This is a genomic window from Agrobacterium sp. SUL3, from assembly GCF_001263295.1.
GTDB classification, from domain to species: Bacteria; Pseudomonadota; Alphaproteobacteria; order Rhizobiales; family Rhizobiaceae; genus Agrobacterium; species Agrobacterium tomkonis.
The window spans coordinates 57,259-114,929 of the sequence record NZ_KQ414505.1 but is presented as its reverse complement, the minus strand read 5'-3'; the positions used below and the strand labels follow the sequence as shown (position 1 = coordinate 114,929).

General features: G+C 59.7%; 55 protein-coding genes and 1 tRNA gene (2 of these 56 only partly in view). 14 read left to right on the top strand and 42 right to left on the bottom strand.

All coding sequences use genetic code 11. From position 1 onward, the window contains the following. The 9 genes from AKG12_RS14970 to AKG12_RS14940 all read right to left on the bottom strand — a co-directional run. On the bottom strand, positions 1-1,109 hold the 5' portion of the coding sequence (locus tag AKG12_RS14970; RefSeq protein ID WP_052819424.1) for a DUF4118 domain-containing protein. It extends 1,594 nt beyond the left edge of the window; only the first 1,109 of its 2,703 coding nucleotides appear in the window; its start codon is at positions 1,107-1,109; its stop codon lies beyond the left edge, outside the window. Positions 1,110-1,164: 55 nt separating this feature from the next. Further along, positions 1,165-1,731: a potassium-transporting ATPase subunit KdpC gene (gene kdpC, locus AKG12_RS14965; protein WP_052819423.1), complete on the bottom strand. Its 567-nt coding sequence runs from the start codon at positions 1,729-1,731 to the stop codon at positions 1,165-1,167. A gap of 11 nt (positions 1,732-1,742) precedes the next feature. After that, entirely contained in the window at positions 1,743-3,827 is a 2,085-nt protein-coding gene (kdpB, locus tag AKG12_RS14960; RefSeq protein WP_052819422.1) for a potassium-transporting ATPase subunit KdpB, read from the bottom strand. Positions 3,828-3,871: 44 nt separating this feature from the next. After that, the gene (locus tag AKG12_RS30740) at positions 3,872-4,036 is read right to left on the bottom strand and encodes a hypothetical protein (RefSeq protein ID WP_197283326.1); all 165 of its coding nucleotides are present in this window, start codon (positions 4,034-4,036) and stop codon (positions 3,872-3,874) included. Between the two features lie 9 nt (positions 4,037-4,045). Next, positions 4,046-5,749 (bottom strand): potassium-transporting ATPase subunit KdpA, encoded by a 1,704-nt coding sequence (kdpA, locus tag AKG12_RS14955; protein WP_052819421.1) that lies wholly within the window; start codon positions 5,747-5,749, stop codon positions 4,046-4,048. 33 nt (positions 5,750-5,782) lie between these two features. Continuing rightward, positions 5,783-5,872, bottom strand: a complete 90-nt coding sequence (gene kdpF, locus AKG12_RS14950) for a K(+)-transporting ATPase subunit F (RefSeq protein WP_035226808.1) — start codon at positions 5,870-5,872, stop codon at positions 5,783-5,785. 12 nt (positions 5,873-5,884) lie between these two features. Continuing rightward, the gene (locus tag AKG12_RS30255; RefSeq protein ID WP_156316058.1) at positions 5,885-6,040 is read right to left on the bottom strand and encodes a hypothetical protein; all 156 of its coding nucleotides are present in this window, start codon (positions 6,038-6,040) and stop codon (positions 5,885-5,887) included. A 149-nt stretch (positions 6,041-6,189) separates the two neighbouring features. Next, positions 6,190-7,143, bottom strand: a complete 954-nt coding sequence (locus tag AKG12_RS14945) for an asparaginase (RefSeq protein ID WP_052819420.1) — start codon at positions 7,141-7,143, stop codon at positions 6,190-6,192. Next, positions 7,140-8,600, bottom strand: coding sequence for an amino acid permease (locus AKG12_RS14940; protein ID WP_052819419.1), 1,461 nt, complete (start codon positions 8,598-8,600; stop codon positions 7,140-7,142). Before AKG12_RS14940 ends, AKG12_RS14945 begins: the two co-directional genes overlap by 4 nt. A gap of 269 nt (positions 8,601-8,869) precedes the next feature. Between AKG12_RS14940 and AKG12_RS14935 the strand changes: the two genes are divergently transcribed. Continuing rightward, entirely contained in the window at positions 8,870-10,297 is a 1,428-nt protein-coding gene (locus AKG12_RS14935) for an aspartate ammonia-lyase (protein ID WP_285277743.1), read from the top strand. On the opposite strand, the gene AKG12_RS14930 is transcribed toward AKG12_RS14935, so the two are convergent. The 4 genes from AKG12_RS14930 to AKG12_RS14915 all read right to left on the bottom strand — a co-directional run bounded on the left by AKG12_RS14930 (position 10,266) and on the right by AKG12_RS14915 (position 16,375). After that, complete coding sequence (locus AKG12_RS14930; RefSeq protein ID WP_052819417.1) at positions 10,266-10,982, bottom strand: FadR/GntR family transcriptional regulator; 717 nt, start codon at positions 10,980-10,982, stop codon at positions 10,266-10,268. The genes AKG12_RS14935 and AKG12_RS14930 overlap by 32 nt on opposite strands. Positions 10,983-11,145: 163 nt before the next feature. Next, positions 11,146-14,217 (bottom strand): efflux RND transporter permease subunit, encoded by a 3,072-nt coding sequence (locus AKG12_RS14925; protein ID WP_052819416.1) that lies wholly within the window; start codon positions 14,215-14,217, stop codon positions 11,146-11,148. Next, positions 14,214-15,299 (bottom strand): efflux RND transporter periplasmic adaptor subunit, encoded by a 1,086-nt coding sequence (locus tag AKG12_RS14920; protein WP_052819415.1) that lies wholly within the window; start codon positions 15,297-15,299, stop codon positions 14,214-14,216. The genes AKG12_RS14925 and AKG12_RS14920 overlap by 4 nt, the downstream gene beginning before the upstream one ends. Then, a complete protein-coding gene (locus AKG12_RS14915) occupies positions 15,299-16,375 on the bottom strand; it encodes an efflux RND transporter periplasmic adaptor subunit (protein WP_052819414.1) in 1,077 nt (358 codons plus the stop codon). Before AKG12_RS14915 ends, AKG12_RS14920 begins: the two co-directional genes overlap by 1 nt. A gap of 294 nt (positions 16,376-16,669) precedes the next feature. Here AKG12_RS14915 and AKG12_RS14910 point away from each other — a divergent pair, with 294 nt between their 5' ends. Then, the gene (locus AKG12_RS14910) at positions 16,670-17,284 is read left to right on the top strand and encodes a TetR/AcrR family transcriptional regulator (protein ID WP_046799967.1); all 615 of its coding nucleotides are present in this window, start codon (positions 16,670-16,672) and stop codon (positions 17,282-17,284) included. Positions 17,285-17,302: 18 nt separating this feature from the next. Here AKG12_RS14910 and AKG12_RS14905 read toward each other — a convergent pair whose 3' ends face one another. From AKG12_RS14905 to AKG12_RS14790, 24 genes are all read right to left on the bottom strand, one after another. Further along, complete coding sequence (locus AKG12_RS14905) at positions 17,303-18,757, bottom strand: NAD-dependent succinate-semialdehyde dehydrogenase (protein WP_052819413.1); 1,455 nt, start codon at positions 18,755-18,757, stop codon at positions 17,303-17,305. An 11-nt stretch (positions 18,758-18,768) separates the two neighbouring features. After that, positions 18,769-19,851 carry an ABC transporter ATP-binding protein gene (locus tag AKG12_RS14900; RefSeq protein ID WP_052819412.1) on the bottom strand — a complete coding sequence of 361 codons (1,083 nt, stop codon included), beginning with the start codon at positions 19,849-19,851 and terminating at the stop codon, positions 18,769-18,771. Beyond that, complete coding sequence (locus AKG12_RS14895; RefSeq protein ID WP_052819411.1) at positions 19,848-20,648, bottom strand: ABC transporter permease; 801 nt, start codon at positions 20,646-20,648, stop codon at positions 19,848-19,850. Before AKG12_RS14895 ends, AKG12_RS14900 begins: the two co-directional genes overlap by 4 nt. A gap of 1 nt (position 20,649) precedes the next feature. After that, the gene (locus AKG12_RS14890) at positions 20,650-21,477 is read right to left on the bottom strand and encodes an ABC transporter permease (RefSeq protein ID WP_046800038.1); all 828 of its coding nucleotides are present in this window, start codon (positions 21,475-21,477) and stop codon (positions 20,650-20,652) included. Between the two features lie 108 nt (positions 21,478-21,585). Next, positions 21,586-22,596 carry an ABC transporter substrate-binding protein gene (locus AKG12_RS14885; RefSeq protein WP_046799971.1) on the bottom strand — a complete coding sequence of 337 codons (1,011 nt, stop codon included), beginning with the start codon at positions 22,594-22,596 and terminating at the stop codon, positions 21,586-21,588. 57 nt (positions 22,597-22,653) lie between these two features. Beyond that, positions 22,654-22,968, bottom strand: a complete 315-nt coding sequence (locus AKG12_RS14880) for an NIPSNAP family protein (protein ID WP_046799972.1) — start codon at positions 22,966-22,968, stop codon at positions 22,654-22,656. A gap of 4 nt (positions 22,969-22,972) precedes the next feature. Beyond that, a complete protein-coding gene (locus AKG12_RS14875; RefSeq protein ID WP_052819680.1) occupies positions 22,973-24,439 on the bottom strand; it encodes an aldehyde dehydrogenase in 1,467 nt (488 codons plus the stop codon). Between the two features lie 4 nt (positions 24,440-24,443). Further along, positions 24,444-25,484, bottom strand: a complete 1,041-nt coding sequence (locus tag AKG12_RS14870) for an LLM class flavin-dependent oxidoreductase (RefSeq protein ID WP_052819410.1) — start codon at positions 25,482-25,484, stop codon at positions 24,444-24,446. Continuing rightward, positions 25,481-26,419: a flavin reductase family protein gene (locus AKG12_RS14865; RefSeq protein WP_052819409.1), complete on the bottom strand. Its 939-nt coding sequence runs from the start codon at positions 26,417-26,419 to the stop codon at positions 25,481-25,483. The genes AKG12_RS14870 and AKG12_RS14865 overlap by 4 nt, the downstream gene beginning before the upstream one ends. Beyond that, entirely contained in the window at positions 26,416-27,261 is an 846-nt protein-coding gene (locus AKG12_RS14860; RefSeq protein WP_052819408.1) for an alpha/beta fold hydrolase, read from the bottom strand. The genes AKG12_RS14865 and AKG12_RS14860 overlap by 4 nt, the downstream gene beginning before the upstream one ends. Before the next feature lie 10 nt (positions 27,262-27,271). Then, positions 27,272-27,874 (bottom strand): amino acid synthesis family protein, encoded by a 603-nt coding sequence (locus AKG12_RS14855; RefSeq protein ID WP_046799976.1) that lies wholly within the window; start codon positions 27,872-27,874, stop codon positions 27,272-27,274. A 117-nt stretch (positions 27,875-27,991) separates the two neighbouring features. Then, the gene (locus tag AKG12_RS14850) at positions 27,992-29,170 is read right to left on the bottom strand and encodes an iron-containing alcohol dehydrogenase (protein ID WP_052819407.1); all 1,179 of its coding nucleotides are present in this window, start codon (positions 29,168-29,170) and stop codon (positions 27,992-27,994) included. Between the two features lie 98 nt (positions 29,171-29,268). Then, positions 29,269-30,000: an amino acid ABC transporter ATP-binding protein gene (locus tag AKG12_RS14845; protein WP_082178889.1), complete on the bottom strand. Its 732-nt coding sequence runs from the start codon at positions 29,998-30,000 to the stop codon at positions 29,269-29,271. 29 nt (positions 30,001-30,029) lie between these two features. Next, positions 30,030-30,719 carry an amino acid ABC transporter permease gene (locus tag AKG12_RS14840; RefSeq protein ID WP_046799979.1) on the bottom strand — a complete coding sequence of 230 codons (690 nt, stop codon included), beginning with the start codon at positions 30,717-30,719 and terminating at the stop codon, positions 30,030-30,032. Positions 30,720-30,794: 75 nt separating this feature from the next. Next, positions 30,795-31,655, bottom strand: coding sequence for a transporter substrate-binding domain-containing protein (locus tag AKG12_RS14835; protein WP_052819405.1), 861 nt, complete (start codon positions 31,653-31,655; stop codon positions 30,795-30,797). Between the two features lie 183 nt (positions 31,656-31,838). Next, positions 31,839-32,534: a GntR family transcriptional regulator gene (locus tag AKG12_RS14830; protein WP_046799980.1), complete on the bottom strand. Its 696-nt coding sequence runs from the start codon at positions 32,532-32,534 to the stop codon at positions 31,839-31,841. 157 nt (positions 32,535-32,691) lie between these two features. Next, complete coding sequence (gene purU, locus AKG12_RS14825) at positions 32,692-33,576, bottom strand: formyltetrahydrofolate deformylase (protein WP_052819404.1); 885 nt, start codon at positions 33,574-33,576, stop codon at positions 32,692-32,694. Positions 33,577-33,665: 89 nt separating this feature from the next. Continuing rightward, positions 33,666-34,973 carry a type III glutamate--ammonia ligase gene (glnT, locus tag AKG12_RS14820; protein ID WP_052819403.1) on the bottom strand — a complete coding sequence of 436 codons (1,308 nt, stop codon included), beginning with the start codon at positions 34,971-34,973 and terminating at the stop codon, positions 33,666-33,668. Between the two features lie 85 nt (positions 34,974-35,058). Beyond that, positions 35,059-36,387 carry an FMN-binding glutamate synthase family protein gene (locus AKG12_RS14815; protein ID WP_046799983.1) on the bottom strand — a complete coding sequence of 443 codons (1,329 nt, stop codon included), beginning with the start codon at positions 36,385-36,387 and terminating at the stop codon, positions 35,059-35,061. A gap of 16 nt (positions 36,388-36,403) precedes the next feature. After that, positions 36,404-37,090, bottom strand: coding sequence for a GltB/FmdC/FwdC-like GXGXG domain-containing protein (locus AKG12_RS14810; RefSeq protein WP_052819402.1), 687 nt, complete (start codon positions 37,088-37,090; stop codon positions 36,404-36,406). Between the two features lie 37 nt (positions 37,091-37,127). Next, positions 37,128-38,033, bottom strand: a complete 906-nt coding sequence (locus tag AKG12_RS14805; protein WP_052819401.1) for a class II glutamine amidotransferase — start codon at positions 38,031-38,033, stop codon at positions 37,128-37,130. Positions 38,034-38,133: 100 nt separating this feature from the next. Further along, a complete protein-coding gene (locus tag AKG12_RS14800; RefSeq protein WP_156316057.1) occupies positions 38,134-38,940 on the bottom strand; it encodes a hypothetical protein in 807 nt (268 codons plus the stop codon). 25 nt (positions 38,941-38,965) lie between these two features. After that, positions 38,966-39,646, bottom strand: coding sequence for a helix-turn-helix domain-containing protein (locus tag AKG12_RS14795; protein ID WP_052819399.1), 681 nt, complete (start codon positions 39,644-39,646; stop codon positions 38,966-38,968). A 29-nt stretch (positions 39,647-39,675) separates the two neighbouring features. Then, positions 39,676-40,656, bottom strand: coding sequence for a GlxA family transcriptional regulator (locus AKG12_RS14790; protein WP_052819398.1), 981 nt, complete (start codon positions 40,654-40,656; stop codon positions 39,676-39,678). A gap of 90 nt (positions 40,657-40,746) precedes the next feature. Between AKG12_RS14790 and AKG12_RS14785 the strand changes: the two genes are divergently transcribed. The 4 genes from AKG12_RS14785 to soxG all read left to right on the top strand — a co-directional run bounded on the left by AKG12_RS14785 (position 40,747) and on the right by soxG (position 45,852). Next, a complete protein-coding gene (locus AKG12_RS14785) occupies positions 40,747-41,997 on the top strand; it encodes a sarcosine oxidase subunit beta family protein (RefSeq protein ID WP_052819397.1) in 1,251 nt (416 codons plus the stop codon). 78 nt (positions 41,998-42,075) lie between these two features. Then, positions 42,076-42,351: a sarcosine oxidase subunit delta family protein gene (locus AKG12_RS14780; RefSeq protein ID WP_052819396.1), complete on the top strand. Its 276-nt coding sequence runs from the start codon at positions 42,076-42,078 to the stop codon at positions 42,349-42,351. Further along, positions 42,348-45,311, top strand: coding sequence for a sarcosine oxidase subunit alpha (locus AKG12_RS14775; RefSeq protein WP_052819395.1), 2,964 nt, complete (start codon positions 42,348-42,350; stop codon positions 45,309-45,311). Before AKG12_RS14780 ends, AKG12_RS14775 begins: the two co-directional genes overlap by 4 nt. Next, the gene (gene soxG, locus AKG12_RS14770; protein ID WP_052819394.1) at positions 45,304-45,852 is read left to right on the top strand and encodes a sarcosine oxidase subunit gamma family protein; all 549 of its coding nucleotides are present in this window, start codon (positions 45,304-45,306) and stop codon (positions 45,850-45,852) included. The genes AKG12_RS14775 and soxG overlap by 8 nt, the downstream gene beginning before the upstream one ends. 9 nt (positions 45,853-45,861) lie before the next feature. Here soxG and AKG12_RS14765 read toward each other — a convergent pair whose 3' ends face one another. After that, entirely contained in the window at positions 45,862-46,902 is a 1,041-nt protein-coding gene (locus tag AKG12_RS14765) for a LacI family DNA-binding transcriptional regulator (protein WP_052819393.1), read from the bottom strand. 148 nt (positions 46,903-47,050) lie between these two features. Here AKG12_RS14765 and AKG12_RS14760 point away from each other — a divergent pair, with 148 nt between their 5' ends. The 8 genes from AKG12_RS14760 (at position 47,051) to AKG12_RS14725 (ending at position 55,520) form a co-directional block, all read left to right on the top strand. After that, positions 47,051-48,016 (top strand): substrate-binding domain-containing protein, encoded by a 966-nt coding sequence (locus AKG12_RS14760; RefSeq protein WP_052819392.1) that lies wholly within the window; start codon positions 47,051-47,053, stop codon positions 48,014-48,016. A 103-nt stretch (positions 48,017-48,119) separates the two neighbouring features. Further along, positions 48,120-49,124 (top strand): ABC transporter permease, encoded by a 1,005-nt coding sequence (locus AKG12_RS14755; protein ID WP_052819679.1) that lies wholly within the window; start codon positions 48,120-48,122, stop codon positions 49,122-49,124. 9 nt (positions 49,125-49,133) lie between these two features. Then, positions 49,134-49,955, top strand: a complete 822-nt coding sequence (locus AKG12_RS14750) for an ATP-binding cassette domain-containing protein (RefSeq protein WP_052819391.1) — start codon at positions 49,134-49,136, stop codon at positions 49,953-49,955. A 24-nt stretch (positions 49,956-49,979) separates the two neighbouring features. Next, positions 49,980-50,882: a sugar phosphate isomerase/epimerase family protein gene (locus AKG12_RS14745; RefSeq protein ID WP_052819390.1), complete on the top strand. Its 903-nt coding sequence runs from the start codon at positions 49,980-49,982 to the stop codon at positions 50,880-50,882. Positions 50,883-50,964: 82 nt separating this feature from the next. Beyond that, a complete protein-coding gene (locus tag AKG12_RS14740) occupies positions 50,965-52,137 on the top strand; it encodes a Gfo/Idh/MocA family protein (RefSeq protein WP_052819389.1) in 1,173 nt (390 codons plus the stop codon). An 83-nt stretch (positions 52,138-52,220) separates the two neighbouring features. Continuing rightward, positions 52,221-53,162: a sugar phosphate isomerase/epimerase family protein gene (locus AKG12_RS14735; protein ID WP_052819388.1), complete on the top strand. Its 942-nt coding sequence runs from the start codon at positions 52,221-52,223 to the stop codon at positions 53,160-53,162. A gap of 56 nt (positions 53,163-53,218) precedes the next feature. Beyond that, the gene (locus AKG12_RS14730) at positions 53,219-54,148 is read left to right on the top strand and encodes a sugar phosphate isomerase/epimerase family protein (RefSeq protein ID WP_052819387.1); all 930 of its coding nucleotides are present in this window, start codon (positions 53,219-53,221) and stop codon (positions 54,146-54,148) included. A 265-nt stretch (positions 54,149-54,413) separates the two neighbouring features. Beyond that, positions 54,414-55,520: an agmatine deiminase family protein gene (locus tag AKG12_RS14725; RefSeq protein WP_156316056.1), complete on the top strand. Its 1,107-nt coding sequence runs from the start codon at positions 54,414-54,416 to the stop codon at positions 55,518-55,520. Between the two features lie 133 nt (positions 55,521-55,653). On the opposite strand, the gene AKG12_RS14720 is transcribed toward AKG12_RS14725, so the two are convergent. The 4 genes from AKG12_RS14720 to AKG12_RS14705 form a co-directional block, all read right to left on the bottom strand. Continuing rightward, positions 55,654-56,016, bottom strand: a complete 363-nt coding sequence (locus AKG12_RS14720; protein WP_052819386.1) for a hypothetical protein — start codon at positions 56,014-56,016, stop codon at positions 55,654-55,656. Positions 56,017-56,361: 345 nt separating this feature from the next. Then, positions 56,362-56,451: transfer RNA gene (locus AKG12_RS14715), tRNA-Ser, on the bottom strand. A gap of 198 nt (positions 56,452-56,649) precedes the next feature. Then, positions 56,650-57,531, bottom strand: coding sequence for a dihydrodipicolinate synthase family protein (locus AKG12_RS14710; RefSeq protein ID WP_052819385.1), 882 nt, complete (start codon positions 57,529-57,531; stop codon positions 56,650-56,652). Beyond that, a protein-coding gene (locus AKG12_RS14705) for an ABC transporter ATP-binding protein (RefSeq protein ID WP_052819384.1) crosses the window boundary here: on the bottom strand, positions 57,528-57,671 show its end. The gene runs 1,500 nt beyond the window's last position; the window shows 144 of its 1,644 coding nt (coding positions 1,501-1,644); the start codon falls outside the window, past its right edge; it ends in the stop codon at positions 57,528-57,530. The genes AKG12_RS14710 and AKG12_RS14705 overlap by 4 nt, the downstream gene beginning before the upstream one ends.

The window sequence follows — 57,671 nt, the reverse complement described above, 5'->3', positions numbered from 1 at the left end:
GCATGGTCGATCAGTTCATGGGTCAGCGAGCGCTGGAACAGGCGCTGCCACCAGTTCTTTTTAGGGCGGCCAATGATGATATGGGTGAAATTATTGGCGTTTGCATAGGCGATGATCTCGCGCGTCAAATCAAGCGCCGGCAGGGTTACCGTCTCGCCACCCAGCTTCTCGGCAAGCCGCATGGTGCCGGCCAGCCGGTCCTTCTCCGCCTCCGATAATTGCTGCGAACGCGGCGTATCGAGATGCAGCGCCGTCCAGGGCGCGCGCAGGCGATCCGCCTGCCTTCGGGCATAACGCACGAGACCCGGGCCATTGCCGCCATGGTCGAGGCATACCAGAACCCTGTCCCCCGCCGCCCATGGTCCGGAAATGGCATGCGACTGCATGTGGTTGAGCAATTGCTCGTCCACCCGCTGGGCGGTGCGTCGCAGCGCCAGTTCACGCAACGCCGTCAGGTTGCCGCGGGAAAAGTAATTCTCGATGGCGCGCCGCGCAGTGCGGGGCATGTAGACTTTGCCATCCTGCAGGCGTTTCAGCAGATCGTCGGGGGTGATATCGATGATTTCGACGTCGTCGGCCCTGTCGATGATGCTGTCAGGTACTGTTTCCCGCACGCGGATGCGGGTGATCTGTGCCACCACATCGTTCAGGCTTTCGACATGCTGGATGTTCAGCGTCGTATAGACATCGATGCCCTGCGCGAGGATTTCCTGAACATCCATATAGCGCTTGGGGTGGCGGCTGCCGGCGGCATTGGTATGGGCAAGCTCATCGACCAACACCAGAGCGGGGCGACGGGCGAGTATCGCATCGAGATCCATCTCATCCAGCATCTGGCCGCGATAATCGATGCGCTTGCGGGCGATCACCTCCAGCCCTTCGACCAGAGCTTCGGTTTCGCGGCGGCCATGGGTTTCCACGACGCCGATAATGGTGTCGACGCCATCCGCAAGCTTCGCACGGCCGGACATCAGCATTTCATAGGTCTTGCCGACGCCGGGGGCTGCGCCTAGAAAAATCTTCAGCCGGCCCCGCGCCTCGCGCCGGGCGTTTTCCAGCAGCGCATCGGGCGACGGTCTGCTCGGCATATTGCTGATATCGTCAGGCATTTAACCCACCAGTGGTCGAAGCTATGGCTTCCGAAGAAGCCATAGCCATTTCAGTTCATGAGCCGGCTGCGTCAAGAGCCATGTTCAGCGCCAGCACATTTACGACGGGTTCGCCCATGAAGCCCAGTTCCGGTCCCTCGACATGACGCTCGACGATGGCACGCAACGAGGTTTCATCCATGCCCCTTGCCTTTGCGACACGCGGTATCTGGAAATAGGCGGCCTCAGGCGTGACATGCGGGTCAAGACCGCTGCCCGATGCCGTCACCAGATCGGCCGGCACCTCGGCTGCCGGGTTTTCGGCTTTCGCGGCCTCATAATCCTGCTTCACCCGGTCGATGAGCTTGGCGCTGGTCGGACCGAGATTGGAGCCGGAAGACGAGGCGGCATTATATCCGTCACCGGCGGAGGAGGGCCTGCCGTGGAAATATTTCTCACCGGTGAAGGCCTGCCCGATCAATTGCGAACCCACCACGCTGCCGTTCTTCTCGATCAGGCTGCCATTGGCCTGAAAGGGAAAGAGCGCCTGCGCCAGACCCGTCATGCCCAGCGGATAGGCAAGGCCGGTGATGGCGGTGGTGGCAAGGATCAGCACCAGTGCGGGACGAAGCTGTCTAAACATTGTCTTACTCCTCAGGCTAGACCAAGCGCCGTGATGGCGAGGTCGATGGCCTTGATGCCGATAAAGGGAACGATGATGCCGCCGAGGCCATAAATGACCAGATTGCGCGACAGCAGCGCGCCGGCGCCGATCGGGCGGTATTTGACGCCCTTCAGCGACAGCGGGATGAGCGCGATGATGATCAACGCGTTGAAGATGATGGCGGACAGGATCGCGCTCTGCGGTGTTGAAAGCCCCATGACGTTCAGGACGCCAAGCTGCGGATAGAGCACCAGAAACATCGCCGGGATGATGGCGAAATATTTGGCGATATCGTTGGCGATGGAGAATGTCGTCAATGCGCCGCGTGTCATCAGCAACTGCTTGCCGATTTCGACGATCTCGATGAGCTTGGTCGGATCGCTGTCGAGATCGACCATATTGCCCGCCTCGCGGGCCGCAACCGTGCCGGTGTTCATGGCGACGCCGACATCGGCCTGCGCCAGCGCCGGCGCATCATTGGTGCCGTCGCCGCACATGGCGACGAGCTTGCCCTTGGCCTGCTCCTCGCGGATCAGCTCCAGCTTGTTTTCAGGCGTTGCCTGGGCGAGGAAATCATCGACGCCTGCTTCCGCCGCAATGGCAGCAGCCGTCATCGGATTGTCGCCGGTGATCATGACAGTGCGGATGCCCATGCGGCGAAGCTCGGCGAAACGCTCCCGAATGCCGCCCTTGACGATATCCTTCAGCTGCACGACCCCGAGCAGCTTTCCATCCCGCACCACGGCAAGCGGCGTGCCGCCAGCCTTGGCGATTTCTTCCGCAATCGTGCGGATTCCACGCGTGGCATCGGTTTCGGTTTTGACGGCCAACGCCGCGTTCCCATGTTGCGTAACGCCGCCATCGACATAAGCCAGAACGGCATCGACGGCACCCTTGCGAATGGAGGCGCCTTCGAAATCCACGCCGCTCATGCGGGTCTGGGCGGTGAAAGGCACGAAGGTAGCGTGCAGCTTCTGCATGTCGCGGGCGCGGATGCCGTATTTTTCCTTGGCTAGAACGACGATGGAGCGGCCTTCCGGCGTCTCATCGGCAAGCGAGGCGAGCTGTGCGGCATCGGCAAGTTCCTGCTCCGAAACGCCGGCGATAGGCCGAAACTCCGTCGCCTGCCGGTTGCCGAGCGTAATCGTGCCGGTTTTGTCCAGCAGCAGCGTATCGACGTCACCAGCCGCTTCGACGGCGCGGCCGGACATGGCAAGCACGTTGAAACGCACCAGCCTGTCCATGCCGGCAATACCGATGGCGGACAAAAGAGCGCCGATGGTGGTGGGGATGAGCGTGACGAACAGCGCCACCAGCACGATGATCGGGATGGAGCCGCCGGCATAGGCGGCGAAGCTTGGAATGGTCGCGGTGGCAAGAACGAAGATCAGCGTCATGCCCGCAAGCAGGATGTTGAGCGCGATTTCATTCGGCGTCTTCTGGCGCTCGGCACCTTCCACCAGCGAAATCATCCGGTCGAGGAAGGTGGAACCGGCAGCAGCGGTGATGCGCACCCTTATCCAGTCCGACAGAACCTGCGTGCCACCGGTGACAGCCGAGCGGTCGCCGCCGGATTCGCGGATGACGGGGGCGGATTCGCCTGTTATCGCCGCCTCATTGACGGAGGCCACGCCTTCGACGACTTCGCCATCGGACGGGATGATATCGCCGGCTTCGACGAGCACGACATCGTTGACCTTCAGGCTTGTGCCCGCCACCATTTTAAACTGGCTGCGGTCATCGCCGGTCAGCAATTTCGCCTGGGTTTCGGTGCGGGTCCGGCGCAGCGAATCCGCCTGCGCCTTGCCGCGCCCTTCGGCGACGGCTTCGGCGAAGTTGGCGAACAACACGGTAAACCAGAGCCAGAGATTGATCTGGAAAGAAAAGCCGAGATTGCCGCTGTCCATGACGAGATCACGGATGAACAGCACGGTCGTCAGCACCGAGACCGTTGCCACGACAAACATGACCGGGTTGCGCGCCAGCGTGCGCGGGTTGAGTTTTTTGAATGCGGCGGCAGTGGCCGGAACGAGAATGCGAGAATCGAGAATGCTCGCTTGTTTGGACTGGCTCATGAAGAGGCTCCAGCGTTTGAAACAGGGCGACCGATGAGGGTCGATCAGCCCGTGAGAACTTCGAGAGCGACGACGGCGGCGAACAGGGCCGCCATCATCGCAAGAATGAGATTGGAGGCGCACCAGCCGCCGGGACCGGCGCTCCTTTTGACGGGAGCACCAGTGCGGACAGGAAGGTTGCGTCGGTGTCGGGGTATGTCATCGGTCATGGCGCCACCTCAAAAGACCTGACCTGCCGCCATCACCAGATGTTCCGCGACCGGGCCAAGAGCCAGTGCAGGCAGGAAGGTGAGGCCGCCGACAATCAGGATCGTGCCGACAAGCAGACCGACAAACAGCGGACCATCCGTTGGGAAGGTGCCGGCCGATGCCGGAACGGTCTTCTTGGTGACCAGCGAGCCGGCGATGGCGAGCGCCGGAATGATCACCAGAAAACGCCCCATCAGCATGCCGAAACCAAGTGTGATGTTGTACCAGGTGGTATTGCCGGTCAGACCGCCGAAAGCCGAGCCGTTATTGGCGGCTGCCGAAGTGTAGGCATAGAGGATTTCGGAGAAACCGTGCGGTCCGGCCGTGCCGATCGACGCCACCGCCGATGGCAGGACCGTGGCCGTGGCGGTGAAAGCCAGCATGGCGAGTGGCAGGCAGAGAATGGCCAGAACTGCCATCTTCATTTCCTTGGCCTCGATCTTCTTGCCGAGATATTCCGGCGTGCGGCCCACCATCAGACCCGCCACGAAGATGGCGATGATGATGAACAGCAGGATGCCGTAGAAACCCGCGCCGACACCGCCAACGATCACTTCACCCAATTGCATGTTGATGAGCGGGACTAAACCACCAAGCGCCGTGAAGCTGCCATGCATGGCGTTGACCGCGCCGCAGGACGCGGCTGTGGTGATAACCGCAAACAGCGATGAAAGCGCTACACCGAAGCGAACTTCCTTGCCTTCCATATTGCCGCCCGCGAGACCAAAGCCGTGCATCAGCGGATTTCCGGCCGCTTCCGCCCAATAGGTGACGGCGACGCCGGCGATGAACAGAACGCCCATGGCCGAAAGGATCGCCCAACCCTGGCGCTGGTTGCCCACCATGCGCCCGAAGACATTGGTGAAGGCCGCACCGATGGCGAAGATCGACACCATCTGGATCATGTTGGAGAAGGCATCAGGGTTTTCAAACGGATGCGCCGAATTGGCGTTGAAGAAACCGCCGCCATTGGTGCCGAGCATCTTGATCGCCAGTTGCGATGCGACGGGCCCGACCGCAATCGTCTGCTGCGCGCCCTCGAGCGTTTGTGCCGTGACATAAGCGCCGAGCGTCTGCGGCACGCCGAGCCACACATAGACAAGGGTCAGTACGATGCAGAAGGGCAAAAGCACGTAGAGCGTCGCGCGGATCATATCCACCCAGAAATTGCCGATGGCCTTGCCTGAAGCGCGCGAAAAGGCGCGGATGAGACCGATGGCGATTGCCATGCCCGTGGCGCCGGAAACGAAATTCTGCACGGTTAAACCAGCCATCTGGGTCAGATAAGACATGGTGCTTTCGCCGCCATAATTCTGCCAGTTGGTATTGGTGACGAAGCTGACCGCCGTGTTGAACGACAGTTCCGGCCCGACGGCAGGCATTGCCTGCGGATTATAAGGCAGCACGGCCTGAAAACGCATCAGCGAATAAAGCAGGACAAAACCGAAAAGGTTGAAGAGCAGCATGGAAAACGCATAGGTCGTCCAGTGCTGCTCTTCGCGCTCGCTTGTTCCGGCAAGGGCATAAAGGCCGCGCTCGACAGGCACAAGAACCGGCGAAAGCAGGGTGCGTTCACCACTAAAGACACGCGCCATATAGAAGCCGAGCGGCTTCACCAGCGCAAAAATGATCCCGCAAAACAGCAGAATCTGAAACCATCCATTGAGGGTCATTGTATTGGACTTTCAATAGCCGCCGCTTCCCGATCAGAAGCGTTCGGGGCGAATGAGAGCATAGGTGAGATAGGCGGCGATAAAGACGGTGACGGCACCGCTGAGGACATAGTCGAATATCATCGCAGCCTCCGTCTAAAGCCGGTCGCAGGCGCGCGTATAGGCAAAGCAGAGGGCGAAGAACACCGTCGCTGCGCCGATCAGAACAAGGTCCATCATGATGGGACTCCTTTTTTCCACGAGGAGCCTGACAGGAAGAAAAGCGCCGCCATGTGGGACGTCGCTTTTCATTCTTTCTGGCTCAGGAAGGGAACACCATCCCTTCCCGAACAGAAGAATGCACCCGAACCGCATAAAGGTTCGAGACGGCCTCAAAGGGAATAAAATAGGAATCCTATAGGAATTTCGATGCCCGCAGACGCGGGTACCGCTGCCATCCCTTAGTGAGAGAGCGGCTCGCCAAAAGCGGAAACAATGGTTTCCGCGGTGCTTCTGCTGGCGAGCAGCGCCGCCAGCAGAATGCGGGCCTGGCCCGGGCGAAGCGTGGAAGAATGCACGGCACCGGCCGCGACAAGGTCATGTCCGCCGCCGCCGCCGCCATAACTTGCGACAAGACGGCCTTCCGGCACGCGGCTGGAAACGACGACAGGGACGCCGTGTTCCGCGCAGCGTTTCACCGCCTCGGCAATATCAGGATTGGCGTTACCGGAGCCGAGCGCGGCGAGCACGATACCTCTAGCGCCCGCCTGCAGGCTCGCGTCAATATGGGTTGCGTCACAGCCGGGATGGATAGCGACGATATCAACCCTGATATCGGCGACGGGCGCGGCAAGGTTTGGCGCTGAGGCCTGAACCAGTGGTCGCGCCGAGCGGAAGGCGTCCGCCGCATCCGCACTCAGCTTGTACAGCCCCCAGGCCGGCAGACAGCGACCGCCGAAGGAAAGAAGCACGCCCTTTTGGACGTTCTGCGGATCGAGCGCGGTTTCTATGGCCTGCGCCAGATTGACGGGTCCGTCCGCATTCGGGTGGTCTGCCGTAAACTGCGCACCGGTGAAGACCACCGGTTTGGTGAGGCTGTGCTGCAGATTGACGAGCAGGGAGGATTCTTCCATGGCGTCGGTGCCATGCAAAACCACGACGCCCGCCACCGCGGGGTCATTGAGTTCCAGGCCTACCGCATCGCTGATGCGCTGCATGTCTGCCAATGTCAGGCTGGAAGAATCCTTCGCCATCAGATCGACCGGCTTCAGCCGGGCGCTGATCTGCGGAACCAGCGCCAGCAGGTCCTCGCCGGAAAGACTGGGGGTACTGGCCCCATCGGCACCACGCCGGCTGGCGATGGTGCCACCGGTGGCGATGACCGCCACCAGTTGAGTTTCACCCTGCCCGCTCAATGCGACGCCCCCACGCCGGCCGCACGTTCAGCCGCCAGACGGTGGATACGGTCGCGCAACAGATACCAGCCGACCACCAACGCCGGAATGATGACCAGCAGCGAAGCGATGGTCCAGGAGCCGACGGGATAATCGAACGCCATCAACACCAGCACGCCGAACAGGAAGATGAGCGTGAGAATGCCGGTATAGGGTGCGCCGAACATGCGGAAATCCGGACGCGCCAGTTCGCCGCGCTGCGAAAGCTGCCAGAGCTTCAGCTGGCAGAGCACGATGACGGCCCATGCGCAGATGATACCAAGCGCCGAGAGGTTGAGGGCGATTTCGAAGGCGGAAGCGGGAACGACGGCGTTCAAGGCCACGCCGAGAACGGTGACGACGGCGGTCACTGCGATGCCGCCATAGGGCACGCCGGCCTTGTTCATCTTCGCAAGTGCGGCCGGAGCCGAGCCGGAAACCGCCATGGAGTGCAGAATGCGGCCAGTGGAATAAAGACCGGCATTGAGCGAGGACAGCACGGCGGTCAGAACGACGAGGTTCATGATCACATCCGCGCCCTGCACACCGATGGAGCCGAAGAAGGTGACGAAGGGGCTCTCGCCGGCCTTATAGGCGGTGTAGGGCAGAAGCAGCGCGAACAGCAGCACCGACCCGACGTAGAAGACCACGAGACGCAGAACCACGGCGCGGATGGCGCGGGGCATGACCTTGCGCGGGTCTTCCGTTTCGCCCGCCGCCGTGCCGATCAGCTCGATCGAGGCATAAGCGAAGACCACGCCCTGTATGATGACGAAGGCCGGAAGAATGCCGTTCGGGAAGAAGCCGCCATTATCGGTAATAATGCTGAAGCCGGTGACGTGGCCTTCAATGGGCGTACCGAAGATGACGAAATAAATGCCGACGACGAGGAAAATCGCAAGCGCCAGCACCTTGATGAGGCTGAACCAGAATTCAAGCTCGCCGAACACCTTCACCGACAGCATGTTCATCGCCAGCACGACCAGAAGCGCCGTCATCGCGAAGACCCATTGGTCGATGCCCGCCAGCCACGGAACATATTGCTTGAAGAAATTCATGTAGAGGGCAACGGCGGTCACATCCGCAACCGAAGTCATCGCCCAGTTCAGCCAGTACATCCAGCCGGCCGCGAAGGCCATCTTCTCGCCGTAGAACTCGCGGGCGTAGGAGACGAAGGAACCCGAGCTTGGACGATGCATGATAAGTTCGCCGAGCGCGCGCAGCACCAGAAACGCGAAGAAACCGCACAGCGCATAAACGAAAACCAGCGCCGGACCCGCCTGCGCCAGCCGGCCGCCGGCGCCAAGAAACAGGCCGGTGCCGATCGCGCCGCCAATGGCGATCATCTGGATCTGACGTGGCTTGAGGGCCTTGTGGTAACCGAGTTCCTCTTCGACGAAGACCTCACGTTCGGCAGGCGCCGTTTTCCCAGAATGCATGGATATTTATCCTCCCGATAAAGTGCTTTAGTCGGCGATAAGCCGGAAATCAAAATGAAACTGGCACAGTCCATGCTGGAAACATGGCCAGCATGCTCATGCGTTCTGTAAAGCTGCATGACAGATTTTCGCCCCTCATAATGGCAGATAATGCCGTTCGTCAAGGGTATTCGATATGATTGACCTTCTCCTCAGCCCAGATTAAGGTCGAAAAATCTGTAAGACAGCTTTACAGATATAGCAACACTTAAAAGCCAGTGGAGGAAAAAGTGAGTGTGACGCGCAGGGAGCATGATTTGCTCGGGACGAAGGAAATTCCGGCTGATGTCTATTGGGGTGTGCACACCGCACGCGCCGTGGAAAACTTTCAGATCACCGGGGTAACCATTGGCCACAATCCCTATCTCGTCAGGGGATTGGCCTATGTGAAGGAGGCGGCGGCGCGCGCAAATCACGAACTCGGCCTGCTCGACACGGAGCGAATGGAGGCGATCGCTGCGGCCTGCCGCGAAATCCGCGCCGGCACGCTGCACGAGCAATTCGTGGTGGATGAAATCCAGGGCGGAGCCGGCACCTCCACCAACATGAATGCCAACGAGGTCATCGCCAACCGGGCGCTTGAACTGCTTGGCCACGAAAAAGGCGATTATGCCCGCCTTCACCCCAACGACCATGTCAATCTCAGCCAGTCCACCAACGACGCCTATCCGACGGCGGTCAATGTCGGCCTGATCGAATCAATCGACGATCTGGCAGCCTCCATGGGCGTGCTGAAGGACGCTTTTGACCGCAAGGCGCAGGAATTTGCCGGCTTCATCAAGATCGGGCGCACACAATTGCAGGACGCCGTGCCGATGACGCTCGGCCAGGAATTCCGCACCTTCGTGGTGATGCTGGGTGAAGATCAGGCCCGCCTGATCGAATCCGCGGCCCTGCTGCACGAGATCAATCTCGGCGCCACCGCCATCGGCACCGGCCTTAATGCGCCGCGCGGTTATGCGGCGCTTGCCTGCCAGCATCTGGCAGCGCTGACCGGACGGCCGCTGGTGACGGCGGTAGACCTTATTGAAGCGACACAGGACCCCGGCGCATTCGTGCATCTGTCCGGCGTTTTGAAACGCGTGGCCGTCAAGCTGTCGAAAACCTGCAACGACCTTCGCCTGCTCTCCTCCGGTCCGCGCGCCGGCATCGGCGAAATCACCCTGCCGTCGGTTCAAGCGGGTTCCAGCATCATGCCGGGCAAGATCAATCCGGTCATTCCCGAAGTCGTCAATCAGGTGGCCTATGCCGTCATCGGCAACGATATCACCATCACCATGGCCGCCGAAGCCGGGCAACTGCAGCTGAACGCCTTCGAACCGATCATCGTGCGCGCCCTTTCCCAGAGCATCAGCCAGCTCAGCGCCGCGTGCCGGACACTGGCGGAACGCTGCGTTGACGGCATCATCGCCAACCCGACCATCATGGCGCAGCGCGTGGAAGAATCGATCGGCCTTGCCACCGCGCTTAATCCGCTGATCGGTTATTATGCAGCGACGGAAGTGGCCAAGGAGGCGCTCGCCAGCGGGCGCACCGTGCCGCAGGTGGTTCTGGAACGCGGATATCTGACGGAAGCGCAATTGCAGCAGGCGCTGAGCCCGCGGCACCTCGCCAACCTGCCGGCGCTTACGGTTGACCAACCCGATCTTCTCCAATGATCGTCGTCACCACCTGCTTCACCTGCCCAAGGTGAAGCTCCATCGCCTCACGCGCCTCGGGTGCTGAACCCCGCCGGATTGCTTCGACGATCCGGCGGTGCTCGTAATTCGACGCAACGCGACGGCCCGCCATCAGATTGACCATCTCTGACTGTTGGGACACAGCCTCGCGGGCATCGGCGACCACCTTGGCGAAGAGACGATTGGCGGAAGCCTCCGCGATGGCACAGTGGAATTGCCCGTCCAGCAGCACCCAGGGGTGCGGCCTCTCTTCAACTTCCATCCTGTCACAGAGGTGCAGCAATATTTCCAACTGGGCATCGGTGCGCCTGAGCGCCGCCCATCCGGCGGCCGGGACCTCGATGAAGGGACGGGCCTCGATAAGATCGCGGGCGGAATAAGCGCCGTAATTCAACTCGGAAGGCGGCGTCGGCGTCATCACATAGGTGCCGCTTCCGGTGCGGGTCTGCGTCAGCCCCAAAGTCTGGAGAGATCGCAACGCCTCGCGAATGATCGGCCGGCTAACGCCATATCTTTGTGCCAGATGCGCCTCGGAAGGCAGCCGCGTGCCGACTGCAATCTGCCCCGAGGTAATCGCTGAGCGGATATCTTCAAACACCGCTTCCGCGGCATTCTTGCGATTGATCGGCTGTGCATCCGCAAGCCAATCCGACAACCCGCCCATCTTTAAACCCTCCGCACCCTCAATATGCCTGCCATCCAGCAATGAAAGGACGGCTGCCGCTCACGCGACTAAGCCGACCTTCCTAACACTATCCGGCCGGATGGAACAACGACGGCGGATATTTTTATCGGAGGAAGGAAGCGGCAGCCGCTTCCTTCCAATATCACGCCTTCACGTCCTGTCCCTCCGGCTCGTCATCCTCACGCGGAATGCGGAACCAGGCGACATAAAGCGCCGGCAGGAAAAGCAGCGTCAGCGCCGTGCCGACCACGATGCCGCCCATCATGGCATAAGCCATAGGCCCCCAGAAAATCTCCCGCGATATGGGAATGAGGGCAAGGGTTGCCGCCGCCGCCGTCAGCATGATCGGCCGCATGCGGTGCTCGGTCGCCTCGACCACCGCGCGCCAAGCCGAGACGCCCTCGCTTCTCAGATGCTCGATCTGGACGACGAGGATGACCGAGTTGCGGATCAGGATGCCGATCAGCGCCAACACGCCGAGGATGGCGACGAAGCCCATCGGCGCATTGGAGAGAAGCAGCGCCACCACCACGCCAATCAATGCGGTCGGCGCCACGGCGAAGACGAGGAACAGCCGGCTGAAGCTTTGCAGCTGCAACATCAGAATGGTCGCCATCGCAAACAGCATCAGCGGAACTACGGCAACGATCGGCGCTTGCGAATCCGCGCTGGATTCCACCGAACCACCCGTTTCCAGCTTGTAGCCGACGGGAAGTGTTTTTTGGAACGCCTCGATCTTCGGCTTCAGCTGCTCGACGATCGTTGCAGGCTGCGTCGGGCCGATAATGGCGGCTTTGACCGTGATCGTCGGGATCCTGTCACGGCGCCAGATGGTCGGCTGTTCCAGTTCGTAGCGGAAATTGGCGATAGCCGACAGCGGCACGGCCTTGCCGTTGGTCGCCGGCAATTGCAGGTTCTGCAATGTCTCGATGGAGCCGCGCTCCGACATCTGCGCCCGCGCCACCACATTGACGAGATAGATGTCGTCCCTGACCTGGGTAACTGTGGAACCTTCGACAATGCTGTTCATGGCATTGGCGATGTCTTCCGACGAGACGCCCAGCTGGCGGGCCTTGTCCTGCAAAACGTCAACCTTGACCACACGCGTCGGCTCGTTCCAGTCCATGACCATGTTGGACAGCAGCTGGTGTTCGCCGACGATGCCCGACAATTGTTGTCCAAGCTCACGAACCTTCTGGATATCAGGACCGCTCAAGCGATATTGCACCGGTTTACCGACCGGCGGGCCAATATCGAGCAACTTCACGAAGGCGTCGGTGCCGGTGAAGGTCCGGTTCAGGTAATCCTGCAACTCGGCACGCACCTTGTCACGCACATCCAGCCCCTTGGTGACGATGACCGTCTGGCCGAAAGTGACATCAGGCGTCTGCACATCGAAAGACAGGATGAAACGCGGCGCGCCTTCGCCGACATAGGTCGTCCAGTGATCGATATCCGTATTTTTCGCCAGCATTTCCTGTTCGAACTGCGCCATCTGCCGGTTGGTTTCGGCAATCGAGCTGTTCTGCGGCAGGTTCCAGTCGACAATCAGCTCCACGCGGTCGGATGACGGGAAGAACTGTTGCTGCACGAGGCTCATGCCGCCGACGGAAAGACCAAACAGCGCAATGGTCAGAATGATCGTCACCCAGCGCCAGCGTAGCGCCCGGCCAAGAAGCCACGAAAAGCCGGAGGCGAAACGGCCCTTCTTTTCGTGATGCGATTTCATCGTCTTCGGCAGGATCGTCACGCCGAGCAGCGGCGTGAAGAGGACCGCGACGATCCACGACACGATCAGCGAAACCGCAATCACCACGAAGAGCGTGAAGGTGAACTCACCCGCCGCGCTGTTGTTGAGACCGACAGGAATGAAGCCGGCGACGGTGACCAGCGTACCCGTCAGCATCGGGAAGGCCGTCGAGGTATAAACATAGGTCGCCGCTTTTCTGAGATCATCGCCGACCTCCAGCCGCGCGACCATCATCTCGACGGCGATCATCGCGTCATCGACAAGGAGCCCCAGCGCAATGATGAGGGCGCCGAGCGAGATGCGTTGCAGCGAAATGCCGGTATATTCCATGTAAACGAAGGTGATCGCCAGCACGAGCGGGATGGAGACGGCAACCACCATGCCGGCCCTGAGGCCAAGGCTGATGAAGCTGATGACGAGAACGATGGCGATCGCCTCGAAGAGCGCCGAAGTAAAGCCCGATACCGCCTCGTCAACCACGGCGGGCTGATCGGATACCCGGTGCAGATCAACACCGATCGGCAGGTCCGCGACGATGCGCTTCATCTGCGCATCCAGCGCCTCGCCGAAATGCACGAGGTTCGCACCGGTTTTCATGCCAATGGCAAGACCGATGGCCGGCTGGCCGTTAAAACGGAACAGCGAAGATGGCGGATCGACATAACCGCGCCGGATCGTCGCCACTTCCGTCAGCGGGAAGAACCGATTGTTGACGCGCAGGTTGATGGACCGCAGGCTGTCTTCCGAGGTGAATTGGCCGCTGACCCGCAACGCCACACGCTCAGGACCGGCATTAACGAAACCAGACTGGGTAACGGCGTTCTGGGATTGCAGCGTCTTGATGATCGACTGCTGGTCGATGCCGAGCGCTGCGATCTGCCGCGTCGAAAATTCGAGATAGATCGCCTCGTCCTGCGCGCCGATCACATCCACCTTGCCGATATTGTCGACGGTCAGAACCTTCGCACGGGCATCCTCCACCAGATCGCGCAATTGCCGCTGGCTGAGGCCATCACTGGTGAAAGCGTAGATATTGCCATAGACATCGCCGAAACGGTCATTGAAGAAAGGACCGACGACGCCCGAGGGGAACTCGCCCTTGATATCGCCGATCATGTTGCGCACCCGCACCCATGTCGGTTCAACGTTCCTGGCCTTGGTTTCCGGCACCAGCTCCACGAAGATCGTCGTGCGGCCGGCCACCGTCTGGCTGCGCAGATGGTCGAGATTATCGAGTTCCTCGAGTTTCTTCTCGATCCTGTCGGTCACCTGCCGGGCCACGTCTTCTGCCGAAGCGCCGGGCCATTGCGCACTGATCACCATCGTCTTGATGGTGAAGTTCGGATCTTCCTCACGGCCGAGGTTGAGATAGGAAAAAACGCCGGCAAGAACGAAAACCAGCATGAAGTACCAGACGAGCGAACGGTGTTCGAGCGCCCAGTCGGAAAGATTGAATTTCTTCACTGACGGACCTCCTGATCGATCCTGATGGCCTGCCCATCCTTAAGCTTGTGAACGCCGGCGCTGGCAACACGCTCGCCGGGTTTGACGCCGCCGGTAATGCGCACGCTGCCGCCGTCAACCGGCTCGCCCGCTATCGTAACCGGGCGCAGCGTCACCGTTGCCGTATCGGCATTGACGATCCAGACGCTCCATCCATTATCTGTTTTCAGCAAGGCTGATGCCGGAAGCGCAATCTGCGGTTCTGATGCGGCAAGCACCGAGGCCGTGACGACGGAGCCCAGCCGGAAGGCAGCGGGCGCATCCTGCAGGCTGATTTTCGTGCGGCGCGTGCGCGTCGCCGTTTCAGCCTCAGGCGCGATTTCGCGCACCACACCGGTGGTGCGGATTTTCGGATCGAGCTGCAGGGCGATCTCGAAGGTCGAGCCGATTTCCAGCCGCTGCGCCGCAAATTGCGGAACATCCACCACCACATCGCGCACTTCCGGGCGGGCGATAGTCACAACTGTCTGACCGGCCGAAACGACCTGGCCGATTTCGCCCGAAGTGGCGGTTACCACCCCGTCAAATTCCGCGCGCAGCTGCGCATAACCCAGCTGCTCTTCGGCCTTGTCCAGATTTGCCCGCGCCTTGGCAACGGCGGCATTGGCGGTGCGGGTGGCCTGCTCGGCCTCTTCAAGTGCTGCTTCCGTGCCGCTGCGGGCCTCGGCCAGCACGCGCTGGCGCTGTTCGGTCGTCACCGCATTGGCGAGCTGCGCTTCGGCATTGGAAAGATCGGACTGCGCGCTTTTCACCGACAGTTCGAGCGCCAGCGGATCGATCGAAGCAACCACATCACCCTTCTTGACCAAATCGGCCACATCGACGTTGCGGGCGATGATCCGGCCGAGAACGCGAAAACCGAGATCGGTCTGGATGCGCGACTCCACCGTGCCGGTGAGCCGCAGCGCATCGGCAGATTTTTCTTCCACCACAACGGAGAGTACCGGGCGCGGTGCCTCCGCTGCGGCTTCCTGCTTTTCCTGGCAGGACGAGACCGCGATTGCCGCAGTGAGCAAAAACAAGCTTCTGTTTATCCTGAACATTATTGTGCCTGCCCCTTTTCATAGGCGACCTTTTCACCGGCCCGCAGAAATTTGGTCCCGACGGTGACGACGATATCGCCGGGGTTGAGCCCGTCCGCGACGACAAATTGGCCGGTCTCGTAGTCGGCGACCTCGATCCGTCGTATGGCGATTTCCGAAGATTGCGGATCGACAACCCAGACGGCGGGAAGACCGTTCTGCGACGTCATCGCCGACCATGGAAGTTCGATGGCATCAACCTGTTTGAAGCGGAAATGGCCGGATACGGGCGCGCCGAGCGGCATGGTCAAATCGCCGTTGAGGCCAACCTTGACCCTGATCGTCCCATTGTCCGGATCGATCGTCGGGGAAATCTCCCGCACCGGCGCCGCAACCGTACGGGACGGATCCGACAGGAGGCTGACATTGACGAGATTGTCGATATCGCGCTCGAGGAACAGCGATTCGTAGACATCGAAAACCGCATCGCGTGGCCCGTCATGCGCCAGCGTGAAGACGAGTTGAGCGGCCTGCGCCACCTGGCCAACCTCGACATTACGCGCCGTGATCACGCCATCCGCATCGGCTCTGAGTTCGGTATAGGAAAGCGCATCGCGGGCCGTATCGAGTTGCGCCTGCGCCGATCTCACCGCGCCCTGCGTGGTGAGCAGGGTTTCCTGGGCCTTGTCGACAGCAGAGCGCGAGGTCACCTGTGTTTTAAAGAGGCTCTGCTGACGGTCGAACGTCAGTTGCGCCTGCGTCTGCTGCGCTTCGGCCGATTGCAGGTTGGCAAGCGCCACATCAATGTCGGCCTTCTGCTCTTCGGGATCGATGCGGGCGAGCAATTGCCCGGTCGTCACCCGCGCTCCCACATCCACCAGCCGCTCGGTGATCTTGCCGCTGACCCGGAAGGACAGGTCCGTCTGAACCCTTGCCCTCACTTCACCGGTGATGACGCTGCCACGATCGACCGGCTTTTTCACCGCCGCGACCACGTCGACGGTCCGCAGCGGCTTTTCGGCCGGCCGCTCTTCATTGCTGCAGGACGACAGGGCAAAAACACCGCCAACCGCAAGCGCGATAAGAATGGTTTTCATGGTGACCTCTTGATCTTTGCCCCATCCTATAATATTTGACTGACTGAATAGTCAATGAAATTCTTATGCCGCCGATCCGGAAACCGTTCGACGCCGGAATCCCGGATGGTGATCGAAGATTTGCCCGGAGCGTTCTTGGGAGACACCGGGAATAGGCTGACAGAATGAACCACGCACCACCTGCAAAAATCGATTCCGGTTTTCGTGCCGGTGCGATAGGCAGGCCACCTATTACGTCCGCCGCTCACGACGGATAGAAGGGCACGCGCCGAAAATACCTGAGGAGCCGGGGTCATGACGAAAACAAAACTGACACGTGCAGAACAGAAGATACAACGTCCGTTGCAAATTCTCGATGCCGCATTTGAGGAATTCACCAAAAGGGGGTTTACGGCAACGCGGGTCGAAGACATTGCCGACCGGGTGGGGGTGACGAAGGGGACGGTCTACGTCTATTTCGAAACCAAGGAAGCCCTTTTTGCGGCAATGATCGAGCATGTCGGCAAGCCTTTTCAGGAGGCTTTCAAAGCCTATGCCCGTACCTCCGACGATCCCGTCGAGGAGCTTCGCCTGCTGCTCGAATTCCTGTTCGAAAACCTTGTCGATGACAGGCGGATGCGGGAACTGTTCCGCTTCGTCGTTGCGGAGGGCGCGAAGTTCCCTGATCTCATCGACCACCACCATGATGTCCTGATGGCGCCGGTGCTGGGGCGCATCAATATGATCCTCGATGAGGGCGTGGCGAAAAAAAGGTTCAGGGCCAATCCGCCCGAACTCGCCAAGGTCGTCATGTCACCCATGGTCGGGACGTTGGTTTTCCGGCTGATTTTCGACGATCGGCGCAGTCTGGACAGGCAGGCCGTTCTGAAAGTTCATCTCGACCTGCTCATGCGCGGACTGCTGGCGTAACCCCCCGTCATCCTGCTTTCAGCCGATGCCACCAATGCAGACATATTTGAGTTCGGTATATTCTTCGATGCCATGGCGAGACCCTTCCCGCCCGAGCCCCGACATCTTGACCCCGCCGAACGGCGCCTCGGCCGTGGAAATCGCCCCCGTATTGACGCCAACCATGCCGTATTCCAGCGCCTCGGCAACCCGGAAGACTCGCGAGAGATCACGCGCATAAAAATAGGAGGCAAGGCCGAAATCGGTATTGTTAGCCTGCGCGATCACATCCGCTTCATCCTCGAAACGGAAGAGCGGGGCAAGCGGCCCGAAGGTTTCCTCCCGCGCCACCTGCATGCTGGCATCGACGTTACGCAGGATCGTCGGCTCGAAAAAATTGCCGCCCAACACGTGTTTTTTACCGCCTGTGGCGATCTCGGCGCCTTTCGAAAGCGCATCGGCAATATGTGCTTCCACCTTGGCAACGGCGTTGCCATCGATAAGTGGACCGAGAATGCTTGCCTCGTCCAGCCCGTTGCCAACGTTCAACTGCGCGACGGCCCGCGCGAATTTTTCAGCGAAGGCGTCATACACGCCGCCCTGCACATAAAGTCGGTTGGCGCAGACGCAGGTCTGGCCATTGTTGCGAAACTTGGCGATCAGTGCCCCTTCCACGGCTGCATCGAGATCCGCATCGTCGAAAACGATGAAGGGCGCATTGCCGCCGAGTTCCAGACCCAGCTTCTTGATCGTCGGCGCGCATTGCCGGTAGAGATGCTCTCCCGTGCGCGTCGAGCCGGTGAAGGTCAGAAGGCGGATATCCGGACTTGCCGTCATCACGCCGCCGATTTCCGCGGCAGGTCCTGTCAAGATACTGAAAAGTTCGAGCGGCAGGCCCGCGCGCTGGGCGAGGATGGCAAGAGCGATCGCTGAAAAAGGCGTCTGCGGCGCGGGTTTCAGCACCACCGCGCAACCCGCGGCCAAGGCCGGACCGACTTTACGGGTAATCATGGCATTGGGAAAATTCCACGGCGTGATGGCCGCGACCACGCCGACCGGCTGGCGCAGAACCAGAATGCGCTTATCCGGCTGATGGCCGGGCACGGTCTCGCCATTGATACGGCGTGCCTCTTCCGCGAACCATTCGATGAAGCTTGCACCATAGGCAATTTCACCTTTGGCCTCAGTGAGTGGCTTTCCCTGTTCCAGCGTCAGGATCACGCCGAGATCGTCACGGTTTTCCATGACCAGCCGGTGCCACGCCTTCAGGATGGTCGCACGCTCACCAGCCGTGCGGCGCGCCCATGCCTTCTGGGCAATCACGGCGGCAGCGATTGCTTCCTGTGTTTCCGTTGCCCCGAGTTCAGGAATCTGGCCGACGACCTCCCCCGTCGCGGGGTTGCGGATCGTCGCCGTTTGACGGCCATCGCAGCCGATCCAGCGGCCGGCCACGGGCACTTTTTCACCCAGGAGTGTGGGATCATTCAGATGCATGAGCCGATCCTTCAACAGAAAACCTGAGCCGACGCCGGATCGAAGGCAAGATGCACGAGATCGCCTCGGTTGAGACCGGAAATCGCGTCGTGGCCAAAGGGCAGCCGCACGGCAAGCGGTTCACCCGAACCGGTATGGGCAACCACGTGGACGTTGTTGCCAAGGAAGGTGATGTCGCTGACCGTTGCCTGAAAACCTGTGGAGGAACCCGGCCGGTTGCGGCTGAGCTGCAGGCGCTCGGGGCGCAGCATCAGCGCCGCCTTCTTGCCTGACGCGGCCTCGCCATGCATCGGAATATGATCGAAGACGATATCCCGGCCCAGCGACACCGTCGCCTTGCCACCCGATGCGGCAAGGAGATCGCAGGCGATAAAATCGCTGTCGCCGATGAATTCGGCCACGAAGCGGGTGGCAGGATGGGCATAAAGCTCCGGCCCCGTGCCGATCTGGTCTATCACCCCTTTCGAAAACACGGCGATCCGGTCGGAAAGGCGCAAGGCCTCTTCCTGATCGTGGGTGACATAAAGGATCGTCACTTCCGTCTGCTGGTGGATGCGGCGGATCTCGAACTGGATTTCTTCGCGCAGCTTCTTGTCGAGCGCCGACAGCGGCTCGTCCATCAGAAGTACCGGCGGATCATAGGCTAGTGCCCGCGCAAGAGCCACGCGCTGCTGCTGGCCGCCCGACATTTGCGCGGGCTTCCTGTCCTCGAAACCTTCGAGGCGTACCAGCCGCAGCATCTCCTTCACCTTCGCATCGATTTCCGCCTTGCTCTTGCGGCGAACCTTCAGCGGAAAGGCGATGTTTTCCCCGACCGACAGATGCGGAAACAGGGTGTAGCGCTGGAAGACCATGCCGATGTTGCGCTTGTGCGACGGGGTCGACAGCAGGCTTTCACCGTTCAGCAGAATATCGCCCGCGGTCGGCTGTTCGAAACCGGCAAGGATATAAAGCGTCGTGCTCTTGCCCGAGCCGGACGGCCCGAGAAATGTCATGAACTCGCCCGGCTGCACGTCGAGATTGACATCCTGAACGGCGACGACCGGTCCGTATTGCTTGCGGATACCGCGAATTTGCAGGAGCGGTTTGGTCATGTTTTCAGTCCTTTTCGCACAGCCGCGACAAGCAGCATGAGAATGATGGTCACCGCAATGAGAAGCGTGGAGGCGGCGGCGATGACAGGCGTCAGATCCTGACGCAGCGTCGCCCAGATTTTAACCGGCAGCGTCTGCAATGTCGGGCTTGCCATGAAGATTGCCAGCACCACCTCATCCCAGGAGGTGAGGAAGGAGAAGATCGCCGCCGAAAACAGGCCGTGGCTGATGGCGGGCAGCGTGATGCGAATTTTTGCCTGCAGCGGAGTTGCGCCGCACAGCACCGCTGCATCCTCGATCGACTTGTCGAAGCCCTCAAGCGCACCGGTCAGCGCCAGAATGGAGAAGGGCAGCGCCACGACAAGATGGGCGATGACGAAACCGGTGGTGGTGCCGGCAAGACCGAATTTCAGGAAAAAGGCGTAAAGCGCCACCGCCAGCACCACGACGGGCAGAATCATCGGCGTCATGAATAGCGCGCGCAGAGTGCCGCGCCCGATGAAACGGCCACGCACCAGCCCGAAGGAGGCGACAAGACCGATGAGCACGGACAGAACGGTTACCATCAGCGCGATGCGCAGGCTCGTCCAGGCGGCATCCAGCCATCTAGGGTCAGCGAAGAAATCCGCATACCATTTCAGCGTCCAGCCGGGCGGCGGAAAAATCAGCCATTGCGACGAACCGAAGGACAAAGCGGCGATAAAGATGATCGGGAGGATCAGAAATGCCGAGGTTAGCACGGTGATGAGCAGAAGCAGCCATTTCCAGAGGCCGAGGCTGTTATAGTTCAAAAGCATGTCAGCGCCCCCCTGCCCCGGCCGCGCCGAAGAATTTGAGCTGCACGGCGTAGAGAGTGAGCGTCACCACCAGAAGCACCAGCGCGGCAGCCCCGCCCATGCCCCAGTTGACGAGCGACTGCACGAATTGCGCGATGAGTTCGGCCAGCATCATGTTCGCCGTACCGCCGAGCAGCGCGGGAGTGACGAAGTAACCGAGCGACATGACGAAGACCATCAGCGCGCCGGAGATCATGCCCGGCGCGGCAAGCGGAATAAGAATGCGGATTAGCGCCTGCAAACGCGTTGCCCCACACAGCGCCGCGGCCTGCAGAATGGCCGGGTCGATCTTGCGGATGACGCCATAGAGCGGAATGATGATGAAGGGCAGCATGATATAGGTCATGCCGATGGTGACCCCGGTGAGATTGTTGACCAGCGGCAAAGGCTGATCGATGATGCCAAGGCCCATCAGCGTCTTGTTCACCACACCCGTGCGCTGCAACAGCACCATCCAGGCATAGGTGCGCGCCAGCAGATTGGTCCACATCGAGAGCAACAGAATAGCGAAAACGATGGAGGCAAGCCGCGCCGGCATGATGGCAAGCGCCCAGGCAACGGGAAAGCCGATCACCAGCGACACCACCGTTACCAGCGCCGATACCACGAAGGTATTGAAGAAAATCTTCAGATAGGTGGAGCTGCCCAGCAGTGCCGCATAGTTGCCAAAGCCGAAGACGGGTTCGGTAACGCTGCGCGACAAGAGGATCAGAACCGGAACGACGAAGAACAGGACAAGCAGAACCAGCGCCGGCAGGGTAGCGGCAAAATTGCCGGGCCGGAAGGGCATTCGCGCCCTTGCTTTCGTGCTGACTGTGTCATCGGTTAGCGAGACCATGCCCAAACCTCCCCGGACGTGGAAAATTGCGCGGGTGTTTTCGCTGCCCGCGCCGTTATCTTATTTCGCCTGCCAGGCGTACCAGCGCTCGCCGATTTCATCGCGATGCTGTGCCCAGTAGCTCATATCGGCGTCGACCTGGCTTGCGGTTTGCTGGTCCGGCAGGGTTTTCGCCGTTTCCGGATCCATCAGCTTGGCGGATTCGATATTAACAGGGGCGTAACCCGTCGCGGTCGCCATATCCGCCTGCGCCTGCGCAGAGGTGGCGAGTGCGATGAACTTCATAGCCGCATCCCTGTTCTTCGTTCCCTTGGGCACGACGAGGGAATCCGCTGCGGTGATGTTCTGCTCCCAGGAGGTCGCCACCTTCACGCCGCTTTTCTCAAGCGCCGTCATGCGGCCGTTCCAGACGCTGCCAAAGGGCGCTTCCGCCGATGCTATCAGCTGCTGCGACTGTGCGCCGCCCGACCACCAGATGATATCGGATTTGATCGTATCAAGTTTCTTGAAAGCGCGGTCGAGGTCGAGCGGATAAAGCTTGTCGGCGGCCACACCGTCGGCCAGAAGGGCAGCTTCGATCACGCCCGGTGCGGACCATTTGTAGAAGGTGCGCTTGCCGGGAAACTTTGCCGTGTCGAACAGATCGGCCCAGCTTTTGGGGCAGGCGGCAACGGCATCGACATTGCAGCCGATGACGAAGGAGTAGTAAAAGCTGCCGACGGAATAATCCGTTACGAAACGCGGATCGAGTTTGGTCTTGTCGATGACGGAAAAGTCGAGCTTCTCCAGCAGACCTTTCGGTCCGGCCTGTGCGGCATAGTCGCCTTCGACATCGACCACATCCCATGTCACGCCGTTTGCCTCGACCATGGCCTTCAGCTTGCCATAGTCGGTCGGGCCATCCTGAAGCACATTGATGCCGCTCGACACCATGAATTTTTCGGCCCAGGCCGCCTTCTGGGCGTCCTGCGTGGTTCCTCCCCAGCTGGAAAAGACCAGATCATTCGCCTGTGCGGCTGTGCCGAGGGCGAAAAGTGCTGCGCATGTCGTCAATACCAGTTTCGATCTCATGTTCCCTTACTCCGTTTTAGAGCTTGTCGTTGGCATGCACGTCACAGCCGGCAGCTTTCACCTCAGTGGTGAAAACCGCGCCGGCTTCATTATCTTGTTTTCGGCGACTTCAATGAGGTCACGGATTTTAGGCAGAAACGATAACCAGCGCGGATCGGCCATCAGCTTTGCGCGCCGCTCCTCGCGGTCATCCAGACTGGAAAATGCCCAAATATGGACGATCTCGTTGATTGGGCCGATCTCCGAAAAGAAGTAACCCACCAGTTCGCCGAGGTGGCTTTTCTGAATTTCGATGCCCTCTTCCTCCACGACCTTGAGATAGGCCGGAATGGCGCCGTTCTTCAGCCTGTAGGTTCGTATCTCGTAAAACATCGGCTCACCGCATCACGAAAGGGTCGGGAATCGGGTCGTCAGAGGTGCGCAGCCATATGGTCTTGGTGCGCGTGTAATCGAGCGGCGCCGCAAGCCCGCCTTCGCGCCCATCACCCGAGAGGCCAAAGCCACCGAAAGGCGCAATCGGCGAGACGGCGCGATAGGTGTTTACCCAGACGATGCCGGCGCGGATCGCCTTCATCAGCCGGTGGGCGCGCGTGAGATTTTGCGTGAAGACACCGGAGGCGAGGCCATAGACCGTGTCATTGGCCAGCGCGATGGCTTCCGCCTCGGTTTCAAAGGAAACAACCGAAAGAACGGGGCCGAAGAATTCCTTTTCCATGGAGGGCGAACGGATGCCGTCGCAATCAAGAATGGTCGGCCGATAGAAATAGCCGTCACCATCCAAAGGCTCACCACCGGCAACCACCTTCGCACCGGCATCCACCGAAGCAGAAACCAGTGAGACAATGTGCTGGCGCTGGCGCTCGGTCGCCAATGGCCCCACTTCCGTCGCCATATCCAACGGCGAACCGATGCGGATCGCCTCGGCCTTCCCAGCCAGAATCTGGAGGAAACGGTCCTTGACGCTTCTTTCGATAATCAGCCGCGAGCCGGCGACGCAGCTCTGGCCAGTTGCGGCAAAAATGCCCGCAACCTGCGCATTGGCGGCGCTCTCGAGATCTGCATCGGCGAAAACGAGGATCGGCGATTTGCCGCCGAGTTCCAGCGAAGTGGAGGCGAGATTTTCAGCTGAATTGCGGACGATGTGACGCGCCGTTTCCGGCCCGCCGGTAAAGGCGATATGAGCCACCTTAGGATGGGTGGTGAGCGCGGTACCGCAGGAGGCACCGAAACCGGTGATGATATTGACGACGCCGGCGGGGAAACCGGCCTCATGCACCAGCCGGGCAAATTCCAGCAGTGGCGCCGGCCCATCTTCCGAGGCCTTGACGACGATGGTGCAGCCGGCGGCAAGCGCCGGACCGATCTTGACGGCGGCGAGAAACAGCTGGCTGTTCCAAGGCACAATGGCCGCCACCACGCCAACGGGTTCACGTCGCAGCCAGACATCCATATCCGGCTTGTCGATCGGCAGATAAGCGCCCTCGATCTTGTCGGCAAGCCCGGCATAATAGCGATAATAATCCGCGACATAGGCAATCTGCGCGGAGGTTTCGCGGATGATCTTGCCGGTATCGCGGGTTTCGAGCTCGGCCAGCGTCTTTGCATTTTCCGCAACCAGATCGGCCAACCGGTAGAGCAGCTTGCCGCGCTGTGTCGCCGTCAGTTTCGACCAGGCCACATCTTCGTAAAGTGCCCGGTGCGCGGCATCGACCGCACGGCCGATATCCGCTTCCCGGCTTTCCGGCATTTCGGCCCAGGGCTGACCGCTTGCGGGGTCGAGGCTTGAAAAGCTTGCCTCGCCATCTTCGAAACGTCCGTCGATATAGCACTGAAAACGGCGCATCATCTTACTCCGCAAAAGCCGGCATGACATCGGAAAGGAAACGCTCCAGCGAGGCCTTCTTCCGCTCGAAGCTCATGCCAGTGTCGATCCAGAAGGAATATTCGTCGTAACCCATGGCCTCATAGGCTTTAAGCCGGGTAATGACTTCATCGGCATTGCCGACGACATTGTTCTTGCGCATGACGTCGCCGGAAAGCATGGCGTTTGCCGCGATATCCTCTGGCGCAATGCGCTCGATGAGGCCCTGATGAACAGGCTTTTCGTTTTTGAACCACGCGAAGAAATAATTGTAATAGACACTCATCTCATGCGCCGCTTGCGCGATGTCGACTTCATCCGAGCCGACATAGGTGTGGCGCAGCAGCATGATCTTCGGGCGCTGTTTTTCCGGGTTTTTGGCGCAGGCATCGTTGAAGCGCCCCATCAGGGTTTCCACTTCGTCATCGCCCTGCCAGAGCGGCGTCACCTGCACGTTGCAATCATTGGCGACAGCGAATTCATGGGAATTCGGATCACGCGCCGCCACCCAGATCGGCGGAAAGGGTTGCTGCAACGGCTTGGGGGCGGAGGTGGTGGCCGGAAATTGGAAGAACTCGCCGTCATGGGCATAGTCGCCCGCCCAGACGCCTTTGACGGCCGGGATCAGCTCGCGCATGCGCTGGCCGGCGCCCCAGGCGTCGAGGCCGGGAAGCAGGCGCTCATATTCGAAAGAGTAGGCGCCGCGGGCGATGCCGATATCAAGACGGCCATCGCAGATGAGGTCCGTCATAGCAGCTTCGCCTGCCAGTTTGATCGGGTGCCAGAAAGGCGCGATCACCGTGCCGGTGCCGAGACGCGCCGTCTTCGTGCGGCGCGCGAGATCGGCGATCGTCACGAAGGGGTTGGGGGCAATGGTAAAATCCATGCCGTGATGTTCGCCGGTCCAGATGGCATGCATGCCGCCACGATCGGCGATCTCGCAAAGGGTGACGAACTCCTCATAGAGCGTCTTGTGATCCTGCGAGGCGTCCAGCCGTTCCATATGGACGAAGAGCGAAAATTTCATGGGTTTGCCCCCTTCATGGAAATGGGATGCACCTTGCCGGCGGTCTCGTTGCCGACATAGACACCAAAATTGCCGATGGAACTTTCCAGCGCGAAACGATTGACGATATCCGCCGTCGCGGCGGAATCGAATTTTGTAGAGCCAAGCGCACTCGGCAACAGGAAGCGCCCCTGACGCGGCGCATCATCACCCTCGGCAAGTGCGTGGTAGACGATATGCTGGCGTCCATCCGCCTTGTTTTCATAAACGGAGTAGAGAAAGCCGGTCCTGACGGAGAGGCCCGTCAGTTCCTCAAGGCGCGACGTCAACGCCGCAACGGGATCGCCGCCTGCAACGACGCAGCCGGGCAACGACAGCACATCATCGCCAACGAGGTAAATCTCTCCGCGCCGTTCCAGCACCGCGCCAACGGCAATTTCGCCCTCTGCTGCCGCCGAGACCGCCTTGGCGGCCAGCATCGGCGTGAAATAACCGCCCCGCGCATAACCGAGACCGTTCAGGCCGCTATTGTCGAAAGCACCGATGCGCCCGAGCAGGATGACATGATCACCCGCCTCGATAACCTCCTGCATGGAACACTCAAACCAGGCCGCAACATCAGCGAAGACAGGCGATCCCTGCGGCGCATCCGACCAGGCGGCGGCGGCGAAACGATCCTCCACCGGACGAGCGAAGGTGTTGGACAGGTCCTTCTGGTTTTCCGACAGAATATTGACGGCGAAGTTTTTCGCGCCGGTCATCGTCGCGAAGTTGCGCGAGGTGCGGGCAAGGCAGATCAAAAGCAGGGGCGGATCGAGCGAAACGGAAGTGAAGGAATTTGCGGTAAAGCCAACGGGCTTTCCCGCGTCATCCCGCGTGGTCACGATCGTTACTCCCGTCACGAAAGCGCCGAATGCGTCGCGCAAAGCGCGCGGGTCAAGGGTTGCAACAGTCATTGCGGCTCCTCCTCAATAGCCAGCCATTCGGCCATCAGTGCATTGACAGTTTCAGGGGCGGTCAGATTGACCATGTGCCGGTGCGCCTCAACGATGCGAGCGTAACCGCGTGGCGTGATCGCCGCCATCTGCTCGGCCATCAGCGGCGTCGAATTCGGATCGTCGGAACCGGTCAGGAAGAGCGCGGGGCAAGCGACCGAAGGCCAGCGATCCGCATAGGTCTCATCCCCACCAGCAAAGGCCGTGTAGGCAACCGCGTAACCTTCGGGATCGACCATTTCCAGCCAGCCGCGAGTCAGTTCCCGCGCGTGCTGGCTCTTGGCGTCATCGCCGAACCAGCGCAGCAGCGGGCCTTCCTTGTCCACGCCCTCGGTGCGGATTGCCGCCGCACGGGCAAGCACCGCTGCTTTCGCCACCGGGTCACGGCGATAGACGCCGTTCAGGTAACCGACGCGCGCAATGCGATCTCCGAAGGTTGCGGCCGCTCCACCGGAAATCAATGCGCCCATGGAATGGCCGGCAACATTGGCGCGTGCGATCCGCATATCGTCAAGAAATCGGCTGAACCAGCCGACAAAATCCGTAAGCGTGCTGCCTGCAGCCAAGCACGCGCTACCGCCATGGCCCGGCATATCGACCGCGATAACGCGGTGTGTTCTGGAAAAAACTTCGATCTGCGGTTCCCAAGCTTCAAGCCGCATGCCGACGCCGTGGATGAGGATCAGGTCCTCACCCGCACCGGCCTCGAAGTAAGCCGCCCCGCCCTCGGTCGTCTTGCGAGGGAGCGCGGCAGCACCTGCCTTTGCAACATTGACCCGTGAGGTGGTGGCGGCCTCCTGCATTACATCACCCTCAAACGCCGGCCGGGTTGGCAACATCCTGACCGAGATCCTGCAGATCCTGGTAACGGTCGCCAATACGGTGGTGGGGCCGGCCGCCAACCGAAGCACCGAGCGCAACGACGATCTCATCGGCGGCCGGGGCATCGGGAATGGCAGTCTGAATGGTCAGATAATGCGAACGGCGGCCTTCGTCGTTCTTGTCCATCAATGGAATCATGATCGGCGCATTGCCCGGACCACGGGTGTTACAGAAGGCCAGATAAGATTTCGCGCCGACCGCCTGGCGATAGTGATTGCCGAACCGCAGCGTGTGAATGAGCGCAGATGCATGCTCGATCTCACCGTCGAGACCGACAACCGCCGCCTTGCCATAGGCCTCCACCGCCTCGCCCGAGCCGACGGCATCGAGGATCATCTTCGTCAGCAACTCACCGAGCACCGGCGCGCCCGCATGGATTTCCGGCTTCAGGTTTTCCACGAAGCCTTTGCCTGCCCAGGGGTTTTTCACGACCGCAATCGCGCTGAACAGCTTCAAGGGCGTAGCGGCAGTCTTGCCTCCCTCAATCAACGTCGTTTCGACCTGCAGCAAGGTCTTGCGGATCTGGATGGACATGGGCGTTCTCTCCGTAAATATGATGTCTTATGGTATGCCATAATACATTGCTGTCAAGGGTCAGGTGATTTTCGTTTGAAAAATCAAAAATCTTTAAATTTAACAACGTGTTATGACTTAAAATTCCGCGATGCGTCCGTCATAGGCAAGCTCATACAGACGCGTCATTTCGGCAACTGTGGGCACCCGGGGGTTATTTGCCGGCGTGCCGGAAGCGAGGCCCTGGCGCACCATTTCCGGCAACAGTTCGAGATAGCGGCTCCTGTCGATGCCGAACTCTTGCGGGGTCGGCACCTTCAGCCGCCTGTTCAGGCCGATGAAGGCCTCCACCAGCTTCGTGCCGGCAATCTGGTCGCTATCCGCCGCGCTGGCACAACCCAGCGCGCGGGCGGCGGCGGCATAATGCGGCAAAGCGGAATTCAGCGAAAACTGCGTGACCAGTGGCAGCACCATCGCATTCGACATGCCATGTGGCACATGGAAAAAAGCACCGACCGGCCGGCTGAGACCATGGATCAGCGCAGTCGATGTATTGGAGACGGCAAGCCCGGCATGGGTTGCGCCCAGCATCATCGCTTCACGCGCATCCCGGTCATCAGGATTATCAGCCACCTTCTCAAGATTTGCCCCGATCAGCTTCAACGCGGAAAGCGCCAGCGCTTCGGAATGGGCATTGCCGTTGCGATTGACCAGCGCCTCCAGCGCATGGGTCAGCGCATCGATGCCAGTATCGACGGTGACGCGGTAAGGGCAGCTCAGCGTCAGCTCGTAATCGATGATGGCGGCGACCGGCAAAGCTGCGGTACCGAGGATCAGCATTTTTTCGCTCGCGACCGTATCGGTGACGACGGCGGCGCGTGTCACTTCCGATCCGGTGCCAGCGGTGGTGGGGATAGCAATCACCGGCATGACGGCGAAATCCACGATCCGCGGCACCTTCAGTGCACGCAAGTCTTCACCGCTGGTCGCGACGATGGCGCCTGCCTTTGCGGTATCCATGGCGCTACCACCGCCGAGGGCGACAAGACCATCATGACGACCGTCGGAAATGCGCTTCACCAAAGCAGCGATCGATATGTCCGTGGGGTCCTCAACGACCTCGGAGAAAATGGCGCCGTCTATGCCTTCGCCTGGAAGCGCCTGCAAAAGCGCATCGGCATGGCCGAGCTTCTGCATCACGGGGTCACAGACGAGCAGAGGGCGATTAACCCCGAGCGATTTCAGCATGGCAGGCAATCGGAAACGGCTGCCGCCGCCGATCAACATTTCGCGGGGCATCAGGACACGGTTTATCATTGCAGTTCTCCGCCACTCTCATTCTGCGTTGTTCGGAACGGCCGAAGGCCATATGGCCTGAAGCGGAATATGGTTATCCCGCTCAGGCCGACATGAGCCTAGTGCGCCAGGATTTTCGACAGGAACGAGCGGGCGCGCTCCGTCTTCGGATGGGTGAAGAAGCTCTCGCCCTCACCGATCTCAACGATCTCGCCGCCATCCATGAAGACGATGCGGTCCGCCACCTTGCGGGCAAAACCCATCTCGTGGGTTACCACCATCATCGTCATGCCCTCTTGTGCCAGCGAAACCATGACGTCGAGCACCTCGTTGATCATTTCCGGATCGAGCGCCGATGTCGGCTCATCGAACAGCATGGCGACCGGGTCCATCGCCAGCGCGCGGGCAATGGCAACGCGCTGCTGCTGGCCACCCGACAATTGGCCGGGATATTTCTTGGCATGCGCCGTCAACCCCACCCGTTCGAGAAGGGCATTTGCCTTGGCAAGCGCTTCCGCCGGCGAACGGCCCAGAACCTTCTCCTGCCCGATGCAGAGATTTTCAAGGATCGTCATATGCGGGAAAAGTTCGAAATGCTGGAACACCATGCCCACCTTGGAGCGTAGTTTCGGCATATCGGTCTTAGGATCTGTCACCTCCACACCATTGACCGTGATGACGCCGTTGCCAATCGTCTCCAGCGCATTGACGCATTTGATCAGCGTCGATTTGCCGGAACCGGAAGGCCCGCAGATCACGACGACTTCCCCCTTGGCGACATTCAGGCTGCAATTGGTCAGAACCTGAAAATTCGGGCCGTACCATTTGTTGACGGATTGTAGTTCGATCATGCTGATTGCTTGCGACATCGGACCGCTCCTTAATGCACGTCAGTCGACATGGGGCCATAGGCCTTGCCGAACCGCTTTTCGATCCGGCGCTGGATCAGTTCCCAGGCGGTCGTCATGGCGAGGTAATAAAGGGCTGCGACCATAAAGAGCTCGAGAACCAGGAACTTTTCCTGAATGAGCACCTGCGTGCGGCGCAGAAGCTCTTCCATGGAAATGATCGAGGCGATCGACGTCGTTTTGAGCACGCCGTTGACGGAATTGCCAAGCGGCGGAATGATGATGCGGAAGGCCTGAGGCGCAACGATGTAACGCATCACCTGCGCCTCGGTCATGCCGATGGCGCGGGCCGCGTTGATCTGGCCCTTTGGAACGGCGGCGATGCCTGCCCGGACGATTTCCGACAGATAGGCGGCCTCGCAGAGCGACAGGCCGATCAGCGTTGATTGCAGAACCGTCAGCTTGATGCCGATCTGCGGCAGACCGGTATAGATGATGATGAGCTGCACCAGAAGCGGCGTGCCGCGAAAGATCCAGGTGTAGAAATAGGCCGGCCCGGACAGGAACCGGTATTTCGACATGCGCATCACCGCGATGACAAAGCCCAGTGCAAGACCCGCCGTCATGGCAAAAACCGTGAGGCCGAGCGTCACCAGCGCGCCCTCGAACAGATAATAATTCGTCAGATATTCGAAGAAACCTTCCCAGTTCCAACCCTTCACGTCTTTCTCCAATTCATGCGGGAACGGTCGCGGCGAGAGCTTTCCCGCCGCGATGACTGTTCAGATGGATGGAATTCAGCCTTCCGGGCCGAGAACGGCGAGATCGCCCGGCGCAATGCTGACGCCATAACCGCCCATCAGCTTCTCGAGCGCGCCATCGGCCTTCATCTCCTTCAGAGCGGTTGAAACGGCGTCGGCGACGTCCTTGTTGCCGAAGGAAAGCGAGCCGGGTGTAGGATACATGCCGGAAAGCGCATGGGTGAATTCGCCGCGGTCCTGATATTGTTTGGCAACCGGATCGATCGATACCGCCGCCTGCACCTGGCCGGCGCGCAAGGCCTGATAAACCGTCGCGTAGTTGTCGAACAGGTTGATGGTCATTGGCGCCAGACCGCGCTTCTTGAAGTCTTCGTTCAGTTCCTTGATCTTGCGCTCGGCATAACCGCCAATATCGGTGCTGACGGCCTTGCCGGCGAGATCATCGACCTTGGTGATAGGCTCGGACGCGCCGACCGCCGTGGAAATGCTGATGGCGAGGTTTTCATAGGGGATCATGAACAGGATCTTGCGCCGCTCTGCCGTCACGAACAGGCCGGCATTGATCATGTCCCAGCGGCCACCCTGCAGGCCCGGCACCATGGTCGCATATTCGGTGCTGATATATTCCGGCTTTAGGCAAAGCCGTTTGGCGATCTCATAGCCCAGTTCGATGCGCAATCCCTTCAATACGCCCTGCTGATCGGCATAGGCCATGGGCGGCAGGGTCGGGCTGGTGGCCATCACCAGGTGGCCGGGCTTGATGAGATGATCGTCGGATATCTTCGGCGTGCAGTCCTGAGCGACGGCGGCACCGGCAAAAAGAGTGATGGCAACGCCCGCCATAAAGGCTTTGGCGCGCACGGCTGTGCATTTCCGGGAAATCGGATTCCAGTTCATATTAAGCTCCGCTCTTTATATTATTTATTATGGCATACCATCACACCAAACGGTTTGCCCTGTCAAGAAGCGGTCGATGATTTTTCTAACATATTGAAAAATAACGATAAAATCAAAAAAGCATAAGCTTGCGGCTCCCGGCAGGGCAACCGCAAGAATAAGACAATAGAGTGCCGAAAACCGTCAGTCGGCGGCTTTCTGCGCCGTGAGAACAGCTTCGGCGATGGCGCAAGCACTCGTGACGTGATCGAGCGCGGCTTTGTAGGCGGCGTCCCCGTCACCCTTTCGGATCGCCTCAACAATCTTTTCCATCTGCGCCGGACCGTCGGTGTCCCGGCTTTTCGTCTTGATGGTCATGGAGCGCAGATGGTTGATCCGAACCGTCAGCAGATTGACGACGCCCCAGGCGACATGCCGGTCGATCTTGCTGAACAGCGTCTGGTAAAAGGACGAAGTATGCGCCAGCACGCCTGGCATATCCTTCGCAACATAACTTTCGCGGATGTGCTTCAGCGAAACTTCCAGCGCCTCGACGATGGCGGGATCGCGACGTTCGGCGCAAAGGCGCGCCGCCATTCCCTCCAGCGCACCGCGAATTTCGTAGATCTGCTTGGCCTCATCGAGATCGAGCAGCGCGACCATCGGACCCTTGTTCGGCAGGTTCGCCACCAGCCCTTCGGATTCCAGATGCCGCAGAACCTCGCGCACGATGGTGCGGGAAACACCGAGCTGGGCACAGAGATCACGTTCCACGAGACGGTCTCCCGGACGAAAGTACCCGTTCACGATGGCGTCCCGCACCTTGTCGAGCGCGAGTTCCCTCAGCGTCTTCGTCGGACGTTCAACGCGAATGGCAGTTCCCTGCAAAGCACCGGTCATGGTATCACCTCGTCTGGCACATCCCGCCTGCGCTCGCCGCACGCAGAAGCGGGTTCTGGCTCTTGATATTATGGCGTACCAACTTATTTAGCCGCGCATCATGTTTATGGCAACAGCAGACGTGCGGCAGGACCACCTGCCGTAGCGCCATAAAACCTTATCCCATTCTTTCCGAGGCATAGGAGCCGGGACCGGGAGGAAACACCACGGTTCGACTGCCGTTGATGAAGGTGCGATGGTGGATATGCGCGTGAATGGCGCGCGCCAGCACCTGCGCTTCCACATCGCGGCCAAGCGACACATAGTCCTCAGCACTCTGGGCATGGGTGATGCGCACGATATCCTGCTCGATGATCGGGCCTTCATCCAGATCCGCAGTCACATAATGCGCAGTCGCACCGATCAGCTTCACGCCGCGCTGATAAGCCTGCTTGTAGGGGTTGGCGCCCTTGAAGGATGGCAGGAAGGAGTGGTGGATATTGATGATCTTTCCCGACATCGCCTCGCACATCCTGTCGGAAAGCACCTGCATGTAACGGGCGAGCACGATGAGTTCCGTTCCGGTGCTTTCGGCGATATCCATGATCCGGGCTTCGGCCTGCGGCTTGTTTTCCTTGGTCACCGGAATGTGGTGGAAGGGAATGTCGTGGTTGACGACGACCTTCTGGTAATCGAAGTGATTGGAGACGACGCCAACAATATCGATCGGCAGAGCCCCGATACGCCAGCGGTACAGCAGGTCATTCAGGCAGTGGCCGAAGCGCGAGACCATCAGCAGAACCTTCATCCGCTCGGACAGGTCGTGCAACGCCACCTCCATGCCGAATTTTTCGGAGATCGGCGCAAGCCCGGCCATGAGCGCATCGCGCTTTGCCCCCTCTTCGGAGATAAATCCCACACGCATGAAGAAGCGGCCCGTACCCAGATCGTCGAACTGCGAGCTGTCGACGATGTTGCAGCCTTTGTCGGCCAGAAAGCCGGAAAGGGCGGCGACGATGCCACGGGTGGACTTGCATGTTACGGTCAGGACGAAATTCGTCATCTGGCGTTCTCTCTGTCATTAATAAGGGAAAAACCCGCGCTGTTTGACCAGCGCGGGAAGGGCCGCAAGGGCGGCGGGGAAAACCGAACTCAGACGTCGAGGGTGGTCTGATGCTCCCAGGCGGTGAACTGCGCGCAATAGCTGTTCCACTCACCCTGCTTGAGCTTGAGATAGGCTTTGGAGAATTCGACGCCCAGCGCCTGCTGCAATTCCGCATCCCTCTCATATTCGCGCAACGCATCGAGAAGATTGAGCGGCAGCTTCGGGGCATCCGTGACCTTGTGGCCTTCGCGATACATGTCGATATCGTAGTGCGGACCGGGATCGGCCTTGGAACGGACACCGGAAAGGCCGGCGGCGATGATGATGGCCTGCAGCAGATAGGGGTTCACCGCGCCATCCGGCAGGCGCAGTTCAAACCGCCCCGGCCCCGGTACGCGCACCATATGGGTGCGGTTATTCCCGGTCCATGTCACCGTATTCGGCGCCCAGGTAGCGCCCGAAATGGTGCGCGGTGCGTTGATGCGCTTGTAGGAATTGACCGTCGGATTGGTAACCGCTGCAAGAGCCGACGCATGTTTCATGATGCCGCCAAGAAACGTCTTGCCTTTGGCGGAAAGCCCAAAAGGCATTGCCTTGTCGGCAAAGGCGTTGATCTTGCCGTCGAGATCCCAGACCGAGATATGGGCATGGCAGCCATTGCCGGTCAGCCCCTTGAACGGTTTCGGCATGAAGGTGGCGCGCAGCCCATGCTTTTCAGCAACCGATTTGACCATGAACTTGAAGAAGGAATGTTTGTCGGCGGTCTGCAGCGCATCATCATATTCCCAGTTCATCTCGAACTGGCCATTCGCATCCTCATGGTCGTTCTGGTAGGGTTTCCAGCCCAGCTCCAGCATGTAATCGCAAATCTCGGCGATCACATCGTAACGGCGCATCACCGCCTGCTGGTCGTAGCACGGCTTTTCCGCCGTGTCGTATTCGTCGGAGATTTTCGCGCCATCCGGCGAGATCAGGAAAAATTCCGGCTCAACACCGGTCTTGACCCTTAACCCCTCGCCCGCTGCTTCCGCGATGAGTTTTTTCAGGACCACACGCGGCGCCTGTTCCACCGGCTGGTCTTCCATGACGCAATCGGCAGCGACCCAGGCGACATCCTTTTTCCAGGGCAGCTGGATGACCGACGAAGCATCGGGCACGGCGAAAAGATCAGGATGGGCCGGCGTCAGATCGAACCAAGTGGCGAAACCGGCAAAACCTGCGCCGCCCTTCTGCATATCGGCGATCGCTTCTGCCGGAACCAGCTTGGCGCGCTGGCCGCCGAAGAGATCGGTATAGCTGATCATGAAATATTTGATGCCCTTTTCGGCAGCAAATTTGGAGAGGTCCAGTGTCACGTCATTCCCCTTTTTTTGGTATCAGACACTTCATCGAAAAAAGACGGACACATCCTCCCAAATGCGTCCGTCCGATTTTTGTGTTTTAAAAGCTGCCTTTCCCCGGGAACCAGTTCGTTCCCGCCAGCGGAACCTGCGCCATTGCCGCAGCCTCCATCGTCAGCGCCACCAGATCTTCCGGCTCCAGATTGTGGAGATGGTTCTTGCCGCAGGCGCGCGCGATGGTCTGCGCCTCCAGCGTCATGACCTTCAGATAATTGGCAAGGCGGCGGCCGGCGGCGACGGGATCGAGACGCGCGGCAAGCTCCGGGTCCTGCGTGGTGATGCCGGCGGGGTCTTTGCCCTCATGCCAGTCATCATAAGCGCCTGCCGTTGTGCCGAGCTTCTGATATTCCGCTTCCCAATGCGGATCATTATCGCCGAGCGCCACCAGCGCCGCCGTTCCAATCGCAACCGCATCGGCGCCGAGCGCCAGCGCCTTGGCGACGTCAGCACCCGAACGAATGCCGCCGGAGACGATCAGCTGCACCTTGCGGTGCATGCCGAGATCCTGAAGCGCCTGCACGGCGGGGCGAATGCAGGCAAGTGTGGGCATGCCGACATTTTCGATGAAGACATCCTGCGTGGCGGCCGTGCCGCCCTGCATGCCATCCAGCACCACCACATCGGCACCGGCCTTCACCGCCAGCGCCGTGTCGTAATAGGGCCGCGCGCCGCCGACCTTGATGTAGATCGGCTTTTCCCAGTCGGTAATTTCGCGCAGTTCGAGGATCTTGATTTCGAGATCATCAGGGCCGGTCCAGTCAGGGTGACGGCAGGCGGAGCGCTGATCGATACCCTTCGGCAGGTTGCGCATATTGGCGACGCGATCGGAAATCTTCTGGCCAAGCAACATGCCGCCGCCGCCCGGTTTCGCACCCTGGCCGACAACGACCTCGATGGCGTCCGCACGGCGCAGGTCTTTCGGGTTCATGCCATAACGCGAGGGCAGATACTGGTAAACCAGCGTCTGGCTGTGGCCGCGCTCCTCATCCGTCATGCCGCCATCGCCTGTCGTGGTGGAGGTGCCGGCGATTGTCGCGCCACGGCCGAGCGCTTCCTTGGCGTTGCCTGACAGAGCGCCGAAGCTCATGCCGGCAATGGTAATCGGCGTTTTCAGCGTGATCGGCTTTTTGGCGAAGCGCGTGCCGAGCGTAACTGTCGTATCGCATTTCTCGCGATAACCCTCGAGCGGATAACGCGAGATGGACGCGCCGAGAAAGAGGAGATCGTCGAAATGCGGGACCTTGCGCTTGGTGCCCGCACCGCGAATATCGTAGATGCCGGTCGCAGCCGCGCGGCGGATTTCCGCCAGCGTGTGATCGTCGAATGTCGCGGATTTGCGCGGCGGGGTGAAGGGGTTGTGATAGCTCATCGGAAAATCCCTCGCCTCAATACGCGTCGGCGTTGTCGATGTTGAAATTGTAGAGCGTGCGGGCCGAGCCGTAGCGCTTGAATTCACTGGGGCTGACATCGGTGACGCCGGCCTTTTCCAGAAGTTCGGCAAGCTTCTCCAGATGTTCAGGCCGCATTTCCTTCTCGATGCAATCGGCACCCAGGCTCTTCACGGAACCGCGCACGAAAAGCTTCGCTTCATAAAGGGAATCGCCCAGCGCATCGCCCGCATCGCCGCAGACGACGAGATGGCCGGACTGGCCCATGAAGGCGGACATGTGGCCGATATTGCCCTTCACGACGATATCGATGCCCTTCATGGAAATGCCACAGCGGGAAGCGGCATTGCCCCTGATGACAAGAAGCCCGCCGCGGCCTGTGGCGCCGGCATATTGCGAGGCGTCGCCCTCGATGACGACCGTGCCGGACATCATGTTCTCAGCGACACCCGGTCCGGCCGAGCCGTGCACGGTGACGGTGCCGCCATCATTCATGCCGGCGCAATAATAACCAACCGAACCGTGGACATCGACCGTCACAGGACTGTCGATACCCACCGCGACGGCATGGTGGCCGCGCGGATTGACGACCTCGAATTCGGTGTCGTTCGCGCCCGAGGAAAGACCGTGGAGCGCCTTGTTGAGTTCACGCAGTGGCGTGTGGGAGAGATCGAAAACTGGCATGGATTATGACTTTCAAAACAGGCGCCGATGACGGGTCTCAGGCGGCCTTTTCATGGTCCCAGAAATAGACGGTCGCCGGTTCAGGCTCCCAGACACGGGCATTTTCGATGCCGGGCAGATTGACCAGAGCGCGATACTCAGAGCCGAAAGCGACATATTGGTCGGTCTCGGCCATGACAGCAGGCTTGCAGGCGATGGGATCACGCACCACCCCGAAACCGGATTTGGTGCCGACGACGAAGGTGAAGAAACCGTCGAGGTCATCGAGCGCGCCGGTCAACGCCTCGCCCAGATCCTTGCCCTTGGCCATTTCCGCCGTGAGATAGGCGGCGGCCACTTCCGAGTCGTTCTGGGTCTCGAAGCTCATGCCCTCGCGTACCAGTTCGCGGCGCAGATTATTGTGGTTGGAGAGCGAACCATTATGCACCAGGCACTGGTCGGCGCCGGTGGAGAAGGGATGCGCACCAAGCGTCGTCACCGCCGATTCCGTCGCCATGCGGGTATGGCCGATGCCGTGGGTGCCGGCCATGGAGCGCACGTCAAAACGGGTGACGACATCCTTCGGAAGACCGGTTTCCTTGTAGATTTCGACGCTGTCGCCGGAACCCATCACGCGCACATTCGGGCGGATTGCGGAAAGAACCGCGCGGATCCCATCCAGCTTTTCGGCGGGAATATCGAGGACCGCGTGGGTGCTTTTCACTGTGACCGAAGCATCGACGCCATTTCCCTTCAACGCTTCGGTTAGATCGGAGAAATCGGCAGCCGGATCGGCCGACTGTATGGTCACTTTCGCCCGGCCATCGGCAACACTTCCGTAGATCGCGATGCCGGCCGAATCCGGGCCGCGATCGGTCATCGTGACCAGCATATCCGAAAGCAGCTGACCGAGCTGCGGTTCAAGGCTTTTATCTTTCAGGAATAGTCCAACAATGCCGCACATCGACAGGCACCTCCATTCGTTTCTGAATGAAGGGCTAACATATGGAATTCCATTCCGTCAACTATCAGGAATATTTTTTTCTTCTAAGGCAAAATACACGCTATGAATCATAGCGAGGTATGTCCATGAAAGCTGTGGGCTTTTCGTGGAAAAGAGAGGCGATTTTTCCCAGTGTACTCTGCTGAACAAAATCGTTCACCAATGCGGGTTCAACATTTGGATGCCAAGTACCACGCAGCCCTGCACCATTTAAATCCTCTTCCTTCGAAGCTAAAAAGGCAGCAACAAGGCCTAAATTCTTTGAACCTCGAGCGGACTTCATTTTCCCCATGGTACGCTCCATGAGGTCAATTGGCATCCAGTCCACATTCATTTCGGGCAACATCTTGCAATTGCCAAACTCATCCAAAATTTCAGCGATACCCATGGGCCGCCAAGCATGCTTAGGGCTCTCATCCGAGACAATTAGGTGCGCTACTGCAACGTAGGGAAATCCCATCTTCAGTAGGCCATCCGCTTGCGTCATGCCCATAGAATTTGGAGATCTACCTTGGTTGAAGAAAGAAGCCCTGACTACTTTGACTTCGATAACCAATATTTGGTCCAAAACCAGGACATCATCTTGATACGGAATAACAAGTATATCTATGTCACCAGGCTTACGTATACCCATATTCAATTCGTCAGTAGGCACAACCAATGACACAAACACACCACTTCCCACACCCATTCTGCAAAAATATTGAGGACAAAGGCCGCTGTAGACTAACCCAAAGAGATATCGATTTGTGACAAGAGAAACTGTAAGAAGTAACTCATGCCTTTCTTTGACGTAGGAATGGGGGAGAACGTATGCCAATTCGCCCGAGCGAAGGTATTTGGGTCTCCTAATGATTTTTCGAAGCACATAACCTCCTAGCCTTCTCAAAGGACTACTGGTCTCCCGCACCTCTCTGCGGGTAGGAAATGATCGACAGATAACGGGCGGGAAGCTTCACCAACTCCTCCGGGCCGTGCGGCGCATCGGCGTCAAAAAACAGGCTGTCGCCGGCCTGCATAGTGAAAAGCTGCTCGCCGTGACGGTAAACCACTTCGCCTTCCAGCATGTAGAGAAACTCCATGCCCTCATGCTGGAAGGTCGGAAACACATCCGAGTCTTTGGTAAGCGTGATGAGATAGGGTTCGACGGTAACGCCGCTGGTATTGTTGTCGATATGGCCGAGCAGGCTGTATTGATGACCGGCGCGAGTGCCTCTGCGGTCAATGTTCACGCCCTGCCCCGCCTTGACGAAGGTGGCGCTGCGCGGTTCCTCGAAACCGCGGAAGAAGGCCGTGATCGGCACCCCCAGCGCCTTGGAGAGCGTCTGCAACGTGGTGAGCGACGGGGAGATATTGCCGTTTTCGATCTTGGAGAGCATGCCCACGGAGACCCCGGTGGCGGATGCGAGATCGGTGACCGTGATGCCGAGTTTCTTGCGATAGGCGCGCACCTCATGGCCGATCGCCATTTCCAGATTGTTGACCCTCGGCTCACGAACGGCATGCGGATCCTGCGACAGGAACTGCGCTTGTTCGGTCTTGGGGGTGTCCTTCGCCATGGGGTTCTCCGGCATTATCGTGTTTTCTCTTCCTTACAGGAAAACTATTTTAATTCGGAGGAAATCTTTATCCGCAGTGCATTCGGTGTGTGACCAAAGCGAGCCTTGAAGCTTCCTGAAAAATGCCCCGCACTGGAGAAGCCTGTCGCGAAGGCAACTTCCGCGATGGAAAGAGGACTTTGCTCCAGAAGTCGCCGGGCGTGATCGAGGCGGATCGCGCGATATGTTTCCAGAAACGTCGTTTTCAGATGGGTTGCGAAAAGCCGGTCGAGGTGACGCGCGCTGGTTCCTGCCAGCTTCGCCATGGTTTGCCGGTCGAGCGGGCTTTCAATGGTCGTTTCCATTTTTTCCAGCACGGTCAGTAGAGCCGGATGGTTGGTGCCATGGCGTTCCGCCGAGGAGCCACGCTGCGGCGCGCCGGGTTCGGCCACCGCCGTGTGCAGATACCAGTCACTGACGCGCCTTGCGAAATGAGCGCCCATTCTCTGCGAAATCATCGCATGCATCATGTCGAGGGGGGCAACGCCGCCAGCGCAGGTGATGCGGTCTCCATCGAAAACAAACCGCGCCTGTCGAGGCGTGAGATGGCCAAAGGCCTCTTTCAGCACCGGCGCATGCTCCCAGTGAATCGTGAAATCGCGGTTTTCCAGCAATCCCGCCGCTGCCAGCACATAGGCGCCGCTGGAAATGCCCCCAATCCTGACACCCTGCCGCGCCAGCCGCCGTAACGTCCCGTAGGAATTTTCCGCAACGGTCCAGTCCTGCGGTCCGCCGCCCGCGCAGACGAAAATCGTGTGGCATCGCTCCCCTCCGGCGGCGAGTGCCTCGCAGCCAACAATGATGCCGGACGAACTCCTGACGGCTTCCCCGTCGAAAGACAGGGGAACCACGTCGTAAAGATCGGTTCCGGCGATCAGATTGGCGGCCCGTAGCGGCTCCGCCGCCGAGGCGTAGGACATCAACGCAAAATTCGGAACCAGGATGAAACCAATGCGCTGGGCGTTCTTCTGCTCGATTGTCGTCATGTCTCTTTTTTAAATCATAATGTCCCTAATCTGCAATGATCTTTCGAACGACGTCGATAAGCTTGCACGATATCGTTCGAGGTACGCCAGATGCGCTATTCCGCCTTTTCCATTTTCAAGAACGGCCTTTTTGGCAACAAAGCGTGGAAGCCCGCATGGCGGGATGTGTCACCGAAACCGCATTATGACGTCATCATCGTTGGCGGCGGCGGGCATGGGCTGGCGACGGCCTATTACCTTGCCAAGGAATTTGGCGTCACCAATATCGCAGTGCTGGAAAAAAACTACATCGGCTCCGGCAATGTCGGCCGCAACACCACAATCATCCGCTCCAATTACCTGCTGCCGGGCAACAACCCATTCTACGAGCTCTCGATGAAGCTGTGGGAAGGGCTGGAGCAGGATTTCAATTTCAACGCCATGGTTTCCCAGCGCGGCGTGCTGAACCTCTTCCATTCGGATGCGCAGCGCGATGCCTATACAAGGCGCGGCAATGCCATGCGGCTGCACGGTGTCGATGCTGAACTTCTGGATCGCGGCTCGGTCAAGGCAATGCTGCCGTTTCTCGATTTCGACAATGCCCGCTTTCCAGTTCAGGGCGGGTTGCTGCAAAGGCGCGGCGGCACCGTGCGGCATGATGCCGTGGCCTGGGGTTATGCACGCGGTGCAGACAGCCGAGGCGTCGATATTATCCAGGGCTGCGAAGTGACGGGCATTCGCCGCGAAAACGGCAGTGTCGTGGGTGTCGAGACCAACAGGGGTTTCATCGGCTGCGGCAAGCTGGCGCTGGCGGCAGCGGGCAATTCATCGCAGGTGGCCGCCATGGCCGGGCTGAAACTGCCGATCGAAAGCCATGTGCTGCAGGCTTTCGTCTCGGAAGGCCTGAAACCCTTCATCGATGGCGTCGTCACCTTTGGCGCAGGCCATTTTTACGTTTCGCAATCGGACAAGGGCGGCCTCGTTTTCGGTGGCGATATAGACGGCTACAATTCCTATGCCCAGCGCGGCAATCTTGCGACGGTCGAACATGTGGCGGAAGCCGGCAAGGCGATGATACCGGCACTTTCCCGCGTCCGGGTTCTGCGCTCCTGGGGCGGCATCATGGATATGTCGATGGACGGTTCACCGATCATCGACCAAACCCCAATCGACAATCTCTACCTGAATGCCGGCTGGTGTTACGGCGGCTTCAAGGCGACGCCCGCTTCCGGTTTCTGCTTCGCCCATCTTCTCGCACGCGGCACACCGCAGGAAACGGCGACCGCATTTCGGCTGGATCGTTTCCGGCATGGATACCTCATCGATGAAAAGGGCCAGGGCGCCCAGCCCAACCTTCACTAAATCTGTAGCGGGATTTCAGGCGAAAAACCGCTCACACTTTTCGCCATCCCGCTATCTGGCGGATCAAGGACATCTGAAATGGCAAGTCTCGTGCCCTGCCCGCATTGCGGGCCAAGACCCAAGGAAGAATTCACCATCAAGGGTGCCGCCCTTCAGCGGCCGGCGGCGGATGCCGGCGCCGATGAATGGTTCGATTATGTCTATCTGCGCGACAATCCGCGCGGCGCCTATGAGGAATATTGGCACCATACCTCCGGTTGCCGCCGCTGGCTGATCGTCGCCCGCGACACGGTCACCCATGAGATATCCGCCTGCCGAGATGCCGCCGGAGAGAAGGAAGTGACAAGCCCATGACATCCAGCCGCCTGAAGACCGGCGGTCTGATTGACCGCACCCAGCCGCTTTCCTTCACCTTCGATGGCAAGGTGATGCAGGGTTTCGAAGGCGACAGCCTCGCCTCCGCCCTGCTCGCCAATGGCCAGCAACTCGTCGGCCGCAGCTTCAAATACCACCGCCCGCGCGGCATATTGACAGCGGGTGCCGCCGAGCCGAACGCCCTGATGACCATCGGCAGCGGTGGCCGTACCGAGCCGAACACGCGCGCCACCATGCAGGAGCTTTATGCCGGGCTGGAAGCGAGAAGCCAGAACCGCTGGCCCTCAGTCGATTTCGATATCGGCGCATTGACCGGCCTTCTTTCGCCCTTCCTCGGCGCGGGTTTCTATTACAAGACCTTCATGTGGCCCGCCGCCTTCTGGGAAAAAATCTACGAGCCCTTCATCCGCAAAGCCGCCGGTCTCGGCAAGGCGAGTTACGAGGCGGATCCGGATACCTATGACAAATGCTGGGCGCATTGCGATCTGCTGGTGATCGGTTCCGGCGCGGCGGGGCTGGCCGCTGCCCTTGCTGCAGGACGTCATGGTGCGCGCGTCATCATTGTCGATGAACATTCCATGGCAGGCGGCGGGCTCCTTTCCGAAACCGCGATCATCGGCGGCAAGAGCGCTGCCGATTTCGCGGCGCAATGTGTCGCCGAACTCGAAGCCTTGCCGAATGTGACGGTGCTGACGCGCACCACTGCCTTCGGCTGGTACGACGGCAATGTCTTTGGCGCGCTGGAGCGTGTGCAAAAACATGTGGCCCACCCGCAAGCGCATGTGCCGGTGGAGCGCCTGTGGCGCATCGTCGCCAAGCGTGCGCTGCTCGCCGCCGGCACGGAAGAACGGCCGCTGGTCTTCGGGGGCAATGATATTCCCGGTGTGATGATGGCCGGCGCCATGCGCAGTTATCTCAACCGTTATGCCGTAAGCCCCGGCACGGCGACGGCGATTTTCACCACCAACGACAGCGGTTATGCGCTCGCCCGCGATCTGGAAGCACACGGTGTCACCCTCGCCGCCATCATCGATAGTCGCGAGCAGGGTAATCCGGGCTACGAAGGCACGGCGCGTGTTATCAAAGGTGGAGTCGTCTCGAATGCAAAAGGCGGCAAGGCGCTGTCCGCCATAGAGATTTATGCCAATGGCCGCACGGAGAGCATGAATATCGAAACGCTGGCCATGTCGGGCGGTTTCAGCCCCATCATCCATCTTGCCTGCCATCGCGGTGGAAAACCGGTCTGGTCAGAAGACAATGTTGCCTTCCTTGCACCCGCCAGTCTCAAGGGGCTCGAACTCGCCGGAGCGGTGTCCGCGATAAACGGCATCGCCGCCTGCCTTGAGGATGGCGCGCGAAAGGGCGCGGCGCTTGCTCAGGATCTCGGTTTTGCAGCGACCACACCGACATTCGGCGTCGTGGAAAACGATGTCGTCGCCCAGCCCGCAAAGGCGCCCTGGTCCATCCCCGGCATCAAGGCCAAAGCCTTTGTCGATTACCAGAATGATGTCCATCGCAAGGATCTTGGCCTTGCCGTCAACGAAGGTTACGGCCATGTCGAACTGGCCAAGCGTTATACGACAAACGGCATGGCGACCGATCAGGGCAAGCTTTCCAACGTCAATGCCATCGGGCTGCTGGCCGAGGCGCGCGGCGTTTCCCCGGCAGATGTCGGCACCACCACCTTCCGGCCGTTCTACACACCCGTCTCCTTTGGCGCACTGACGGGAGCCTATCACGGTCAGCATTTCCAGCCTGTGCGCAAATCGCCGCTGCATGGCTGGGCCGAAAAGAATGGGGCCATCTTCGTTGAAACCGGGCTCTGGTATCGCTCCTCCTGGTTTCCCCGCAGCGGCGAAAACGGCTGGCGGGAAAGCGTTGACCGCGAAGTTCTGAATGTGCGGGAAAATGCGGGCCTCTGCGATGTATCGATGCTCGGCAAGATCGAGATTTGCGGCAAGGACGCCGCCGAATTCCTCAACCGGGTTTATTGCAACGCTTTCCTGAAACTGCCGGTCGGCAAGGCGCGATATGGCCTGATGCTGCGTGAAGATGGCATGATCTATGATGACGGAACCACCAGCCGGCTGGAGGAAAACCGTTTCTTCATGACGACCACCACGGCCTATGCGGCAAGCGTCATGAACCATCTGGAATTCTGCGCGCAGGCACTCTGGCCGGATCTCGACGTGCGGCTTGCCTCCGTCACCGACCAATGGGCGCAGATGGCGATTGCCGGGCCGAAGGCGCGTACCATTCTGCAAAGAATCCTCGATGAGGATATTTCCGATGAGGCCTTCCCCTTTCTTGCGGCCAAAGAAATCTCGCTGTTTGGCGGGCAATTGCACGGGCGCCTGTTCCGGATTTCCTTCTCCGGCGAACTGGCCTACGAGCTCGCCGTCCCCGCCGGTTACGGTGAAAGCATTGCCGATGCGCTGATGGAGGCGGGCAAGTCCGAGAACATCATGCCTTATGGCGTTGAGGCACTCGGTGTGCTGCGCATCGAGAAGGGCCACGTCACCCATAACGAGATCAATGGCACGGTGGTGCCCGCCGATCTCGGCTTTGCCAAAATGGTCTCTGCCACCAAGGCCGATTTCATCGGCCGGCGGATGCTGGAGCGCGAGGGGCTTTCCGCCGCCGACCGTCCGAGCCTCGTCGGCGTCGTGCCGCTTGATAAAAACCAGTCCTTCCGCACCGGCTCGCATATTCTTGCGAAGGATGCAGCGGCAACGCTGGAGAACGATCAGGGTTATGTGACCTCCAGCGCGTTCTCACCCCATCTCGGTTCCACCATCGGCCTCGCCCTCGTCAAGAATGGCCCCGCGCGGCATGGCGAGGAAGTCGTGGTCTGGAACGGTCTGCGCAATGAATTCACCGCCGCGCGCCTGTGCAATCCGGTTTTCTTCGACCCTGAGAACGAGAAGCTCCATGTCTGATTTCAAGCCTGATTTCAAATCTGGTTTCCGGCCGACCCTCCGCCCGGTGCTGGGCAAAAAGGGAGCAATTGCTTCCACCACCATCAAGCTCTCTCCCCTGCCGGAAGGCGCAATCATCCATGTGCTGGCCGCGCCCGACGCAGCGGATATGGAAGTCCGCCTGTCCAGTCTCGCAAAAGGCGATGTGCGGGCGGTCTCTCCCGGCCAGTGGTTCATCGTCGGCGAACAGCCGCTCTCTCACGCGGACATGAAGACGTTTCTTGCGGCGCTTGAACCGCAGGCAACGGGTGTGGACCAGAGCCAGGGGCGCATACGAATCCGAATCGAAGGCAGAATGGCCGAGCGGGTGCTGGCAAAAGGAACGGCGGTCGATCTTTCCATCGCCGCTTTTCCGGTGGGACGCTCCGCCACGACGCTGATCGGCCATATCGCCGCCCATCTCACCCGGCTTGACGGGCCGGTGTTCGAAGTCATCGTTTTGCGCGGTTTTGCCGAAAGCCTGTGGGACGATCTTGCCCGGATGAGCCTCGAATTCCAGTGATCCTATCGGCTATGTCCAGATGCTTTCGGGCGTCAGGATTTCAAACGGAACGATCCGCTGTTCGACGGAGGATGTGTCCCCATTCTCGACGCGCCGTAACATCACATCGATCAATTGCTGCGGCATCCTGTCGAGGGGAAGCGGCAGCGAGGCGGTAATCAGCCCTTCGTTCAGGCCCTTGCGCGTTTCCGGGCCGATATCGTTGCAGACGATCTTTATGCTGCGCTGCCTTTCCACCGGCAGTTCCCGAAGCGCCCTAAGAACGCCGGATATGCCACCGCCATTGACATAGATCCCCCGGAGGCCGGGTTCAGCAGCGATCATGTCGCGGATGATCACGTAGGCATTTTCAGGCTCTTCGAAAGTTAGCAGCGTTTCCGCCACCTGCAATTCAGGTGTGTTCTCGCGCATGTAGGAGCGGAAGCTGGCATCCGAAACATCCTGACACTGATAACGGTTGCTGCCGATCAGCGGAACGACCACACCCTCGCCCTTCACCGTCTGGCTGAGGAACCATGCCGCAGTCCGACCGCGTTTCCAACTGTCGGTTCCGACGAAACCCGCGCGGCTCGCCGCCGATAGATCGGACACGTAAGTTACCACCGGAACCCCCATGCCCCGCAGCTCGTCGATCGCCTGGCTGACGAGCGGATGATCGGCCGTCACCACCGCAATGGCGCTGCAGGTTTTCCCCATCTTCAGGAGATTGGCGGAAACGGCCTCGGGCGAAAGATCGTCCTCGAAAACCACATCCGGCTCGATAACGCTGTCCGGCCTATGGCGTGCAGCAGCGACGATCCCTTCCGCCCACAACCGGTAGAGCGGCCGATGGGATTGCTGCAGCAGGAAACCGAGCCTGTAGTGGGGCATGGCCTCACGACGCCGGTCCTTGATGGTGCCGAGACCATAAAAACCGATTTCCTCCGCAGCCTTGAGAATCTGGTCGATCGTATCCTGACGCACGGCGGTCGAACCGTGCAGCAGCCGGTTGACCGTGGAGATGCTGACGCCGGCGGCTTTCGCAAGATCGGTAATGGTCGGTCGGCTCATGGCACCTCACAATTGTATCATCGATGAATGACATGGAATGATATGAAATGCAACATTAAATGAAATATAAATTCCATTCTCAGGAAAATGAAAGATATAAATCATCTTGTCATTTTGGCCCATCGGGAGAATGGGCAGGGAGGAAACAATGGCATATTTCAAGAAATTTCTTATAGCGGGCGCGGCATCGCTGGCGATGGCATATGGCGCGTCTGCGGCCAACATCGCCGTTGTCGGCGGTAAAAACGATGATGCGTTCTGGAACCTCATCAAAAAGGGCGTGGATGACGCGCGCCTCGTGGTCGAGGCGAATGGCGGCAAGGTCAATTACCTGCGTCTGCAGACCTATGACAATTTCGCGCCGGATGTCGTGCAGCTCATCCAGACCGCCATCAGCCAGAAGGTCGATGGTCTCGTCATTCCGAACTGGGTGCCGGAAGGCGAGGACCCGGCGATCCGCGAAGCCATCAAGTCCGGCATCAAGGTCATTCTCATGAATGCCGGCGGCCATGAAAAGGCGAAGGAACTCGGTGCGATCAACTATGTCGGTTCCGATGAATATCTGGCGGGCGTCGCCGGTGGCGAATATTTCGCCAAACAGGACAAGAAGAACGTCATCTGCGTCAACACCGTCCCGGGCGCCGCCAATCTCGAAGCCCGATGCAAGGGTGTTCTGGACGGCATCACCAAGGCCGGCGGCAGCGGCAAGCAGCTGCCGCTTCCCGCCACCAGCTTTGGCGATGCCACCGCTGTCGCCGAGGCGATCAAGGCGACGCTGCTTCAGGACAGCAAGATTGACGGCGTCCTCACCATTTCGGCGGGTGACGCGGATTCAGCCGCCATTGGCGTGATGCAGGCCGGCAAAACCGAAACGGCCTTGCTCGGCACCTTCGACCTCAACCAGTCCGGCCTCGACCGCATCAAGGACGGGACACAGGGCTTTGCAATCGACCAGCAGCCCTATCTGCAATCGCTGCTGGCGGTGACGCTTCTGGCCTCAGCCATCGATTTCGGAACCGATCTGCCGACCGCGCCGGTGCTGACCGGCCCCAACATCGTCGACAAATCCAACATCCAGGCCACGCTTGACGGCGTCGCCAAGGGTGCGCGCTGAGCGATGATCCGCGCCCGATCCCGACACCCGGCAATGCCGGCGTTCGGGATCGGCAGGCAAGGGCATCCCCGCAAAACCCAGGGTCAATAGTGGAGTGAACGACGTGAAAAATCTCTCTTTGGGCGACCTTCTGCGTCGCCCGGAATCAGGTGCCTTTCTTGGCCTTGTTTTTGTTCTTGCCTTCTTTGTTGTCTTCGGCAGCATCGAATTCCTGAAACCGGCCGGCGCCGCAAGCTGGCTCAACGTCGCCGCCAATCTCGGCATTGTTGCCATTCCCGTCGGGTTGCTGATGATTTCCGGCGAGCTGGATATTTCCATCGGCGCGATGATCCCGGCCGGTGCGCTGACGGTCGCTATCATCACCGGTTATTATGGCATGCCGATCTGGCTCGGCATCATCGGCGCGCTTGGCCTTGGAGTGCTCGTCGGGCTGATCAACGGCTTTCTGGTCATAAGAACCGTGGTGCCATCCTTAATCGTCACACTCGGCACGCTCTTTGCGGTGCAGGGGCTGATCCTCGGCTTTTCCGTGCTGCTGACCGGAACGACCAGCGTGGCGCTCAGCCCCGCCCAATCCGGCCCCATCGCCAAATTCCTGTTCGGACAGTTTATCGGCGGCAGTTTTCAGGTGAGCATCATCTGGTGGCTACTGCTGACGGCGATCTATATCTTCTATGTCCATTATTCACCCTTCGGAAACTGGATTTTCGCCATGGGCGGCGACCGCGTGAGCGCCCGCAACGCCGGTATTCCTACCGACAAGCTGACGGTGACGCTTTTTGTCCTTTCCTCCGTCAGCGCCTCCTTCGTCGGTGTCTGTCAGGCGATCCTCTTCAATGTCGCCCAGGTTTCGGCCGGCATGACCTTCATCTTTAACTCCATCATCGCGGTCGTCGTGGGCGGGGTGCTGCTGACCGGCGGCTTCGGTTCGGTGATCGGCATATTTCTCGGCACCATCACCTTCGCCATCGTCAACCAGGGCATCTATTTCACTTCGTTTGACCGCAACTGGTCGAGCCTCATCATCGGCGTCATGCTGCTTCTGGCAGTGCTGATGAACAACACCTTCCGTGTCATGGCGCTCACCTATTCGCCGAAGAAGAAGTGAGGCAAGACGATGTCGACACCCATTCTCGAACTCAGAAACGTCAACAAATCCTTCGGCCCGATCGATGTTCTGCACGATATCTCACTGAAGGTGCGCGCCGGCGAGGTGCTCTGCCTGCTTGGCGACAATGGAGCTGGAAAATCCACGCTGATCAAGACGCTGGCCGGCGTCTACCAGCCCAGTTCTGGCGAAGTGCTGATGGATGGAAAGCCGGTCGATTTCGACGGGCCGCGCGATGCGCAGCGCATGGGCATTTCCACCGTGCACCAGTTCGGCGGGACCTTTCCGCTGATGAGCATTGGTCGCTCCTTCTTCATCGGCGCGGAACCGACCAAGGGTTTCTGGCCTTTCCGGATCTACGACCGCAAGAGAGCAAACGAAATCGCCGTCAAGGCGGTGCAGGAGTTCGGCATCACCCGCATCGATGACGGCGACCGCCTGATCGGCGGCCTTTCCGGCGGCGAGCGGCAATCGCTCGCCATCGCCCGCGCGGTGCATTTTGGTGCACGCGTTCTGATCCTCGATGAGCCAACCGCGGCGCTGGGCGTGAAACAGGCGTCCCATGTCCTGCGCATCGTGCTGGAAGCGCGCAAGCGGGGCATCGCAGTGATCTTCATCACCCATCAGGTCACCCATGCGATTGCCGTCGGCGACCATTTCGCCGTGCTCATTCGCGGCGCGGTCGCCGCCAATTTCCGCAAGGGTGAAAAATCCCGCGAGGAAATCACCGATCTGATGGCCGGCGGTGAAGCGCTCGCCGACCTCGGCGCGGAGGTGGAAAATTACATGGCCAGCCATGACGGCCATCCGCCGCAGCCACCCTCGAATTAAGACATAAAGCAAGGATCAAGACCGATGAAGATCGCCATCGACCCACACATGCATCGTTTCACCAGCCTCGATGAGCTTCCGGCCAAAGTGAAGGAACTCGGCTACGACTGGATCGAACTCAGCCCGCGCGCGGATTTCCTCGAATGGTTCAAGGCGCCGCGCGTCTTTCCCGAGCGGATCAGGTCTTTCAAGAAGGCGCTGAAGGACGCCGATGTCGGCATCGCCTCTTTGCTGCCCATGTATCGCTGGGCTTCCAATGATGAGACCGAACGGCAGGCGGCAGTGAAACACTGGAAGCGCGCCATTGAGATCGCCATCGAACTGGAGGTCGACACGATGAACTCCGAGTTCGGCCGTGGTCCGCATCCCGACAAGGGGTCATGTTATTGCTGCCATACCGGCTCGATGATCGAGGCCTGCGAGGACGCCTGGTGGCGCTCGATGGAAGAGCTGGTGCCGATCTTCGAGCGCGAGAACATCAACCTGCATGTCGAGCCGCATCCCGAGGACTGGTGCGAGACATTGCAGCCGGCGCTGGACATCATCCGCACGGTCAATTCGAAGAATGTGAAGTTCCTCTATTGCGCACCGCACACCTTCTATTTCGGCGACGACACCAAGGCGATGCTGCGCGAAGCGAAGGATGTGCTGGCGCATGTGCATGTGGGCGACACCTTCAACCACAAGGCCAGCTCCGGGCTTCGCTATATCCTCAATCCGCCGGGCACACAGGCGCGGGTGCACCAGCACCTGAATATTGGCCAGGGCGAGGTGCCGTGGGACGATTTCTTCGGCACGCTCGCTGAAATCGGCTTCGACGGCATCATGACCTCCTGCGTCTTCGCCTGGGAGGACAGGGCCGATGAATCGAGCCGGTTCATGCGCGCCAAGATGCAGGACTATATCGACCTCTATTTCAAGAAATGACGCGGCAAACCGGCGCTGAGCCCGAGGCGGACCCCGCCTCCCGCCGCGGCCATTCGCAACATCAAATGGAAAGACGACTGACATGATCAACGGAGAAAGACTGATTTCGCGCCCGCTGCGCTGGGCCATGGTGGGCGGCGGACGCACGGGACAGGTGGGCTACAAGCACCGCACCGGCGCCCTGCGCGACGGCAACTACCAGCTCGTCGCGGGCGCCTTCGACCTCGATGCCGAACGAGGCAGAGACTTCGGCGTCAATCTCGGCGTGGCGGCGGAACGCTGCTATGCGGACTACAAGGCGCTGATTGCCGGCGAGACGACGCGCGAAGACGGTGTGGACGTCGTCTCCATCGCCACCCCCAATTTCACCCATTACGAGATCACCAAGGCCTGCCTTGAAGCGGGGCTGCATGTCATCTGCGAAAAACCGCTGTTCTTCACCGTGGCGGAATGCGAGGAAGTGGCGCGGCTGGCCGAACAGAAGGGTCTGATCGTCGGCGTCACCTATGGTTTTACCGGGCACCCGCTCGTCCACCAGATGGCGGCCATGGTCAAAAAAGGAATGCTGGGCGACATCCGCATCGTCGACCTGCAATATACCCACGGCTTCAACGCCGGTGACGATGTGGACGCGGGCGAGGCCGTCAAATGGCGCACCAATCCCCGCACCGCCGGCCCGACCTTCGTGCTGGGCGATATCGGCACGCATCTCTATTATCTCTCGGAAGTCGTGCTGCCGCATATGAAGGTGGAACGGCTGCTCTGCGACCGCAAGGCCTTCATCCCCACGCGCGCGCCGCTGGAAGACCACGCCACCGTCCTGATGCATTATGACAATGGCGCGCGCGGCCGCCTCTGGGTCTCCTCCGTCAATGCCGGCAATATGGGGTCGCAGCGTTACCGTTTCGTCGGCTCCAAGGCGTCGCTCGAATGGTCCGATTCCCATCCCGACCAGCTGATCTACGAAGTTCAGGGCGAACCCGGCCGCATCATGCACCATGGCATGCCCTATCTGGAACAGGAAAGCCTCGCCATCGACCGCATGGGCGCGCTGCATACTGAAGGTCTCGGGGACAGCTGGTCGAACATCTATCTCTGGATCGCCCAGGCGATCGACGCGGCAAATCGCAGCGATCAGGCTTTCCTGAAAACCCACCATTATCCCGGCATCACGGCTGGCACGGAAGGCGTCCGCTGGTTGGAAAACTGCGTCCGTTCGGCCGATGCCGGCGCCGCCTGGATCGACTTCGCATAACCAGTTTGGGGGCGCGCCGGACCACTCTCCCGTCCTCCTCCTCCTGAAGCGCGTCCCCATGCCTTTTTTAGAAAGACGACACGATGAAACTCGCAATTTGTACCGACGTCATGGCAAACCTGCCCTTCACCGAAATGCTCGACAAATGTGTCACGCTCGGCGTCGAGGGCATCGAGATGACTGGCGGCGGCTGGTCCAGCGGCCCACATTTCCGGGCGGACGAACTTCTGGCGGACAAGGGGCTGCTCAAGTCCAAACTAAAGGAAATCGAGGCCCGCGGCCTCGAGATCGCCGCGCTGAATTGCTCTGCCAATCCGCTAGATCCCGGCGATATGGGCAAGCGCCACCTGAGGGAAATGCAGGACACGGTTCGGTTGGCGGGCGAAATCGGCGTGACGAAGATCGTCACCATGTCCGGTCTGCCGGAGGCTGCACCCGGCGACACGGTGCCGAACTGGCTCGTCTACACCAAGAGCTGGCCGAACGAGATGCCGGAGCGCGACCGTTACCAGTGGGAAGATCGCGCCTTCCCACTCTGGCACGGGCTCGTGAAGCTCGCCAAGGAAGCGGGCGTTGAAAAATATGCGCTCGAGAATTTCTCGGCCATGCTCGTCTGGAACCCGGAAACCCTGTTTCGCCTGCGCAACGAGGTTGGCCCGACGGTCGGCATGAATCTCGATCCGTCACACCTGATGTGGATGGGGGCCGACCCCATCGCGTCTGCCCGGGCACTCGGCAGCGCGATCCACCATTGCCATGGCAAGGACACCCGCATCGAACGCGGGCTGGCCGATGTGAACGGCCTGCTGGAGCTGAAAGAGGTGACTGACGTCGCCAACCGCAGCTGGAATTATGTGGCTGTCGGCGCCGGCCATGACCTGCAATGGTGGAAGGAATTTTTCTCCGTGGTACGCATGGCCGGTTACAATGGCTGGGTGAGTCTCGAAATGGAGGATTTCACCATGTCCACCGAGGCAGGCATCCAGTCCTCCATCGATGCCCTGCAAGCCACCATCAGCCGCTGAAGCTAAGCCCCGGGCCGCAGAGCGCGGCCCGGCACCAATCGCGCCACGAGGATGCCATGACCAACCCGATCACCATTACCACCGCTCCCTGCTGCTGGGGCGTCGATGACGTCAAAAATCCCCATCTGCCCCATTGGGAAAAGGTGCTGGATGAGGCGAATGCCGCCGGTTTCGGCGGGCTGGAACTTGGCCCCTATGGCTATCTGCCGCTCGATCTCAGCCGCGTTTCGCAGGCGCTGGACGAGCGCGGCCTTAAGATCGTTGCCGGCACGATCTTCGACGATCTGGTCTCACCTGACAACCGCGACAACCTGCTGCGCCAGACCGACGAAATCTGCGCGCTGATCACCCGCCTGCCAAAACCGGAAACCCATGCCGGCCAGCGTTTTCCCGCCCCCTATCTGACGGTCATGGACTGGGGCCATGACGAACGCGACTACGCCGCCGGCCATTCCGACAGCGCACCGCGCCTCGATAAAGCCGCATGGCGGGGGATGGTCGAAAACATCCGCGCCATCGCAACGCTCGCCCGCGACACATACGGCGTGCGTGCCACCATTCATCCGCATGCCGGCGGCTACATCGAATTTGCCGATGAGTTGCAGCAGATCGTTGAGGACATTCCCGCCGATCTCGCGGGCCTGTGCCTCGATACCGGCCATATGGCCTATTCCGGCATGGACCCCGCCGCCACGCTCCGCCGCTATTGGGACCGCGTCGATTACATTCATTTCAAGGATATCGACGCCACGGTTTTTCAAGAGGTGATGGGGGAGCATATCCGCTTCTTCGAGGCCTGCGCCAAGGGCGTCATGTGCCCGATCGGCCGCGGCTCTATCGATTACCCAGCCATTCGCAGCCTTCTGACGGAACTCGGTTACGGCGGTTACATCACCATCGAGCAGGAACGCGACCCGCGCAACGCCGGCAGCATTCTGGATGACCTTGCAGCCAGCAGGGTGTTTCTTGCCAAAAGCGGTTTCTGAACCGAACGGAGTAAAACCGTGACGCTTCGCGAGAAGTCGAGCCAACACACTACGGCAATCGAAATAATGGTCGTTTCCGGCACATAAGATGCTCTCAGCCTAAAAACACATGCATTTATCCGTCACATCCATGTAAAAGCCACATTGGAATATGAGCTGAAGTTGCAAGACAATTTAGCCTTGGTTGGCAATACCTCTGGGCAAACCCAAGGTGCGTACCCATAAGCTGAAGCGATCGTTTTCTTTGTATTTTCATGGTGATACGATGATGACCCGCCGCCAGACACTGCTTTTTGCCGCGGCTGCCACAGCCGGCCTTTCGTCCTCGGCCCAACGGGGCCGGACAGCAGGCCCGTCAGCCCGTGGCACCGGTTTTTGGTATCCTGAGGAAACCGAACCACATGAACGCACTTTCATGCAGTGGCCGGTGAACCCTGCCGTGCATGACGATCCCGATTTTCTTGACGATCTTCAGAAAACCATCGCGAAAATCGCCAACACCATAGCAGAATTTGAGCCGGTCGTGATGCTGGCCGCAGCGCAGCACCATGGTGCAATCCGTAAACAGGTATCGCGCAACGTCGACTTATGGGACATTCCGACGGATGATCTGTGGTGTCGCGATTCCGGGCCGTCCTTTGTTGTGGATGGCAAGGGTGGGCTCGCCATCACGCAGCTCAACTTCAACGGCTGGGGCAACAAGCAAACCCACAATGCCGACGGAAAGATTGCCGCGCGAATAGCCGAACGTATGGGCCTTCCGATTTTTGACGCAGGGCTGGTGGGCGAGGCTGGAGGAGTGGAAACCGACGGCCACGGCACCTTGATCGCCCATGAAAGCAGCTTCATCAATATCAATCGCAACCGGGGCGACAAGGCCGAAATCGAACGGCTGCTGCTCGACACGATGGGCGCGCGCAAGATGTTGTGGGCACCCGGAATCATCGGTGCCGATATCACCGATTACCACATCGATGCACTCGCCCGTTTCGTCAAGCCCGGCCAATTGCTGATCCAGATGGGAGACAAGATCGACCACGATGATCCGTGGTCGATCGCCGCCTTCGAAACCCATGACATTCTGGCCGCAGCCACCGATGCCGAGGGCCGAAAGCTGGACATGGTCATTTTGCCGGAACCCTACGATATTCGTGCTGACAGCGCCGATTTCGTATCTTCCTATGTCAATTATTATGTCTGCAACGGTGCGGTCATCGCCGCTGAATTCGGCGACCGGGAAGCCGACGAACGAGCCGCAGCCATTCTTGGCAAGCTTTATCCCGGCCGTGAGATCATCACGTTAAATATCGACCCGGTGGGTGAGGTAGGCGGCGGCATCCATTGCGCCACCCATGAGCAACCTAAAGTCTGATCACGCGCGGCTCATGTGCCTTTGACGGCCAGATGTATGGGAAGATCGAAGGCGGCAGGAAAATGGCGCCGATGACTAAAATGACTTCGACGCCACTCAACCAATCCACTGGCAAGAACCGGCACTTAGACCTTCAGGCTTCGACAGGCTCGTGAACATCATCCAGAAGAAAATGCACGATCACATAACGAGTCGTGTATTTCTGACCGCTGTCGGACACGCTCTCGACGCTGCCACCGTCGGAGGGATGCCATTTCTGGTAATGAGGGTTGTTGGCAATCAGCGTAATCGCCTTGCCCGAAAGCCGGCCGTTCAACCGATAGCGAGCTTCTGCCAGGGGCCAAATCTTCTCAAAATCCTGTTGGCTGATACGGGCTTTCAAGGCCTTTCTGGATATCGTTTCCCCGGGCGAACCATCTTTGTGCTCCATCGGTGGAATATGCAGGTCAACCTCTTCCGCGCCGTCCAGCAGAAAGGCAAATTCGTCTGGCCACATCCGTCTCACGTATCGCTCCTCCCAAAGCTCGCCGTCCTTTACGACACAATTATGATAGCGCCTCCACCGCGAGAGGCAATGGCGGATATGAACCTGCGCGTGCCTGCGTCCCCCTGTTCTTCCAGATCGATGCCGCGTGATCTCCAATTGTTATCGAAGATCCCGCATCGGATGCCCTTGCATGGCATCGATCTTCACTAGGGGACGACGCATCCTCCCATCAGCGGCTTCATATAGTCCGGGGGCATGGAAATGCCGAGTATGGACATAGCCATTTCCAGCAGCATCAAAGATCGCATAAGTTCAAAAAATCGCGGGAAAACCTTGCTTGCCCAAGGCAAATTATGGCGGAGAGGGTGGGATTCGAACCCACGATACCCTTGCAGGTATGCCGCATTTCGAGTGCGGTGCATTCGACCACTCTGCCACCTCTCCGCATGCGCGAACGCTTGCGTTGCGCGCTCCTCATAAACATCAATAGCCGGGCTGACAAGGGAAATTTCGTGTTTGTGTCACAAATTATTCGTCATGGACGATGGTGGAGAAACGCTTCGGCTTTTGGCGGTTTTCGTGAATGTTTTTAATGTGACGCGTCTCGGCCTAGAAGCATGCACCTCATGTCCGACCGCGGTGTTAGAGCCGTTGATAGCGCCGTAGGATTTCCATAATTCGGCCGTCCTGGTCCGGATCGGGCAACAGAGCCGGCTGGCGGCTGGCGCCGACGGAGGGGTCTTGAAGATAGAGCGAGCGCTTGACCATGGCGGGCGCAAAACCGAGCGCGTAGAGGTCAGTGCGGAAGGCTGTGTAGATCGCCTGCTGGCGTTCAGCCTCAGTGACATTGCCGGCGTTGAATGCATTGAGAATGCAGGCAAGCACATCCGGCATGGCGTTGCCAAGGCCGGAAATACAGCCTGCCGCGCCGTTCTGCAACGACCACAGAACAAGGTGATCCGGGCCGGAATAGACCTCGAAACCGGATATTTCCTTCGCCACCTGGAGATAGGCCTCCAGCGTCTGCTGCGCGCCACCGGAATCCTTGATGCCGGCGATATTGCCATGGGTTGCAAGTTTGCGCGCGGTTTCCGGCTCTATGTGATTCTGGGTGCGGGCGGGGATATCGTAGAGATAGGTCGGGGTCTCAACGGCATCGGCCACCGTCGAGAAATGGCGGATCAGGCCGTCTTGCGTGCATGCGATGAAAAAGGGCGTGATAACGGCGATACCATCGACGCCGATACGGTCGAAGGCTTTGGCAAGCTGTATGGTCTCGAATGTGGCGGGCATGCCGGCATTGACGATGACTTTGGCGCGACCGGCCACTTCGTCCACCACTTCTTCGGTGAGGCGGATTTTTTCCTCATGGGTCAGCGCGGTAAAATCGCCGTTGGTGCCCGCGCACATGATGTTGTTGCCGGCCGCCACCTGGCGGTGCACCTGCGCGCGCGTGGCTTCGTAATTGATCGTTTCGTCCTCGTTGAAACAGGTGACGAGCGCGACGAAGGCTTGTTTGGTCATGAAAGAACTCCACTTGAATTTCCGATGACATGGCCGGCATCCGCCGGGCTGCGCGCGGAATGCATATCGGGGTCGGGATCGAGGCTCGCCGAAAGCAGCGCGCGGGTATACTCCTCGCGCGGCGCCTCGAAAACCTGCCG

Bases quoted from the DNA above. Each gene is read 5' to 3' on its own strand.
- kdpC (WP_052819423.1), bottom strand. From the start codon at position 1,731: ATGTTTAGACAGCTTCGTCCCGCACTGGTGCTGATCCTTGCCACCACC.
- kdpB (WP_052819422.1), bottom strand. From the start codon at position 3,827: ATGAGCCAGTCCAAACAAGCGAGCATTCTCGATTCTCGCATTCTCGTT.
- AKG12_RS30740 (WP_197283326.1), bottom strand. From the start codon at position 4,036: ATGACCGATGACATACCCCGACACCGACGCAACCTTCCTGTCCGCACT.
- kdpA (WP_052819421.1), bottom strand. From the start codon at position 5,749: ATGACCCTCAATGGATGGTTTCAGATTCTGCTGTTTTGCGGGATCATT.
- kdpF (WP_035226808.1), bottom strand. From the start codon at position 5,872: ATGATATTCGACTATGTCCTCAGCGGTGCCGTCACCGTCTTTATCGCC.
- AKG12_RS30255 (WP_156316058.1), bottom strand. From the start codon at position 6,040: ATGAAAAGCGACGTCCCACATGGCGGCGCTTTTCTTCCTGTCAGGCTC.
- AKG12_RS14940 (WP_052819419.1), bottom strand. From the start codon at position 8,600: ATGCATTCTGGGAAAACGGCGCCTGCCGAACGTGAGGTCTTCGTCGAA.
- AKG12_RS14930 (WP_052819417.1), bottom strand. From the start codon at position 10,982: ATGGGCGGGTTGTCGGATTGGCTTGCGGATGCACAGCCGATCAATCGC.
- AKG12_RS14920 (WP_052819415.1), bottom strand. From the start codon at position 15,299: ATGTTCAGGATAAACAGAAGCTTGTTTTTGCTCACTGCGGCAATCGCG.
- AKG12_RS14915 (WP_052819414.1), bottom strand. From the start codon at position 16,375: ATGAAAACCATTCTTATCGCGCTTGCGGTTGGCGGTGTTTTTGCCCTG.
- AKG12_RS14910 (WP_046799967.1), top strand. From the start codon at position 16,670: ATGACGAAAACAAAACTGACACGTGCAGAACAGAAGATACAACGTCCG.
- AKG12_RS14905 (WP_052819413.1), bottom strand. From the start codon at position 18,757: ATGCATCTGAATGATCCCACACTCCTGGGTGAAAAAGTGCCCGTGGCC.
- AKG12_RS14900 (WP_052819412.1), bottom strand. From the start codon at position 19,851: ATGACCAAACCGCTCCTGCAAATTCGCGGTATCCGCAAGCAATACGGA.
- AKG12_RS14895 (WP_052819411.1), bottom strand. From the start codon at position 20,648: ATGCTTTTGAACTATAACAGCCTCGGCCTCTGGAAATGGCTGCTTCTG.
- AKG12_RS14890 (WP_046800038.1), bottom strand. From the start codon at position 21,477: ATGCCCTTCCGGCCCGGCAATTTTGCCGCTACCCTGCCGGCGCTGGTT.
- AKG12_RS14885 (WP_046799971.1), bottom strand. From the start codon at position 22,596: ATGAGATCGAAACTGGTATTGACGACATGCGCAGCACTTTTCGCCCTC.
- AKG12_RS14880 (WP_046799972.1), bottom strand. From the start codon at position 22,968: ATGTTTTACGAGATACGAACCTACAGGCTGAAGAACGGCGCCATTCCG.
- AKG12_RS14875 (WP_052819680.1), bottom strand. From the start codon at position 24,439: ATGCGCCGTTTTCAGTGCTATATCGACGGACGTTTCGAAGATGGCGAG.
- AKG12_RS14870 (WP_052819410.1), bottom strand. From the start codon at position 25,484: ATGAAATTTTCGCTCTTCGTCCATATGGAACGGCTGGACGCCTCGCAG.
- AKG12_RS14865 (WP_052819409.1), bottom strand. From the start codon at position 26,419: ATGACTGTTGCAACCCTTGACCCGCGCGCTTTGCGCGACGCATTCGGC.
- AKG12_RS14860 (WP_052819408.1), bottom strand. From the start codon at position 27,261: ATGCAGGAGGCCGCCACCACCTCACGGGTCAATGTTGCAAAGGCAGGT.
- AKG12_RS14855 (WP_046799976.1), bottom strand. From the start codon at position 27,874: ATGTCCATCCAGATCCGCAAGACCTTGCTGCAGGTCGAAACGACGTTG.
- AKG12_RS14850 (WP_052819407.1), bottom strand. From the start codon at position 29,170: ATGATAAACCGTGTCCTGATGCCCCGCGAAATGTTGATCGGCGGCGGC.
- AKG12_RS14845 (WP_082178889.1), bottom strand. From the start codon at position 30,000: ATGATCGAACTACAATCCGTCAACAAATGGTACGGCCCGAATTTTCAG.
- AKG12_RS14835 (WP_052819405.1), bottom strand. From the start codon at position 31,655: ATGAACTGGAATCCGATTTCCCGGAAATGCACAGCCGTGCGCGCCAAA.
- AKG12_RS14830 (WP_046799980.1), bottom strand. From the start codon at position 32,534: ATGACCGGTGCTTTGCAGGGAACTGCCATTCGCGTTGAACGTCCGACG.
- purU (WP_052819404.1), bottom strand. From the start codon at position 33,576: ATGACGAATTTCGTCCTGACCGTAACATGCAAGTCCACCCGTGGCATC.
- AKG12_RS14815 (WP_046799983.1), bottom strand. From the start codon at position 36,387: ATGAGCTATCACAACCCCTTCACCCCGCCGCGCAAATCCGCGACATTC.
- AKG12_RS14810 (WP_052819402.1), bottom strand. From the start codon at position 37,090: ATGCCAGTTTTCGATCTCTCCCACACGCCACTGCGTGAACTCAACAAG.
- AKG12_RS14805 (WP_052819401.1), bottom strand. From the start codon at position 38,033: ATGTGCGGCATTGTTGGACTATTCCTGAAAGATAAAAGCCTTGAACCG.
- AKG12_RS14795 (WP_052819399.1), bottom strand. From the start codon at position 39,646: ATGCCGGAGAACCCCATGGCGAAGGACACCCCCAAGACCGAACAAGCG.
- AKG12_RS14790 (WP_052819398.1), bottom strand. From the start codon at position 40,656: ATGACGACAATCGAGCAGAAGAACGCCCAGCGCATTGGTTTCATCCTG.
- AKG12_RS14785 (WP_052819397.1), top strand. From the start codon at position 40,747: ATGCGCTATTCCGCCTTTTCCATTTTCAAGAACGGCCTTTTTGGCAAC.
- AKG12_RS14780 (WP_052819396.1), top strand. From the start codon at position 42,076: ATGGCAAGTCTCGTGCCCTGCCCGCATTGCGGGCCAAGACCCAAGGAA.
- AKG12_RS14775 (WP_052819395.1), top strand. From the start codon at position 42,348: ATGACATCCAGCCGCCTGAAGACCGGCGGTCTGATTGACCGCACCCAG.
- soxG (WP_052819394.1), top strand. From the start codon at position 45,304: ATGTCTGATTTCAAGCCTGATTTCAAATCTGGTTTCCGGCCGACCCTC.
- AKG12_RS14765 (WP_052819393.1), bottom strand. From the start codon at position 46,902: ATGAGCCGACCGACCATTACCGATCTTGCGAAAGCCGCCGGCGTCAGC.
- AKG12_RS14760 (WP_052819392.1), top strand. From the start codon at position 47,051: ATGGCATATTTCAAGAAATTTCTTATAGCGGGCGCGGCATCGCTGGCG.
- AKG12_RS14750 (WP_052819391.1), top strand. From the start codon at position 49,134: ATGTCGACACCCATTCTCGAACTCAGAAACGTCAACAAATCCTTCGGC.
- AKG12_RS14745 (WP_052819390.1), top strand. From the start codon at position 49,980: ATGAAGATCGCCATCGACCCACACATGCATCGTTTCACCAGCCTCGAT.
- AKG12_RS14740 (WP_052819389.1), top strand. From the start codon at position 50,965: ATGATCAACGGAGAAAGACTGATTTCGCGCCCGCTGCGCTGGGCCATG.
- AKG12_RS14735 (WP_052819388.1), top strand. From the start codon at position 52,221: ATGAAACTCGCAATTTGTACCGACGTCATGGCAAACCTGCCCTTCACC.
- AKG12_RS14730 (WP_052819387.1), top strand. From the start codon at position 53,219: ATGACCAACCCGATCACCATTACCACCGCTCCCTGCTGCTGGGGCGTC.
- AKG12_RS14725 (WP_156316056.1), top strand. From the start codon at position 54,414: ATGATGACCCGCCGCCAGACACTGCTTTTTGCCGCGGCTGCCACAGCC.
- AKG12_RS14720 (WP_052819386.1), bottom strand. From the start codon at position 56,016: ATGTGGCCAGACGAATTTGCCTTTCTGCTGGACGGCGCGGAAGAGGTT.
- AKG12_RS14710 (WP_052819385.1), bottom strand. From the start codon at position 57,531: ATGACCAAACAAGCCTTCGTCGCGCTCGTCACCTGTTTCAACGAGGAC.